This window comes from Colwellia sp. KS18-150, from assembly GCF_057551365.1.
The window spans coordinates 1-57,671 of record NZ_BAAJMC010000011.1; the positions used below are offsets into that span (position 1 = coordinate 1).

The window sequence follows — 57,671 nt, forward strand, 5'->3', positions numbered from 1 at the left end:
TTTGGGTTTGAGTAAAACATCGGCCAATGATTTAAAGAGCAACACTACACAAATATGTCATGAATCTGAGCCTTGAACAAAAATAGTAAATTGTTCATTATGATCAGAACTTATTTCAACTAATTTATCGATATTCGATTGGGAAAGCTCGGTGTTTTTTGTGATAAGTGTAAGTCCCGAACCATTAACTATGTCTTGAGAAATTATATCCCCTTCACTAAGTTCAGAGATATCTATGCCAAATTCTAATATTCCATCACTTACTGAGTTAGGTTTCTCAACTGTAAAATCAAGAAACTGTTTTACTAAATCCGGATCTAGGCGGCTACCGGAAAGGCTCTGTAATTTTTCTGTTGCTTGAACCACGGATATTGGATAGGGCGTATGTCTACCTATTATTAAATTATCAAAGGTAATTACAATAGCTAAAATACGGGCACCAAGTGGTACAACATGACCATCTGCTTCTTCAGATAGTCCTGAGCTGTTGTATCTTGTGGGGATGTGTTTGATGATTTCTACAACAAACGACAGTTCATCTACCTCACTAAGGAGATTAGTCCCCATTTTATAAAAACTATCAAATTGTGATTGCTCTTGATGAGTTAATGAATCATAAGGTTGTGATAATGCCGATTGAGGTATAAAAAATTTACCGGTTTCGTAAAGTAACCCTGCAATATATATTTGGAAGCAGAGCAATTTATCGCAGCCTTGTTGTTCAGCTATATATCTAGCGTGTGCAGCAACTCTATAATTATGCTTAGTGTGTTCTTGGTTATGTAAAGCAATGCTGTTGGCATAAATGCCAACAAAAGTATTAAAAACCTTTTTAAGTCTGGCAAAATTTTTAAGTTCTTTGGAAGAAGCTAAAGCTAATTTCTCATTACTTTTTGTAATTTTCAACTCCATAGAGCTGTTTAACAATGCTAGCTTGGCATTTTTCTCTTTATTGATACGCAGCAACTTTTTAGAATTTATTTCAGACATATAAACACTGAATGCATCTTTTAATTCTGTGATTAATTCAAAATTATCCCAAGGTTTAGCAAAGTAATGACTTATTTTTCCTTCATTAACTGCAGCGACCGTAAGGTTAATGTCTGCATGACCTGTTAGTAAGAAGCGTTTTGAATTTGGGTTAATATCAGCAATATGGCCAAGAAGTGTCGCACCATCCATAACCGGCATTCTCATGTCAGAAAGAACCAGTGGAATTGGTTTATCACGATAAAAATCAAGTGCTAGCATAGGATCTGAAAACAAGTAGAGCTCAAACTCTTTACGCAATGCGCGGTTTAAAGCATTTAATACTTCTTGTTCATCGTCGATAACTAGAAGAGCCGGCTTACTCATATTTTAATCCCTAGAAAAATAATAACCCCTTCTAGTAATATAATACTTATTGTTGAAACGGAAACGTTTTTCTTATAAAAATTATTCATTTGCTAAAATTATTCCTAATTTGCAAATAATATTTTTCAAAATGAGAATATTGAACTAGCCTTATAGTTAGGGATTAAGGAAAAGGGTATAGGACAATGTTTGATAATAATGTAGCGACAGGGTTACCATTAATTATATTGGTGGATGATGAAATCGAATTACTTAATGCATTAGTTCGGGTTTTGCGACCAATAAATGCCACGATACAATCATTTGATTCCCCATTAACTGCGCTAGAGTTTTGTAAAAACAATCGCCCTGAAATTGTTATATCAGATCAAAAAATGCCTGAGTTAGAAGGGTGTCATTTCCTCGAAGAAATTAAAAACATGTGGCCCAATACAGAGCGTATTTTGCTGTCTGCCCATCAAGATTTTGATAAGATCTCTGCTGCATTTAATTCAGGTACTGTTGAGCGCTTTATTAGTAAGCCATGGGATAATAAAGAGCTTAAATTTATTATTAATAAAGTCTTAGATAAACGTCCTATTAAAAGTACAGAAGATTCAGATAGTTCGTTGATTAATGAGCCTATTAATTTTCACGGTATTATCGCTGCAGATGACGCCATGAAAGAAATCTTCGCTAGTATTCGACATGCTGCCACAACGAATGCTCCAATTTTTATTACTGGTGAAACAGGAACAGGTAAGGAGCTAGTAGCTAAAGCATGTCATAAAGAAAGTTACCAAAAAGATCAGCCATTTGTCGCTGTTAATTGTGCAAACTTTAGCGAGCATTTAATGGAATCTCAATTATTTGGGCATATTAAAGGTGCATTTACTGGTGCCATATCTTCACAAGAAGGGGTCTTTTCAGCGGCCAAGAAAGGCATGTTATTTTTAGATGAGATAACAACCTTACCTAAAGACCTACAAGCAAAGTTATTACGTGTAGTGCAAGAACGTGAATTCACACCACTTGGGACTAATAAAGTTGAAAAATTTGAAGCACAATTAATCTCTGCATCTTCAAATTCGATTCGGCAAGCTGTGATCGATGGCGACTTTAGAGAAGATTTATTTTATCGCTTAAATGTTATTACTTTTGCTTTACCACCGCTAAGAGATAGAGGTGGGGATTTAATGCTTATCGCTAGATATTTTCTTAATAAATATAACAAGAATGAAGGAAAATCATTTAGTAAATTTTCTAAAGGTTGTATCCAAATTATTTGCCAATACGATTGGCCTGGAAATATTAGGCAATTAGAAAATGTTATTCATGGAATGGTTGTTTTAAATACTGGACCTGTTTTAACGAGCGAAATGATTATCAAGGCCCTATCTACTAGTGTTGGTTTGTCTAAAAGACCAGAGCAGCAAACGGTTATTGAAGATAAAGTCGTTCCCATTTTGGACGGGCAACATGAGGTTATTCCATTATGGTTAGTAGAAAAAAATGCCATTGAAAGTGCAATTAATTTTTGTCATGGCAATGTACCGCAAGCCGCCGCATTATTAGAGGTAAGTCCCTCTACCATTTATCGAAAAAAACAGAGTTGGTAAAGATTAATTAACATGCTTGTTAACATCTACATAAGTATTGTTGCACATCACTTGCTCTTTGCTGCCAGGACTCATAGTAGACAGATGCTTTTCTTTGATTTTTAATTTGAGTTAGTTGAATGAGATCTTGGATAGTATTTATTTCTTCAAAATTTACAGCAGAAGTAATTTCTGCGTTGGCAAATAAAATAGCATGATGAAATGAATGACTTTGATTGGCAATTTGTAAATATTTTCGATAGCCATTTAACGCGTTAAAGTTTGTGGTAACAATAGGCGTACCACTGGCTAAATACTCTCGTAGTTTTAGCGGATTACACATTTGGATTTGTTTATTATCTATGAAAGGTAACATGGCGACATTCCAGTGCTGTATATAGCTAGGAAGTTCATCATGACTTTTCGCCCCAATGAAATGAACATTTCGAAAAGGCGTTAGGTTTTCTATATCACAGTCAATATTTCCGATGAAAACAAAGTTCCATTGAGGTAATGATTTAATCGTCTCTACTAATAATGATTGATCTAACCAAGTAGATATACTGCCGTAAAAGCCTGCTATAGGTTTATCTGTGGGTAAATCTTCTGGGGGCTTCTTAACGCTTTTACTAAATAATGGAAAGTTTACGCCATGTGGAATATTAATCGCCTTTTCTTGGGGAAATTTTTCCTTCAGCTTTTCACTGGCTGTAAATATATAGTTAGCTCTTGCAATCAAGCGCAGCTCTTTCTTTGAGACAAACTCATGATCTACACCAGCAAGACCACTAAAGTCATCGCCACAATAATAAACACAAGGAGCGTCATTAAATAAATCTAAATAATCTACCGAAGTAGGTAAAGACGTCCATACAATAGGGTTTCGAATGTCGAGCTTTTTATAAGCCGATTTAAGCTGACACTTTAATATTAATCTACTAATTGTTAGTGACAGCCAACTATCAGCACAAGGCATAACTAAAGGGTTAATGACTAAGAAATTTTTGCTCTTTTGAGGTATCTGTTGCGGCTGCTTTTTTTTGAATAAAAAGGCAGACGCTTTAGTCAATAATCGTCCGATATCTTGAACAGTAAATTTAGGTTTTCTAAGACCTATTGAGTTGCACCAAATAATTGGACGAGTTTGATTAAGCTCTTTGATAATATGTTGAGTAGAGCTTGGGTGAGCTCCCCAATCCTCACCAAACACCACTAAAGGTCTGTTAGTTGTATCGGTTGTTATCGACATAACATTACTCCTCAATCGATTTAATGACGCGTGCAGGAGAGCCTGCAGCAAGTACATAACTGGGTAAGTCTTTAGTTACAACACTGCCTGCTGCCACTATGGTGCCTTGACCAATACTAACGCCAGGCATGACTTTTACCCCTGTTGCTAACCAAACATCATCAGCTAGAATAATATCGCCAATTTGTGACTCATCGTCTGGTTTACCCATTGCCCTTAATTTCGCATCGATAGGGTGACCGGGATAGCCTGCTACATAACAATCCCCAGCTATTCTAACATTGTTACCAATAGTGACTTTTCGGCCAACGGAAATGGATGTGCGCCATCCAATACCAACATTATCACCTATAATCAATTGAGGGATTTCAGAGCCTACTGCTCGGCCACTAATGGTGGTCATAGCAGCTAATCTAACTTTATCTCCCATGGTTATATCTAAACTGCCAATAACGACAGGCAAGCCACCGTATAGGTATAATTGTTTAGGTTGATTCACTAACCTAGATTTAAAGATAGGTGTGTAATACACAATACGTAGCACATCAGAAACACTCTGTTTTAATACTAAGTGCACCATGTATAACAACTTAAAAATTATAGGAATATTGGGCATTTCAACGGCTTTAATTTTGAACCATAGTGCTTTAATAAATTTAGCTAGAGCACTGTCGCTATTTTTAGCCCATTGTTTGAAATAGTGTATATTTAAAGTATTCATTCTACTGTCACCGATTTAGCTAAGTTTCTAGGTTGATCAACATCTTTTCCTAATGCTTGAGCGCAATGTAAAGCCAGTAATTGCATGGGCAATACACTGATAAAAGGTAAAATGGATTCAGGTATTGATGGCAATTCAAAAAACTCATCCTCTTGAAGATGAATTTGCTCTTTAATACTGGCATCACCAATGATAAATATAGGTGCATTTCGAGCTTGAATTTCTTGAATGTTCGACAGTAACTTATCTGTTAAGCCGTCTTTAGGAGCCAACACTATGACAGGCATGTTCTCATCTAATAGAGCAATGGGGCCATGTTTTAGTTCGCCTGCGGCATATGCTTCGGCATGAATATAGCTAATTTCTTTTAGCTTTAGTGCTCCTTCTTGAGCGATTGGTGTAAGTATTCCACGGCCGATAAATAGCGCGTTTGAGTAGCTAGCAAGCTTGTTTGCAAGTTGCTTCATACTCTGTTTATTATGTAATACTTTCTGAGTTAGATAAGGAACCAATTGAAAGTACGACTTTAGTTTTTTGATTTCAATTTTTGATATAGATGCTCTTTGTTGAGCCGCTTCTATACATAATTGATAAAACATTGCTAATTGACAGCTGAATGCTTTAGTTGAAGCGACACCAATTTCAGGTCCTGCAAAAATTTCAAAGAATAATTCTGCTTCCCGGGCGATGGTACTATTGGGCACATTCACTAAGGCGATGGTTTGGGCATTTTTCTTTTTAGCATATCTTAGCGCCGCTAAAGTATCTGCCGTTTCGCCTGACTGAGAAACAAAAATACTTAATTCATTTTCGTTAATGATAGGAGAGCGGTAACGGTATTCAGAGGCAATATCAATTTCAACAGCAATATTGGCATACTTTTCAAACCAGTATTTAGCCACGGATGCAGCATAAAATGAGGTGCCACAAGCGATGATGGTGATTTTGTTTAAAGCGTAGAAGTGAATGTCAGTTAACTTTGATACTTGCGGCTGATAAGTGAAGTCATTGAGTAATTGCTCTTGTTCGACAATCTCTTTTTCCATAAAAGATGAATACTCCCCTTTAGAGGTAACTTGAGAGCAGTTACTGTTATCAATATAGTGAATTTTCTTATTTAAGCTGCCGTTGCACAGTTGTATCTCATCACTATTAAGTTTTAGTAATTCATTATCTTTTGGGTAATAAATTTTCTTACTATCTTCACCTAATGCTAGTGCATCTGAGGCAATATAAGCACCGTTATCACCTTCAGAGATAACTAAGGGGCTACCTTGCTTTATTGCATATAAATTGTTTTGCTCGCCACTAATGAGAATGCCTAGTGCATAACTTCCTTCTAACTGACGAACTGTCTCAGCAATGGCTTCTTCTTGAGACATTTGTAGAGACAAATAATGATTAATTAAATGAGGGATCACTTCGCTATCGGTAGCACTTTTAAAGCTATGCCCCCAAGTCAGTGCTTGCTGCTTTAATGGTAGATAATTCTCAATAATACCATTGTGTACTACAGAGACTTTACCGCATTGGTGAGGGTGGGCGTTTGTTGCATTTGCTTTTCCGTGCGTTGCCCAGCGTGTATGCCCTATTGCACAATCGCCATCAAGTGGTTGTTGTGAAAGCACATGTTGTAGATTACTGAGTTTACCTTGTACTTTTTGTGTATGAATTTCATTATTGGTTAATACTGAAATTCCTGAAGAATCATAACCGCGATATTCAAGTCGACTTAAGCCAGCCATGACTGGCACTATGGCTGATTCTGTTACTGCTCCGATAATTCCGCACATAATAACTACCTCATTATTCAGTTATGTTACTTAGTACATAGCAGTATTCAGACCAATATTTAAATGCAATATTAATCAAGTGCTTACTGTTTTTTAACGGTTGTTATTTTGCATTTTGCAAAGTGAAATTTGCTATTTAAGAATACTATTGAGAATGTCTGCGTAACAATGCTGAAGGCTATATTGTTGAGCAGAGCATTTTGCTTGTTGTGAGATACGGGTTAGTAGCTTAGGCTGCTTAATTAGTTGTGTTAGCGCTTGTAATAAACTCTGGCTATTTCCGGCCTCATACTTTATGCAGTTGATACCATCTTTCAGGTGTTGATCCCAATAGGCGCCATCTGCAGGGATTACAATAGCAAGGCCGGCTGTCATCGCTTCTAATATAGACAAGCCAAAAGGCTCTTGCTCTGAGGTTGAAATAAATACCGAAGAGCTTGCTCTTATGTCATTTAAATTCACAGGATCTGAGTAATAGTTAATATTAGTAATGCTTTTGTATTGATTAATGTCGATTGAAAAAGATGATTCTGTTTCTATATAGCAAAGATTGGCAGAATATTGATTTTGATATTCAGGAAGGGCATTAAGCTGTTTGATTGCCTCGGTATAAAGTTCAACACGCTTCCACTTTAACAATGAAGCCGCCCATAAAAAGACGGCTTTATTGTGCACAGTCGAAGCTTTGATTTGTTTACCATTAACGCCATTAATAAAAGGTTTGAGCCTTGCTTGCATCGCATTACTATCAATATTTTGACTGGTCAAAGTTTGTTGTATTGATTGATATGTGGAGGGTAAATAAAATACCTGCTTAGCTCGCTGTAAACCAAAGGCAGAAATTTTTGAATTAGCAATATTGCCTTGAATAAGCTGAATAATTTCTAAGGTGATGATTTCTGAGAGTAAGTAAAGGGCAAAGTCGACGCAAGGGCCTGATATGCCGATTATTTTGTTGAATCTTTTTAACCGACATAAGTGAAAGAATAAACAAGCAAGAAAGATAAGGTGTTTAACAAAAAATAATACACCTGAATTTTTACTTAATAAAATACGTGGCGCACACAAAGATACCAACTGAACGTTTTCGCCTAACCATGACGATTTGTCATTGGTAAGCACCCAAATTTCATGACTACTTGGTAACTCAGTTAGTATTGCTTGAAGGACTTTTTTAGAACCACCTTTAATAGGTACAGGATCATAGATAAGAATACGGTTAGCTATCATGATTTACCCTCCTTGAAAAAGGTGTGATTAAACGCTTATAGCTTTTATTAACTAGAGATTTACATAACAAGGTTAATTGTCGTATGAAGCTTTCTCCTAAGCCTGTATCAAGCTTTTTAGTTAGCAAGGCGCAGTAGACCTGATTTATTGAGTCGAATTGACGAGCCATAGAGAAAGTACTACTTATGTGCGCACTCGCGTTCTCTGCTAATTCATTTCTTAATTTCGGGTTGTTTATTAGTAATTCAATGGCACTGGCAAGTTCATTGGTGTTGTTTGCTGTTACAAGCAAAGCATTTTTTTGATGGCTATAAATTTCATTAATACCACTAATGTTGGTGGTTATTATGGGTAATTTAGCAAGGCTAGCCTCGGCTAAAGTGAGTCCGAATACCTCTTCAGTTGGCACTGAAATAAAACAGTCGGCATTGCTGGCGTAAACTTTGGCAACCTCATCGGTTGCAGGAAAAATTTTCACCCTGTCCGTAAGACGTAACCTGTAGATTAATTTTTCAAGATTATCTTGCTCGTTACCACTGCCTACAATGGCAAGTTTAATGCTGTGCTGGTTACTCAGTTTGCGTACCGTATAAAGTAGTTGCGAAACACATTTTCTAGCGATTAATGAACCCATATATAAAATAACAAACTCATCTTTTTTTGCTGCAAGCTCGGCTCGAATATCTCTAGGCTGTTTAGTTGATATTCTTTGTGGGTTTATGCCGTTATAAGTTACAGATACTTGTTGTGATTTAAATTCATTTTCGTGAAATAAAGACACGACAGAGCGACTGACGCCAATAAGATGATCAGCACAATGAAATAACAATGTTAACCTATCTCTTAACATATAGCGGGCGTGTAAATGTAGTACAAGGGGGATTTTCATTAACTTGCAGGTTATTGCCATCCATTGACATGGCGCGCCATTATTACAATGCACCAAAGCAATGTTCTCATTAGTTATAATTTTTCTTGCGGCGGATACTTGTTGAATAAAAGTTTTGATATCCCATTTTGGCGTTGTCCAATAGCCAAGGCAAACAAAGTTATTCATTATCACTTTAATACCTAAGTCTTTGGCTGCTTGCGCGAGTATCTCGCTGTTACACCATAAAATAGGAATATAGTGATTTTCTTGTGCAGATTTTAACAGCTCAAGTAATACAATTTCGCTACCTCTTAACCAGTTATCTCCATAATGTACAAAGAGAATGGCTTTTTTAGTATGCTGCTCTTGAATTGTGGGCATAATAATCTCCACTAAGAAAGTTAGTTATGTACTTTCATTGAATGTATGTAGCGGTTTAACGCTATAACCAATGCAATTTGTAAATAAATAGGCCAAATGAAACCTTGAGTTAAGAAAGTTCCAGAAACAATAAAGCCAACAATACCCGCTGGCGCAGCATTGATTGCCACACGGATACCAGGTGAATACTCATGGTCTGATAAGGTTTTTTGCATTTTAAAAGACATTAATAACGTACTGACGATTAATGAAACAAAAAGGGCTAGACCAAGAAAGCCAGATTCAGCTAATACGCCAAACCAAGTAGAATGTACGGCATGATTTAAACCATCCCAGTGAGTACTATAAAAGAAATAATTATGAAAAAAGTTATTGATACCAACACCAAAAATGGGGTTGTCTAATGCCATATTCCAAGCTGCTTCCCATGCATATAACCTTCCCATTGCAGATTCATCAATACCTTCTTCAGCAGCACCACCAGAAGATCTTTCACTAATGCCGGCTACCACGAACAAGATCATTAATGCGATTGAACCCACACCAATAAGAAGTACTTTAGAGCGCACTCGGTTATAAGCAAAAATACTTGCCACAGCGAGAAAACCCAATAAGCCACCACGACTTTGAGTGGCGAGTAAAGCGTAAAACAAGATACAAAAAGCACTAAAGCTAAATAAGCGTTCGAACTTGGATAGTGAGCTTTCTAGAAAAGTCGCGATAGCAAATGCCATAGGGTAAAGCAGCACTAGGGCTAGATCATTAGGGTCGCCTAGCAAGGAACCGATATCTCTACCTATGGTAACTCTGGTGCCTTCAACGAGACCAATACTGTTTACTTTGTTATATATCGCTGTGATACCAACGCAAGCACCAGCAAATAAATACACTCTACAAGCGGTAATAAAATGACTTTCTTGTCGCATCATCCAAGCGATGACAAAGGTCATTAAGATAACTTTGCTATAGACGCCGGTCCAAGTTCCTTTGGCTACACCAATATTACTGGCAAGCGGGATCGCACAAGTAACCAGCAAAAAAAACAGTAGTAGGTAGGTAAATTGAGGGCACCAATAAGGATTTAAATCTTGAGTAATACTCGCACGTAGAAAAATGACAAATATAGCGGCTAATGCCAATAATAAAGGTAATTTAAACGGCTCAAGAAAAGGAAAAACCTCATGAATACGGAAAAAAGAAAAAATAACAAAAGCCAATACCACGTAAAATGAAAAACGGACTACACCCCAAATTGCAAAAGGGATCAAACCGACGATGATTAATATTATCGGGTGAGGAAAAACATACATAGCAGCGGCTGATACTAACATGACCAATGCTAAGCTAATGATGCTTGATGGTGAATAAGTCATCTTGTTGCCTAACTAACTTGGCCAACATAAGTAGCGACAAACGCCGCACTGATGGCTGAACAAAGGTAACCAAACTTATAGGGTAAATACACTTTTTGTTGGCTGTAATAATAAAAAAGCGCTGTACGTAAAGTGTTGGCTAGTATTAAGGCGCCTAAAGCTCCGGCGATCATAAAACTAGGCACTAAAATAAACAGCAGCAAGCCACCAAAACCACAAGCAATTAAATTTATTCTCATTTGTACCTGTGAGTTTTTTTCAACAAAACAGCCAAGGTTCAGTAAGTCGGCTAACATCTTTAATAAGGTGCAAAGTAGTAACCAAGGTAAAATACTCATCGCTGCGTGATATTCTTGTGGTGTTAAGTGCTGGATTAAAATGGGTCCTACTAAACCCAGTGAGCCACAAATCAACACTGAGATAATGGCTCCCAATATGGCAAAATGGGCATTAATAGCTTTGCCATTGTGCTCTTTCAGCACTGAAAAACGCTTCGGAAACCACCACAAAGTAAAGGGCTGGATTAACAAGGTAGGTACTAAGGCAAACTTAATGGCAATTGCATAAGCGGCTATTTCTTCTGCGCCAAAATAATCCGCCAACAACCATCTATCCATACCTGATAACGTAAAGGTTGCAATGCCGCCAATAAAAATAGGGCCGGCGTAAACAACGATGCTTTTGATATGTTTGAATGAAAACTTTAACTGGGTCTCTTTAAGTTGTATCAGACATAAAATAATAGCGACAATCACTGCCGATATAGCACCAGCCGCTAAAACACTAGTTATGCCCCAGCCGTTAATCAACCAATATAAAGTTAAAGCCACTTGGATAAATACTTTTAGCATGGAAATCGTAAAGAATAGTTGTGCTCTTTCTGTGATGCGCAACCAAGCGAGAGGAATGTTGATTAAACCGCCAACGGCTAAGGCCACACCGAGCAAATAAAGTTCATTTTCTGTGATGGTACCGGGCAATAATTTTGCGATATCTGCAGAGTAAAAGTGAAAAATTGCATATGAGATAGCCGCAATAAATGCAGCCACTAATAAACACTCAGCGGCATTGTTCTTTTTATCTTCTTCGTTATCAGCTAAGCCTACAAATCGATATAAAGCTTCAACTAAACCAAACCCTAAGGCGATAGAGGCAATGTTAGAAAAGACCACTAATACTTCTAATCGACCATAGTCTTCTGGGTTAAGATAATGAGTATAAATAGGCAGCATAATTAGCGAAATTCCTTTCATTAGGAAAATACTCAGGCCATAGAATGCTGATTGATTGAGTAGGTTTTTATATCGACTAGCTAACATGAGACTCTCCTACTAACGCATTTTGATAAACACTGAAAATTTTTGGTACAACAGCATCGCAAGAAAAGTGTTTTAAAATATGTTGATGAGCAAATAACGCCATTGATTTATGTTGTATCGAGGTTAGCGAATGTGCTTGTTTGATGGCATTTAAAAATAAGGCTTCATTTAATGGCGGTACCAGCCAGCCATTGGCTTGATTGATGACAACAGATGAAAGGCCACCAATATCAAAGCTGATCACAGGGATTCCTCTGGCTAGCGCTTCAATAGCAACTAAAGGTAAACCCTCTTCACGGCTAGTGATGCAGAGAAACCTAATCTTAGGCCAATAGCTATTCATATCGTTTATATGGCCTTCAAGGGATAAGTTATTTGTGGCGATATCTTTTAATTCACCATACATTGGACCATCTCCATACATGGAAAAAGGTAAGTGAGGTAACTGCTTTGCTAATCGTAAAAAAATATCAGGCCCTTTTTCTATGCTTAATCGGCCAACAAAAGCTATTTGTGTTGCGGGTGAATTCTTTAATGAGTTTGCAGGCATCTCAATAAAGTTCTCAATGACTTGTGCAGTTAAATTTGCAGAATCTTTAATTTGTTTGGAAACACAAATGCAAGGGGATGCCGAGGCGGTTAATTGATCTAGCCATTGGTAGAAACGTAGTTTGTAATCCCCTTTTTCACCGGAATGAAAAGTAGATACCACGGTTTTATTTAATAACTTACAGCTTATACGCCCTATGATACCGGCCTTGTAGCCATGTGTGTGAACTAGATCAATGGTCGAGCTTTTTATAAATTGGTGAAATGAAGTAATGCCACCATCAAGCTTGATCAACATAGTGCGTAAAAAAGCGTCTGTTTCAAATACTGGGTGAACACCATAATTGTTCAATAAAACGATATGGACATGATGACCTGAGCTAACAAGTCCTTTAGCAAGGTTCGCCACATGTGTTTCAATGCCACCGTAACTGCTACTATCGAGCACTAAGGCAATTTTTAACATTTTATTAGTCATGATATATCCAGAATTTGGGGTCATGTCTCTAGATTTTGCATAAAGCAAGCCAGCTTTTATATTCCGTTTTTATTGGCTTTCAGGACGATTTTCAGTGGTGTTATTTTATTTTATTGCAAACTGCAAAAAGGTATCTATTTTTGCAAAGCCAATTGCTAGTGATAACGTTTATTGAATGGAATTGTTAAGCTGAGCTTTGCAGGTTTGCATTATGTTCTACACTAAAAGAAGTTGATTAACATAGATTAAGTGAGCTTTATGAAAAGTGTCGTGCTGTTAACTTTGTTATTGCTGATCTTACCCTGCATGATTTGGTTGTTATTGAAATCTTTTCATTCACCTTGGTGGTTAGAAAATATTTTCTCAACCCCCTATGTCATTCCAGTGCTAGCGCTGCTGATGATCATTTGTTTTAGTCGGGTAATGATTTTATCTGTGGCTTGTGTAGTACTTTTAATGAATTCAGCCTTAGCCTTTTATTTAGACAACACGAGCTTAGATAACACGAGCCACTTAAACACAACTAACAAAAGCTGCACAGCAACAATGCCTATATTTCAGTTCAACTTGAAATATAATGAAAAGCCACATGATTTAGCTTCCTTGGTACTGTATTTAAAAAGCCAACCCTATCAATTAATATCATTACAAGGGGTAAGTTTAAGTACAAAGAATATGCTTGTCGATGAGTTAAGTCCGTACTTTCCTTACTTTATTAACACTAACAGTATGAAGCCATATGCTCACAGTGATCAGCTATTGTTTAGCTTGTATGCTTTTAAAAACACTAAACATTATAAGCATGGGCAAAGTACGTTTTTAATCTCCAGCTTATGGCAAACGCCTAATCTTGATATTCAGTTATATGCATTGCACCCACCTTCTCCGCGGAGTGAGTTGTTGTGGAAGATACGTAATAAAACCTTATATCAATTAGCACATGAATTTGAAAAAAATAGTAAAGTTAATGCCATGGTTATTGGCGATTTGAATATATCAGCGCACTCAGCAAGGCTTGAGTCGTTAACACACAATATGAGCATTGTGCCGGTAAATTCTTGGCCGAAAATAGAGTTTTTGCCTGCTTTTATTGGTGTTGCTATTGATCAGCTTTGGATATCATCCGAGCACGATATTTGCCAGCGAGCTAGGGTCACAGGGTTTGATTGGTCAGATCATTATCCAATAGCAACACAAATTAATTTAAGCTTAAACAGAGACATTGAGTAGGGTGATTTTTTGGAGTCTTTGTCTTAGTTTTGTCATCAAGTTTGGTAGTAATTTATTGAGCCGATAAGTTTCCCTGATTAATTCTGTCAGCAATGAAGGGTTGGTTTTATCATTTAATACCGAACCGATTAAATTTACACGTTTAAGTTTTAATTTTTCGATACTCTCTTGTATTAGGTTACTAGGTGTTTGACCTGCTTCAATCACCATAATGGTTCCTTCACAAACTTCACTGATGATTTCTGCGGGGATATTGTTTTGGTTTAATGAGGCCAATGGAGAAGTATCAAAAATAATACAGTCAAAATTTATTAACCATCGACTTAACGCTTTATGCAATATTTCACTTTCTCGGTATTGCAGAATATTGGCAATATTCTTCGGCGCAGAAAGAAAGCTATAGCCTTTATCCTCAAGCGGAACAATATCGTTTTCTTTCGTTGAGTAGTTTATTGAGCTACGTAGCTTTTCAGATAAATCAGGGTTAAAGGTGTTCATATCCACCAAGAGCACATTTTTTCCCACTATTTGTGCTCGTTCAACTAAGGCTTGAGCAATGGTGGTTTTCCCTTCGCCAGCTTTTGCTGAAGTAATGGCTAGTGATTTATATCCTGAGCCAATAGTTTGATTATAGATAGCTTCCACTTCGGCATAATGAATAGGTAATTCTTGCATATTATAATCCTCCAACAATGGCGACGAGTGACACTATGCTGACCATGTCTTTAACATTAGCCATAAATATATTCCAATTACTTTGTGATTCATCGGGAACAAAAATTGTATCGCCGGCGCGTACTAAAGGTAATGTTGTGAAATCAGGGTGCTCCATAAATTTTTCTAAATCGAATACTGTGCTGATGTTCTCGCTCGATTGGCTTTGTGAAATATTAACCACGATAATTTTTTCAAGGTAAGCCGTTTGTGTTGGACCACCAGATTCCGCCAAAAGATCTAACACCGTCATATCATCGCTGAACTGATAGCGCCCAGGTTTATCTACTGCGCCAATGATCCGGATGGTTTTTTCTTTCTTTTGATCTATCCACGGTTTGTTGCGCTCAGGAATATAAATGCTATCACCGGCTTTTACTATGGGTAGTAAGGTTTCATCACCCGTTTCGAAATATAGGCCTAAATCTAATGTTGAAACTTTACTTTGATATTGATTACGGTGGGTTACAGTAATGTTATGTATATCGGCGTGCTGATTCGGGCCATCAGCGGCAGATAAAATATCTAAAAAATGTAATTTGTTATCAAAAGCATAGCGTCCAGGCTGGCCCACTTGTCCAAAAATATATATAGATGATTCTTGGGATTGACGTAACCAGCGTGCTTTATTATCAATTACATCTCGAGGGCGTTCACTGATAATAATGGTATCACCAGCGCCAACTTGTGGCAGTAAGGAAAAGTCACCTCCTTCACTGATGAACTGATCTAAATCGAATGGCGGCATACGTTTCGTTTCACCTGTTTTTAAAACGCGTACTTGTGACATGTCAGCATCTTGAGTGGGACCACCGGCATGGGCTAAAATATCTAGAAAAGTCATTTCATCTCCCCATTCATAACGGCCGGGTTTTTTTACTGCGCCAATGACTCTTATCGCTCTGTCTGGGGTTATTTTAAGCCAAGACTTTTCATTCATATCGGTTTTTTCTGGCACAAAGATGGCGTCACCCGGGGAAACTTTTGGGATGGTTTTTTGAGTTAAACCTTCGGTATATTCTTGTAAATCAAAGTTATCCACTGTGCCTGTGCTGCGAATGATCCTTATTTGTCTTGATTCGGCAAAACGTGTTGGCCCGCCTGCATTGGCAAGAATATCAAAAAACTCGGTACCCGCTGGCGCTTCATAGGCGCCGGGCTTGAATACTTCTCCCATAACATACACGGTACGAAGGCCACTTTTGATTTCTTCTTCTTGAATGGGAATGAATAAGGTTGAGCCTTGGGTAATAGCCGGCATGCGTGAAACATCTCCAGTATCTAGGTAGGCTTTTAGGTCAAATAATTGCGGAGTTCCCTCGTTAATGACTCTAATATGCTCAACACCAGCATAGCGAGTGACACCGCCCGCTCTCATTAACATATCAACAACGGTATTACCTTTTTTATAAGAGAAAACGCCTGGTTTTAATACTTCACCAAAAACTTTTACAGCTGTTTCTGCTTCTGAGCCATCGCCACTAGCCGATAACGTTGCAGCATCAAAATCCATTTTTACATTACCAATAAGTGGCGATGCGGGTACAAAAATAACATCTAGTGGGGCTATTTTAGGCAAAATAGTAAAATCTCCAGTATCTAGGTATTTTTTATAATCAAAGGTGGTGATTTCGCCGGCGCGATTAAGTTGCAATCTATCGAGTTGTGCACCCGCACTCGCACCACCCGCCTTTTGTAATGCCATTTGTATGTTCCCGTCTTCAGGTAAATCAATCATGCCTGGTTGTTTTACAAAGCCGAGTACTTGAATAGGAACGCGTCTTTCAAGTAAATAAACGCTAAGTTGATTTATGGCACGATACTCTTGGCCAAGTATTTGAGCGAGTTTTTCTTTGGTTTGCGATAAAGTAATCCCAACAATAGCGACCTTACCCACCTCAGGAAGATTAACGGTACCATCTCGTTTTACTTGGAAAGTACTTTCAAAATCAGCCTCACCGGGAATTTCTATTTTCAATACATCACCAGGACGAATTAATACTTCATCTGCTTGTACTGTCGTAATGCTAAAAAAGACTATGAACGCCGTGATGATTTTAAACATGGTCAACCTCCTATATCGACTTTTTACTATGAGTATTTAAAAACAAAGTAAGGGTGGTAAAGCGATTAAATACTCGTGACACTTCATCGCTTTCTACTACGCGGATATTTTTTTCACCTTGATGACCGATAACTATTTTTGAGGTTTTAATACCGTTATCGATAAAAAAATTAGCCACTTGCTGAGCACGTTTTTTACTTAACTCATCGTTATAACTAGCACTACCTTTGCTATCGGTATGGCTTTGAATGTGCAAGCTCGACTCAGGGAAGCTTTTCATTAATGCTAAAACTGAGTTAAGTGATGGATAATGAATACTTTTTACTTCGGCTTGATCAAAATCATGCAAGGTTTCAGTGATCAAAATATGTTTTTCATTTAAGGTGCTAGCTACCTTTGGAGTATGGCATTGGTTATATTCTCCTTCTCGATACCACTCTTTAAGCAATGTTTTTTTTGTCGTTTGATTACAGCCTAAGCTTCCTTCGATATATTGATTGATACAATCTATTTTCTGTACTTGTCTATCGAACGCTAATAAAGAAATAAAAGCATCTTTTTCCATCATAGCGTTATGCTCTGCAAGGGCTTTATCTAGTAGCCTTTGTGCAATTGAAAGTTGGCCTATAATACAGCGCTTGGTGTTGTATTCTTCCAAAGATAACAATTGTAGTTGTGCATGTTCAATATGTGTCGTAATCGACATCTCAGCGATACTACTATCATTTCGTTTCTCACTATGTTGTGAAGGAGAAGTCGACTCTGTTTTTGTTGATGTAGTCGCGCTACATGCCGATAAAAACAGGCTCAAGCAGATATAATAAAATGGCGTGGCGATAGTCATTAGCTTGCCACTTTTATAGTCAGTAAAGATTCTTTATAGGCACAAAAACTTGAGTAACAGTTAATTGTTTTATCTAAAAACAACATTTGAAACAGTTCAAGTGGTTGTTGGGTTAACCCAGCAACAGAAACACTATAGCCTTTAATAACTAACCTTTTGTATAAAAAAACTATGGCGCCTATTCCTGAAGAGTCAATGAATCGAACTAAGCTCAAGTCGAAAATAATATCCCTATTAGCATGACTAAAGGTTTCTAACTCATCTTTCATGCTTATCACTGTTTCAGCATCAAAGTTGTCGCTCAATTGAATAATCAGATCGTTATTAAGTTGATAAGTTGCATTTAACATAACTAGCCTCACAATTTAAATAAACACACTTGTTATACAGCAATCTTCAAGCCATATTACAAAAGCAATTATAATCAGTGTGTTATGTTGTTTTGTTCGGCGGGGATTAGCATGTTATGCAAATTGAAAAGCAAATTGCGAATGGATAATTGCGAATGGATAATTGTAAGGTAATAAATCCATTATTTTTCTTCAGCCGTGTTGCGGCATTAGTTAGTGGCAGCCATGACATGAAGCCATGGCTTATAATCGTAAAGTGAATCTGTTTATAGGCATCATCATTATTGCCCGCGACCTAAAACCATTAGCTGCAGTGTTTTGATAATGATTTTACCATCCATTTTTAGCCAAGTGGTAATATTGGTAAGTGACAGCGAGTATGAAAAGTCATAACCTATTTTGGTTTTCACGTCATCGATACAGGTATCGTAACCTTGATAAACTTGCGCTAACCCCGTGATTCCCGGTGTTATGCCATAGGTGCGCTCAGAATAAAGTGGTATAGCCTTTTCTAGTTCGAGAACTATTTCAGGACGTTCAGGTCTAGGACCAATTAATGACATGTCCCCTTTAATTACATTAATAAACTGCGGAATTTCATCAAGTCGTGTTTTTCTAAGGAATTTACCAACAGCCGTTAAGCGATTATCATTTTTTTGTGCCCAGACAGCGCCACTATTACATTCTGCATTATTAACCATAGAACGAAATTTGATCATATCAAATTGCTTGGCTTTACCTTCTACCTTTTTGCCAACTCTAGACTGACAATAAAAAATGGGTCCAGAAGACGTAGCCTTGATCATTATTGCGATGACGATAAGCAAAGGTAAGGTTAGTAGTAAGCAGCTTATTGAAACGACGAGATCAATTGCTCTTTTTACAGAATAAATTCTTGGGTGAATAAAGTTATTTTGATACATATTATCTCCTAGATTTTAGTCCAAACTTTCTCTTGTAAACCTAATATGTATTTTAGTGAGCCGATTAAGGCGACCCAATAGCCATTAATTAGGTAACAAACTAATTTTAAAATATTGATTTTAGGAGCAAGGTTAAAGATATTACTAATTAACACGCTACTATATAGCAACACTTGGCCACAAAATAACGATAAGAAGAGATAATGGCTGGCTGCCAAATACATATTACTGATAAATATCAAAACCAATATAAAAGGAGTAATAGCTCTTAACGCTTTTCCTGAAGCAAAATTGATGGCGTTCCAACCATATTTAGGTGATAACAAGGGGAGTAAATAGGTCAATTGTTGAAAGTTTCCAGCTGCTATTCTTAAGCGTCTAGACATATCTTGCTCCATATCTACTTGCTCCAGCTCTATGGCAACTACTCTTGGCTCATATACCACACGGAATCCTTGTTTAATGACGTTCATCGGGATAAGGAAATCATCATTGATAGTGTCAGCTGGAATTTCTTCAAAGCATGATTTACGAAGTGCATAGAATGCACCATGAGCACCTAACACACTGGCTACGGAGCTTTCTCTAGTTTTTACCATAGATTGATACTGCCAATAACTTTGTTCACCTGCGCTTCCTTTATGCGCAAATTTATAACCACCAGAAACGGCACCGACATTCGAGTTTTTAAAGTGGCTGTGTAACATAAGTAAGCAGTTTACGGGGAGCAATGCTGAGACATCACTCAGTACAATGTTATCAAACTTGGCTCGGGCAACACCGTCCTTAAGTACAGCAACCTTGCCGCGATTTTGCTCGAAATTAATTATCTGACAGTGAATGTCCTGACATCCAATCTCGGCTAGTGTTTTAGTGGCAATGGTATAAGTATCATCATGACAACCATCACATAAAATGATTAACTCATATTTATCGCTTGGGTAATCAACAAAGCTTAAATTTCTTATTTTTTCTGCGATGTATTTAGCCTCATTAAATGCTGGAATGATGATAGAAAATTCACTTAATTTTTTATCCGCAGCGCTAAAATGATATCGACGTTTAATGATTTTTGGCCCTTCAAGTTTTATTCCTTTTGAAGCAATTTTTAGTAATAATGGATACAGCACGTGGTGGTAAATCACCAAGAATAGGGCAGTAGCGAAGATATATATCATTATCATGGTTAACATAATTTCCACCTTAATTCTGATTGAGTTAACGAAACATATTGGTTGATCATTTTGTCGATAGAACGTTTACGTTCGACAAACAGTCGTGGTGAGATAGCGGTTTTCGGTGTTAATGCCTGTTGTATTGCCTCAGCAAGTAATTGAGGATCATTTGGCTTTACAACACTGCCTGTTTTACTGCAAATGGCTTCTTTGCAGGCACCAACATCAGTTAATACCGCAGGTATACCACAGGCTTGTGCTTCTAATGGTGATAACGGGAGACCTTCGTTACTTGAAGATAAACAAAATACATCAATAAGTGGATAAAAAGATGTCATATCATCTATGTGACCCAAGAAAAATACTCTTTCTTGTATGTTCAGTTTTTTCGCTAATGTTTCCAGCTCTGCCTTTAAGCTGCCAGTACCCGCTAAAAGTAAACCGATATCATTTGGTAATTTAGCGACAGCCTTTAGCAAAACATCGTGAGATTTAACTGACTCTAATCGCGCCGCACATCCTATATATTTAAACGCTGTTGGCAGACCAACCTGTTTGAGTAAGGTCTTCTTATCTAAGGTGCTAGGTTTAAACTTTTTAGTATCTATGCCATTGGTAATGACAATAGGATGTAATGACGGTATTAACTTATGGACTTGCTCAGCGACAAAGTTAGCATCAGCGACAAAAATAGGTTTAACGATTTTCATGATCACATTTTGTAATAGCCTAGGTTTGAAGCCAGCTAAGTGCCAAGCATCATGCTCTGTGTGAATAAGATGCTCAACATTAGCAAGTCTAGCTGCAATGCCACCATAAATAAGTGGTCCTATGTGATGAGTATGTACATAAAGTGGATTCACTTTTTCAAAAAATGTTTTTAATTGCATAAATATATTGGCTTGCCAGCCAGGTTTTTTATTTAATTGATGAATAAATGAGTCGAAGCCACCTATATTATTCCAGTAGCTGGTGATTTTATGCTTTTCTAAAGCAATAATGTGGACATCAAAATAAGGATGGGCTGCACGTTGAAATTCTAGAGCAAAGCTTTCAATACCGCCTGGTTTTAAATGTTGAACAACGTGAACGATGACAGGTCTCATGATAATTCTCCTGAATGTGAATTTTGGGTAAATTTAGGTAACCTTGTCAAAACAGGCACGGAAGTTATTGATTCTAATTGGTGTTTGGCACGAATCGAAGTGTCGGCTATTTCCGCAAATAAGGCTAAGCCTGCCCCTAAGAAAATGCCACCGATAATGCCGGATAGTAAAAAAATAGACATTGGAAAATTGGTGGGCGCACTGGGTTTGTAGGGCTCATCAATTATTTTAATTCGCTCTGGTTGTTCAAACTTACCTAAAGCGCCGGTGATTTTTGCTTTTTCAAAGCGATATAATAAGTCACTATACAGTTCGCGTTTTACCTTAAGATCACGCTCTAATGATAGTAGTTGTCTTTCCATTTCACTGGTGCCAGACAGTGAGGTTTTTAAGAGGGTTGCTTGCTTATTAATAGAATTAATTTCTTCCTTGATTTGCTCTACATGGCCATCCGCTAATTGCAGTTCTTTTAGCTGTGAAACTAATAGTAAATTTTGATTATTATCAATTTGACCATCTTGCATTTTATTGGCTATTTCCCATAAACGGTTCAAATCTGTTTCATTGATTTTGTAGGAAGTTTTACTTTGAATATTACGCTCATCTTCAAGTTGGACGAGTTTTCTAAGGGATATTTGTACCTTGCTATGCTGATCGGTATAGCGAGAACGTAAAATGGCAAGTTCGCTTTTAGTTTCGACAATATTTTGTTCAATTTCACTCATCACAGGATCGACTTGTGCAAGTCGTGTACGTATGGTTTTTTTAGCGGCTATGGCACCTGATAATTCTATTTTTCGTTGTTCTAGTAAAACATTCAATTGGCTAAAGCGCATAGTGTTAGCATTATAAAGTTTTGGCAAATGCTCAACATTAGCTTGTTTGAAATTGGCTAATCGTATCTCTGCTTCTTGTAATTCAATTTGTTTAAGCGTTAATTGCTCGGTTAAAAATGATTCTGAAGCATCAAGCGATGAAAGTTCTGGCGCTAATAGTTTTTCTAAAAAGCGTTGTCTAACTTTTAGTAAGGTATCAACGATAATGTCAGGTGAGTCTGCTTTGTAGACAAGTTTGACAAGGTCTTTACCTACTAATTTTACTTTTAAAGCGTTAGATAGCTCTTTCACTAATTCATCTTTTTGGCTACTCGTTGAATCCTCATTGATTAAGTTAAGATCTTCGCCAACCTTAATAAGCATATGACGACTATGAATTAAGGTATCTAAAGTTGTCATTCGGTTTTCTAAATCGGTTGATACAGAAAGGTCTTCAAGAAAAGGGTTCATTTTGGCACTTTCTTGTACCAAGATTGTGGTATGCGTTTGCCAGTTTCTCGGAGTAATTAGGCAAATAACCAACGCAATTATAGGTAATACAATAATGGGAAAGCTGATCAAATATCTACGACGCCACATCGCCGCTAATATAAGATGAATATTGATAATCACAGAGGTTTTCATCTTAAGCTCCTGTTACTAAATTAATAGTGTCTGTTGATAATTGCGGAGCAAAGATAATGGTTATATTTTGATTAAAACGTGCAATGTATTGATGTAAAATTTTCGCACGCTCCATAGAGAGGCTTAATTGTTTTAACTTATCTACGGCACGCGCTGGAGCCATTTTTATAATGATGTTTTTGTTTTTTCTGGTCAGCAAAGTGGCAATTGTAATGCGATCATCATAAGCGAGTTGTTTGTTTGATAACGGATAGGTAAAGGTATAAGTAGGGTTTTTAGTTTGTTCGTTGTAACGTAATTCTTGAATGTTTTTTAATACTTGTTCATCAACTGTGCGAGAATTTTCTTTATGAATTAATGCAATTGAATCATTGATTGACGTAGAAGTGCAGCCCGTTGTGGTCAGCAGTATTATTACGATTAAGTAACTTGGCAATGCAATTTTCATATCAATGAGCCTTTATTGATTGAGCTTATTGATAAGATTACAAGTTACATGCCAAATCGTAACCTATTGTTATTAAGGTCTATTTATTTTGTTTCGAGTTATTTCCTTCAATATTTCGAGATTGTTTGCGTTTTGCATTTTCATAATGCAATTGAGTAGCTAAGGCACTAATTTAGCTCGACAGAATATATGAAAGGTAGCTGTGGGGGTCTTTATGCTGATTCTTGTATAGCAACTTTAATGGGAATATACACAGAGAAGCAACTGCCTTTATCTACTTCGGAGGTTACTTCTATTCTGCCGTCATGTTGTTTAATAATTTCATGACTAATTGATAAGCCAAGGCCAGTACCTTCACCAACAGGCTTTGAGGTAAAAAAAGGTGTGAATATATGTGGTAGCACATCAGGGCTAATACCACTGCCATTATCCTCTACTTCAATAACAATCTCGTTGTTTAGTTGAAGTGTTTTGACAAATATTTCACCATTTTCTTTTATTGACTGCCCAGCATTAATGAGTAAGTTCATAAAAACTTGGTTTAGCTTACTTGGGAAAGCCAGTATTTTTGGTAATTCTCCTAGGTCAACACGAACTTTACAATTATATTTTAGCTCATTGCGCACCATGTTAAGTGTTGCGGTTAACCCTTCGTTGATATCTGTTTTAGATTTACTCGGCTCTTCAACACGAGCAAAGGTTTTCAGGTTTTGTACGATTTCAGAAACTTTATCAATACCACCGATACTGCTTTTTAATAGTGATGGAACATCATCAAAAATAAAGTCTATATCATGACTTTTAGCAATCTCTTGTTCAGTATTTTCAAGCTGTTGTGTAGCTAATAAGGCTTGGATTTCATGTCGATAGGTTTGGATATCTGTAAGGTATTCATCTAAAACATCTAAATTACTTTTGATGAAGCCAATAGGGTTGTTAATTTCGTGAGCTACACCTGCTGCTAGCACACCAATACTGGCCATTTTCTCCGATTGAATAAGCTGAGATTCACTGAGTATTAATTCTTCATTGGCTTTAGAAAGTTTGTCATAACTCAGTTGTAAAGCTTGCTCTCTGTGCTTTACAGTGTCAGTCATTGAATTGAACTTTTTAAAAAGATCTGACAGCTCGCGAATGCGAACATTTTCTTGAGATAAGCTAAACTCACTTCCTTTATCAAGCTCGCCTGTGGCTTGAGATAATAAAAGTAAAGGTTTTACAAAGTATCTATAGCCGAAAACATAAGCTAATACCGTAGTAAAAATTAACACGAGGATTATTAACAAGCTTAATTGTATGATGGTGTTATTGAGCTCTTTATTACTTTCACTGTCGTCGAAAGTAAATCGAAATCTAATAGGAATATCTTTCCAAGTAACTAGATGTTGTGTGCCACTATCAATATTACCAAATGTTGATAAAACTTGATTATGTTCTAGTATTTCAATCATCAAACCATCTAAGCGATTGGAGAGTTTACCTTGTTCATCTATTTCCTCTACAGGGATTAAAGTAGTTAACACACCTTCGATTAAATCGTTATATGAAATTGGGATGGCAATACACCAATAATACTGACCATTTACCAGCTCAATACCGACGTAATTTACTGCTTGGTCTTTGAGTAATTTATTTAGCCAAGTCGTTTTTTTGTATATCGGGGTGTCACTCTCTAAAGTCGAAAAAATAATATTGCCGTCAAAGTCTAGCAAGCTTTGTTGATAACGATTACCTAAAATAGATAGGTCCGCCATGAAATCTTTCGCTTTATTAACATTAACCTCAGGCTGCATTAACGTTTGGATCATAACTGGATAACTTGCATGCTCGGTTAAAATAGTTACTCTATGACTTAGAAATAATTTATAATTATTGCTAATAGTTGAGGTTTCCCTAATGATCATTTGTTGCTGCTTTTTCTTTTCTGAATCAAGTACATAGTTGATAATTAGCACGGTAGATATGATGGCTAAAACAAAGCAACTTAAGAATACAAAGCGAGCAAGCGCAAATGAAATACTGGTTTTTTTCATATAATCAGATAATTGTTTTTATTAATGTAAAAGTAATTTAATACCATTATTAGCTTCGTAGTAACCCATAGCATAATCATCGATAGATAAAGCTTCATGGGCATTAATATTATCTAAAGTGTATGTTGAAAAAGGCTTTTGATAGGTTTTGATTAAACCAGTAACCGGAGATGATAAATTATCTAAGGCGGTTTTAATGGCAAGCATATCAGTGTGTTTTTTTCCGGTTAATCCTGCCTGTTTAATGGCCGCGATTAAAATTTTAGTTAAGTCATAACCATGCACAAAACCTGTTTGGGCTTTTATATCTTCAACGGTATTAATTTCAGGGTAAATATTTTGTATTTGCTGAAAAACTTGCTGAGCAAGTGGTGTTTTGGGCTGGTTTAGAAAAGAAAACTTGGTTTGAATAAACTTAAGATCAAGGTTAACCCTATCTTGTTCATTAATCACTTCAGCAAAATCCCCACCAGTAATTCCCCAATGACTACGTAGTGGTAACCTAGTATTTTCATCTAACGAAATCATAGCTTTGGCAAAGGTTTTTCCTTCGGGCGCATTACCAACGAAAAAAATAACATCAGCTTTTGAAGCATGCACATCACGTAGTAATACTTTGGCATGATTGATCCCTAAGCCCCAGTTAAACCATGTAACACTGGCTGATTTGATATTATTTTCAGATAATGCTTTCTTCATTGTCCGCTCGTTAGAACGACCCCAACCTGTATCTTCTAATAACAAATGTGGCTTTTTAAACCCCTCTTTTACTGCCTCTTCACTGATGAATTTACCGGCATTACTATCATCTATCGATAAGCGATATATCCAATTATTCGTGCTTTTTGCCCTGGTGATTGGGCCTGCCGCTGCCCACGGGTCTAATAAAAGAATATGATTGTTATTAATAAGCTCTTTGTTAGCTAACAGAGGAGGGGAGTGCAAACCTGAAAAAACAATTAAAGCTTGTTCATCGTCTAGAAACTGCTGTAAATTTTTTTTACTGCGTAAAGAATTACCACGATGATTTTTAGTTTCAATTTCAAAAGTAACACCGTCAATGGTGTAATTCTCTTCACTTAAAGCAACATTAATACCTTGCTGAATAGACTGACTTGATGTTTTTGTTCCGGTAAAGTCAGCATCTAAATATATTTTGTAATTAACATTTTCTGCTGCAGTAGCGAGAAAAGAACTCGCAATAAATAGGAGACCAGCTTTTATTAAGGCAAGAGACTTGATATTTTTCATGGCTAAAATTCCCTATTAATGAAAATGAAGTATTCACTCAGCTGCGGTCTGATTGTGATGTATGTAAACCGTGCCGATGTATTGCTTGCTTGATATTAATTTGAATGAGGATGGTATTTATTAATGTAGCACCTTGTCCTAAAGTTTAACAATTTTATCTAGTTACTCCATTTATTATAGTTAAAGAAATAAACAAAAGCAGAATGAGTAAAATAAACACTTAAATGGGGATCAAAGACTGTAATGTCCAATTGGTGTTAGTGGCGTTTTTCAGTACAATAGAGCTCTTCCTTTAATCATGTACCTAAAATTTATGCAGAGCAATCAGCAGTTTTCCCTACAGCAGCATAATAGCTTTAATGTTGTCGCTATTTGTCCAAAGATATTTTTTCCGAGTTCGTTAGCTGATTTGCAACAACTTAGCCCTTTTCTTAACTCCCCATTTTATATTTTAGGTGAAGGAAGCAATACACTATTTATAGATGAATATACCCCTACTATTATTAAACCTAACTTTTTAGGTATTGAAGTAGTTGAATTGGAAAATTATTTTGAAGTACATGTAGGAGCCGCAGAAAACTGGCACAACCTTGTAAGCTTTTGTATAGATAAAGGGATTAATGGCTTAGAAAACTTAGCCCTTATACCTGGCAGTGTTGGTGCCGCACCTGTACAAAATATCGGTGCGTATGGAGTAGAGTTTGCAGATTTTTGTCAACAGGTCGAATACTTCGATTTAGCGTCGGCAAAGATGAAAAAATTAACTAATTCGCAATGTCTGTTTTCATATAGAGATAGCATCTTTAAATCATCTTTACGCAATCAAGCAATCATTACTAAAATCACCTTGAAGTTTGATAAGAGTTGGCAAGCAAAGTTGAGCTATCAAGGACTAGACCATCTAACTGCTGAGGTCAGCGCTAAAGAAGTGATGGAACAGGTGATAAAAATAAGACAGCAAAAATTACCTGACCCTAATGCTTTGCCCAATGCTGGTAGCTTTTTTAAAAATCCCGTCGTGACTGATGCTGAGCATAACCGATTAAAAGCACTCTATCCTTCGCTCCCCTCTTACTCACAAAACAATGGTTTAGTTAAAGTTGCGGCAGGTTGGCTTATTGAGCAATCAGGTTTGAAAGGTTATAAAGAGAATGGAGTCGGTGTACATAAGCATCAAGCTTTAGTGCTAGTGAACTACGAAAGTGAAAGTGGCCAAGATGTTGTGCAATTAGCTAAGCATGTTCAAAAGCAAGTGTTGCATAAGTTTGGGGTGCTACTTTCTCCTGAAGTGCGGCTTGTCGGCGCAGTTAAAGAAGAGAGCTTTGCAGATTTAACCACTAATTACGAGCATAAATAATATGGTAAAGGCGGTAAGAGAACATTTAATTAAGTCATTAGCCAATGGAGACTTTGTTTCTGGCCAAGATATTGGCGATGAATTAGATATTAGCCGTACTGCGATTTCAAAACATATTAAAGCATTAATTGATATGGGTCTTGATATATATAGTGTGACAGGCAAGGGCTATAAACTAGCACAACCATTAGATTTATTAAGCGTAGATAAAATCAATCAACAATTATCTTCTCTATCTCAACCCTGTGAAGTAGAAGTGCATAGCCTAATTGATTCAACTAACAGCTATTTAATGAGGCGATTACCTAATCAAGTATCGCAAGGACAGGTCTGTTTAGCTGAGTACCAGAGTGCAGGGCGTGGACGTAGAGGGCGGCAATGGATTTCGCCATTTGGCTCTCAAATATATTTATCTATGTATTGGTATTTAGAACAAGGATTGTCAGCAGCGATGGGCTTGAGTTTAGTCACTGCATTAGCAGTTAGCGATGCTATTTATACGACTACTAATATACAAGTACAACTCAAGTGGCCTAATGATGTCTATTTAGGCGGAGTTAAACTGGCAGGAATTTTGATTGATTTGGAAGGTCAAGCACTGGAGCCAAGTCACAGTGTTATAGGTATTGGTCTTAATTTAGCTATGCCCCCACAAGCTGCTCAACAGATAGATCAAAAATGGACTGATTTGCAAAGCCATTGCCAAAGTAAAATTGATAGGAATGCGCTTAGCTCACAGTTAATAAGTGCTTTACTAAAGCGATTACAACAATATCAACAAAGTGGTTTAGCCGTTATGCTTAATGAATGGCATGCTAGAGATCTATATTTAAATAAGCGGGTCAAATTACTTACTGGAGAAAATATCACTAAAGGCATTTGTCGAGGTGTGAACAATCAAGGGGCATTAATGTTAGAAGTTGATGGTCAAGTTAAGCCTGTGTATGGCGGCGAAGTCAGCCTTCGAGGTGATGAATGATTGTATTGATGGATATAGGTAATACCAGAACTAAATATTGTACAGTTGAAAATAAAAAAAGAAATAAACCGCAAGCGATAATAAATGAATCATTATCTTTTGAGTTTCTTACGGAACACTTTCCCCGTGCGACAAAAGTGGTCGTTGCAAGTGTTAGTCATCCTGAATTAACCACAAGTATTAGCCAATGGTGCGAGCAAAGACAAGTGAGCTTCCAGCAGGTTAGTAGTGCAAAGAAGAAAAACACTCTAGTTTCTGCGTATGAAAAACCGGAGAAATTAGGGGTTGATCGTTGGCTGGCATTACTTGGAGTCTCGGAAACTTTTCCAAAAAAAAATATTTTAATTATTGATTCTGGTACCGCGACGACAGTAGATTTGCTAACTAAAGATGGTCAACATCAAGGAGGCTGGATTCTAGCGGGCATTAATATGCTAATAACCAGTATTTTGACCAATACTAATCAAGTCAAAGCGAATGATAAAGCGCAGGAGAGTATCACTTTTGGTGTTAATACCTCTGAGAATGTTCATCATGCCGCTTGGGCAGCAACCGTTGGCTCAGTCAATATGGCTATTTCACAAAGTGAGCAGCAGGGGGTCTCTATAGATGAGATAATTATTACTGGCGGTAATGGCGCTAAATTATCTTCATTGCTTGCTCAACCCAATTTAGTGATTGATGACCTTGTCTTTCTCGGTTTACAAACCTATATATAAAGCGAATATCGCCTTACTCTGGATAAAAAAACATCAAACGCGTAATAATCGGATTAGAAACAGATAAAAACATCAATTTTTTTCAATTTTGCCCTTGCAAGGGGGAAAACATTACTCTAGAATTCGCACCACTTAATGTAGTGCCGACTTAGCTCAGTTGGTAGAGCAACTGACTTGTAATCAGTAGGTCGCCAGTTCGATTCCGGCAGTCGGCACCATTAATACTACTTCAACGATGTTGAGTGGGTAAATATACTGGAGGGGTTCCCGAGTGGCCAAAGGGATCAGACTGTAAATCTGACGGCTCCGCCTTCGGTGGTTCGAATCCACCTCCCTCCACCATATTTTTAGTTTTTGCTTTTTAAAAAGTGAAAACTTAAAAACAGAGATAATCTGATAGAGTTAGCGGGTGTCGTATACTGGCTATTACCTCAGCCTTCCAAGCTGATGAAGCGGGTTCGATTCCCGCCACCCGCTCCAATCTTTGTATATGAATGCTGATATGGCTCAGTTGGTAGAGCGCACCCTTGGTAAGGGTGAGGTCGGCAGTTCGAATCTGCCTATCAGCACCATTCCTTAGATTAATCTATCCTAATTATTTCAAAAATTGTAAAAATAAACTTAATTCTATACCCAGAGGTATTTTAAAATGGCTAAAGAAAAATTTGAACGTACGAAACCACATGTAAACGTTGGTACAATCGGACACGTTGATCACGGTAAAACAACATTAACAGCCGCTATCTCTGCGGTATTAACTAAAGTTCACGGTGGTGAAGTTAAAGATTTTTCACAAATCGATAATGCACCAGAAGAGCGTGATCGTGGTATTACAATCAACACTTCTCACATTGAGTATGATACAGCTTCACGTCACTACGCACACGTAGATTGTCCAGGCCATGCTGATTACATCAAAAACATGATCACAGGTGCTGCACAAATGGATGGTGCTATCTTAGTAGTTGCTGCTACAGATGGTCCAATGCCACAAACACGTGAGCACATCTTATTGTCTCGCCAAGTTGGTGTTCCATTCATTATCGTTTTCATGAACAAATGTGACATGGTTGACGATGAAGAATTACTAGAATTAGTAGAAATGGAAGTTCGTGAACTTCTTAGCGAATATGAATTCCCAGGTGATGATTTACCAATCATCCAAGGCTCAGCATTAGGCGCACTTAACGGTGAAGCTCAATGGGAAGAGAAAGTAATTGAATTAGCGGACGCATTAGATTCATACATTCCAGAGCCAGAGCGTGCAATCGACGGTGCATTCATCATGCCTATCGAAGATGTATTCTCAATTTCAGGTCGTGGTACAGTTGTAACAGGTCGTGTAGAGCGCGGTATCATCAAAGTTGGTGAAGAAGTAGAAGTTGTTGGTATCCGTGATACTCAAAAATCAACTTGTACAGGTGTTGAAATGTTCCGTAAGCTTCTTGACGAAGGTCGTGCTGGTGAGAACTGTGGTGTTCTTCTACGTGGTCTTAAGCGTGAAGACGTAGAGCGTGGTCAAGTACTTTGTGCTCCAGGTTCAATTTCTCCTCACACTAAGTTTGAGTCAGAAGTATATGTACTAAGTAAAGATGAAGGTGGTCGTCATACTCCATTCTTCAAAGGATACCGTCCACAGTTTTACTTCCGTACAACAGATATCACAGGTGCTGTAGAGCTTCCTGAAGGTGTTGAAATGGTAATGCCAGGCGACAACTTAAAGTTTGTTGTTGAGCTTATCAACCCAGTAGCGATGGACGAAGGTTTACGCTTCGCGATTCGTGAAGGTGGTCGTACAGTAGGTGCAGGTGTTGTATCTAAAATAATCGACTAATTTGAAATTATTCTCGTATTAACATCGTTGCGGATACTCATTGACTTGCGTCAACTCCGTGTCCGCGCCTTGTTAATTTATCGATTAATTAACAAATTAGCACAATTATTATCTATATAACCGATAGATAAAAAAGCCGCATTCTTGCAAAAGAAGCGGCTTTTTCGTAGGCGGGAATTTATTCGCGCATGTTTGAATTTATTTGTGTATCTCTGAATCTATTTGTGTATGTCTGAATTTACTTGTCCATGCTTAAATGAATATACGCATGTCTAGCGAGTACTCTTCTTGTTATAAAACTATTTTATTAAGCCATACATTATTATCTTGTAAATAGTGCTTGAGTAAAACGCTACGCTGAGTATAATAGCGCCTCACTTCTCGAGTATCTCTTAATTCCCAAACAAAAACTAAGATTCACCCGACAAGTGTAACTATTACTTTAGTAAGCGTTTTTGCTTGCTTTTGATTTTAGGGGTGTAGTTCCAATTGGTAGAACAGCGGTCTCCAAAACCGATGGTTGGGAGTTCGAATCTCTCCACCCCTGCCATTTTATGTGTTGTAAAAATGATACAGCACCTATCAATCTCAGTACGATGAGGTTGTTTGTTTCAAACTAGACTGATAATTACGGAATAGAAATATGAATGCGAGTACAGAAGAGCAACCAAGCAGTTCTTTAGATGGCTTAAAGTGGGGCATCATTGTCTTATTATTAGCAGCAGCTATTGGTGGTAACTATTATTTTGGTCAAGAATCAGTTTTATTACGTGCTATTGGCGTAGTGGTAGCTGTTGGTGTTGCAGGTTTAATTGCTATGCAAACACTAAAAGGCCGTAATGCGGTTTCTTTTGCAAAAGAGTCACGCACAGAAGTACGTAAAGTTGTTTGGCCTACACGCCAAGAAGCAATTCAAACAACGGGTATCGTATTAGTAGTAACATTATTAATGTCATTACTACTTTGGGGCTTAGATTCAGTTTTATTTTGGTTGGTTGGCTTAGTTACAGGTATGAAGGTACTATAATATGTCTGAAGAAAATATCTCAGAAAATGCATCACCAGAAGGTGAAGAAGCTCATGAAGAGAAGCAGGTTAATCAAAACCCGAAATTAAGATGGTACGTAGTACAAGCATTTTCAGGTTATGAAGGCCGTGTACAAAAAACTTTAATCGAACATATTGAAATTCACAGCTTACAAGAAAAGTTTGGTGAAATTTTAGTACCAACGGAAGAAGTTGTTGAAATGCGTGCAGGACAAAAGCGTAAAAGTGCTCGTAAATTCTTCCCAGGTTATGTACTAGTACAAATGGAAATGGATGAAGAGTCTTGGCACTTAGTTAAAAGTGTACCACGTGTACTTGGTTTTATTGGCGGCACTAGTGACCGTCCTGCGCCTATTACTCAAAAAGAAGCGGATCGTATTTTACAGCGCTTAGTTGACACTGATAAGCCTAAACCTAAAACGTTATTTGAACCAGGTGAAGTTGTCCGTGTTATTGATGGTCCATTCGCCGACTTTAACGGTGTGGTTGAAGAGCTAGATTACGAGAAAAACCGTATCAAAGTATCGGTACTTATTTTTGGTCGTTCTACGCCAGTTGACCTTGAATTTGGTCAGGTTGAAAAAGGTAGTTAATTCGACCCAATATTCTCCGTAAAAGCACAAATCATAAAAACCAAAGCATTGTCTTTGGTTTTTTTATGCACAGTTATCGGTGAGAGTTAAAAAGTACTTGAAACAAAATGACTGATTAATATATAATCCGCTGCCGCGTTTTTTTAGTGCGGTCTGAGTTAGGTATAGTTGGATGAAAATTTTGACAAAAACTTAACTTTGTAAACAGGGAAGCGAAAACTGCTCCGGCAGCAAATAGCGTTAACTACCCACAATAAAGGTATTTTAAAATGGCTAAAAAAGTCCAAGCTTTAATCAAGCTACAAGTAGCTGCTGGTGCAGCTAACCCGTCACCACCAGTTGGTCCAGCTCTTGGTCAACACGGTGTTAACATCATGGAATTCTGTAAAGCGTTTAACGCCAAAACAGATTCAATCGAAAAAGGCGCTCCAGTTCCAGTAGTTATTACTGTATACAACGATCGTTCTTTCACTTTCGAAACAAAAACACCACCTGCTTCATTCTTATTGAAAAAAGCGGCTGGCGTAAAAAGCGGCTCTGGTCGTCCTAACACTGAAAAAGTTGGTACTGTAACTACAGCACAACTTGAAGAAATCGTTAAGACAAAAGAACCTGATCTAACTGCTGGTTCTATGGAAGCTGCAGTGCGTACCATTGCGGGTTCTGCTCGTTCAATGGGTTTAGTGGTAGAGGACTAATCAATGACTAAATTAACAAAACGCGCTCGTCTTATCCGTGAAAAAGTAGACGTAACAAAAGAATATGATATCAGTGAAGCAGTTTCTTTATTAAAAGAATTTGCTACTGCAAACTTCCGTGAAAGCGTAGATGTTGCAGTAAACCTTGGTATCGATGCTCGTAAATCTGATCAAAACGTACGTGGCGCAGCAGTATTACCAAATGGTACTGGTCGTGAAGTACGTGTTGCAGTATTTACACAAGGTGCAAACGCAGAGAAAGCTACAGAAGCTGGTGCTGATGTAGTAGGTATGGAAGATTTAGCTGAACAAGTTAAATCTGGCGAGATGAACTTTGATGTTGTAATCGCTTCTCCAGACGCTATGCGTGTTGTTGGTCAACTAGGTCAAATCTTAGGCCCACGTGGTTTAATGCCTAACCCTAAAGTTGGCACTGTAACTCCTGACGTTGCTGGCGCGGTTAAAAACGCTAAGTCTGGTCAAGTACGTTACCGCAATGACAAAAACGGTATCATCCATACTACTATTGGTAAGGCTGATTTCGAACCTGCACAATTGCAAGCAAACTTAGAATTTTTGCTAGAAGCGCTTAAAAAAGCAAAACCAGCAAATGCTAAAGGTCAATATATTCAGAAAGTATCACTTTCTACTACAATGGGTGCCGGCGTAGCCGTTAACCAAGCAAGCTTAACTCAAGCTTAGTAGTTATATAGATGAGTTTTCTGCTTGCAATGGCAAGTGTTAAATCTCATCTATTTAATAGTTAGTAAATTACTAATTATTGAACCTTTACAAGGGCGAAATTATAACCTATAATTTCGCCCCTTAAATTTTGGTAGGAGTTGTCAGTTTTTTGTCTTTTGACAATAAATTAACAACCCCCGTCCAAGACCGTAGGTGCAAATGAAAGTACGCAGTTTAAAGTAAAGAAATTCAAACCTTCTGTACTGATAATTGATTACGATTTGCTTAATTTCCTACGTAGATGGTGATTACCCAGTATTTCCTAAATTCTGGTCCTCGCCGTAATGGCCTAGAACACAATTATGTATTCTAGGGATTGTAAATACCGGTACTGTTATAAGTCCGGTTTGAACCAGGAGTAAAGCCAATGGCTATCAATCTTGATGACAAAAAAGCAATTGTTGCTGAAGTTCAAGAAGCTGCCGCTGGCGCTCAATCAGCTGTAGTCGCGGATGCCCGCGGTGTTACAGTTGAAGCAATTACTGTATTGCGTAAGCAAGCACGTGAAAATGGCGTATGGATGAAAGTTGTCCGTAACACATTAGCACGTCGTGCAGTAGCTGGTACGGAATTTGAGTGTGTTAATGACACATTTAAAGGCCCTACTTTAATTGCATTTTCAAACGAACATCCAGGTGCTGCTGCACGTTTATTCACTGACTTCGCTAAAACTAACGAAGACTTTGAATTAAAAGCAGCTGCATTTGAAGGTAATGTTGTAGACGTAAACATGTTAGCTAAGCTACCAACTTACGACGAAGCTATTGCCCGTTTAATGAGCGCTATGAAAGAAGCATCTGCCGGCAAATTATGCCGTACGATTGCTGCAGTTCGCGACCAGAAAGAACAAGAAGCGGCTTAATTTTTACTATTTATTTAGTAAGGTTAAACACTCTTTTTGTATTAATAGTTATTCAAACAGCACTTTATGTTTTTAATAAGTTAAAACAAAGGCTGTTTCTTAAAAACAGGAAATTTTATAATGTCTATTTCTAAAGACGATATCCTAAATGCTATTGCTGAAATGTCAGTAATGGACGTAGTTGAATTAATCGAAGCAATGGAAGAGAAGTTCGGCGTATCTGCTGCTGCTGCTGTTGCTGTTGCTGGCGGTGACGCTGGTGGTGCTGCTGAAGAGCAAACTGAATTCGACGTAATCTTAACAGGTTTCGGTGAGAAGAAAGTTGCAGTTATCAAAGCAGTTCGTGGCGCAACAGGTCTTGGCTTAAAAGAAGCTAAAGATTTAGTTGAATCAGCTCCTAAAGCACTTAAAGAAGGTGTTGATAAGGCTGAAGCTGAAGAACTTAAGAAAGCTCTTGAAGAAGCTGGTGCTTCTGTTGAGATCAAATAATCTGTTTTTAAACAGATTGTTTGCCTGAAAAGGCAATGGCTGGTGATTTAAACGTCACCGGCCTTTTTGCGCTTTTTTTGATAGAAAAATTTGTATTTTTTTATCTAAAAACAGTGCATTATTTAGTGTTGAGTAATTTTGATGAATTACTCTGTAATGTTTAGACGTAAATATTACAGCAATACCCTGTCTAGTTGGATGTATATTCACTAGGCAGATTTGGCCAAAACCAGCAAGCTGAGGAACCCCATGGCTTACTCATACTTTGAGAAAAAGCGAATTAGAAAGGACTTTGGTAAAAGTGCACAAGTAATGGAATATCCATTCTTGTTGTCCATTCAACTCGATTCTTTCCGCAAGTTTATTGATATTGATCCAACAGGTGAAACCGGTCTAGAGGCTGCTTTCCGTTCTATTTTCCCAATTAAAGCTTATTCAGGTAGCTCAGAATTACAATATGTAAGCTATCGTTTAGGTGAACCGTTATTTGATGTGAAAGAATGTCAAATACGTGGTGTTACTTATTCAGCACCATTACGCGTTAAATTACGCTTAGTGGTATACGATAAAGAAGCTCCGGCAGGTACTGTAAAAGATATCAAAGAGCAAGAAGTGTACATGGGTGAAATCCCGTTGATGACAGATAACGGTACTTTTGTAATTAATGGTACTGAGCGTGTTATCGTTTCACAATTACACCGTTCTCCTGGTGTATTCTTTGATCACGATAAAGGCAAAACGCATTCATCGGGTAAAGTATTATATAACGCACGTGTTATTCCTTACCGTGGTTCTTGGTTAGATTTTGAATTCGATCCAAAAGATAACTTATTTGTACGTATTGATAGACGCCGTAAATTACCTGCGTCAATTATGCTACGTGCACTAGAATATTCTACTGAAGAAATTTTAGATCTTTTCTATGACACAACTGAGTTTGCTATTAAAGGCGACAAGTTAGTGATGGATTTGATCCCTGAACGTCTTCGTGGTGATACTGCTACTTTTGATATTAGTATCAAAAAAGGTGAAGTGTTAGTTGAATCTGGACGTCGTATTACTGCACGTCATATTCGCGCTTTAACTAAAGCAAACATTGATAAGCTAGAAGTACCAGCAGAATATATTGTTGGTAAAGTATTATCAAAAGCTTATATCGATAAATCTACAGGTGAAGTCATTGCTGAAGCCAATGCTGAAATCACTTTAGAATTATTAGCTGAGCTTAGCCAAGCAGGTCATAAAACGCTTTCTACTTTATATATGAACGAATTTGATGTTGGTTCATATATGTCAGACACATTACGTGTAGACAATTCAACTAACCGTCTTGAAGCGCTAGTTGAAATTTACCGTATGATGCGTCCTGGTGAGCCACCAACGAAAGATGCAGCTGAAACTTTATTTGGCAATTTATTCTTTGCCTCTGAACGTTATGATTTATCAACTGTTGGTCGTATGAAGTTTAACCGACGTGTTGGTAATGAAGACGGTACAGCTGAAGATACTGGTTCAGGCGTATTATCAAATGACGATATCATTTCTGTAATGAAAACCTTAATCGACATTCGTGACGGTAAAGGCGAAGTTGATGATATTGACCATTTAGGTAACCGTCGTATTCGCTCTGTAGGCGAAATGGCAGAAAACCAGTTCCGTGTAGGTTTAGTTCGTGTAGAACGTGCTGTACGTGAACGTTTAAGTCTTGGTGATTTAGACGCGGTAATGCCACAAGATTTAATCAATGCGAAACCAATTTCTGCGGCAGTGAAAGAGTTCTTTGGCTCTTCACAATTGTCTCAGTTTATGGATCAAAACAACCCATTATCAGAAGTGACGCATAAACGTCGTATTTCTGCTTTAGGGCCGGGTGGTTTAACCCGTGAACGTGCTGGTTTTGAAGTGCGTGATGTACATCCAACGCATTACGGTCGTGTTTGTCCTATCGAAACGCCAGAGGGACCAAACATTGGTTTGATCAACTCGCTTTCATGTTACGCACGTACTAATGATTATGGTTTCCTTGAAACGCCATATCGTAAAGTTGTCGATGGTTTAGTTACTGATGAAATTGATTACTTATCAGCAATTGAAGAAGGTAACTTTGTTATCGCTCAGGCAAATGCTGAACGTGACGAAAACAAAAAATTAACACAGGACTTAGTGAACTGTCGTTATAAAAATGAATTCACGTTGAAATCATCAGCTGAAGTTCAGTATATGGATGTGTCACCACAACAGATTATTTCAGTTGCGGCATCACTTATCCCGTTCCTAGAACACGATGATGCTAACCGTGCCTTGATGGGCTCGAACATGCAACGTCAAGCAGTACCTACCTTGAAAGTGGATAAGCCACTTGTTGGTACCGGTATGGAAAAAGTTGTTGCCGTTGATTCAGGTGTAACAGCTGTTGCCAAACGTGGTGGTGTTGTGACTTATGTAGATGCGTCACGCATCGTTGTTAAAGTTAATGAAAATGAAATGCACGCTGGTGAAGCGGGTATTGATATTTATAATTTAACTAAATACACACGTTCTAACCAAAATACTTGTATTAACCAGCGTCCAGTATGTCGTTTAGGTGAGCCAGTAGTACGCGGTGACGTATTAGCTGATGGTCCATCAACCGATATGGGTGAATTAGCGCTTGGTCAGAACATGCGTATTGCTTTCATGCCTTGGAATGGTTACAACTTTGAAGATTCAATGTTGTTATCTGAACGCGTTGCGATGGAAGACAGATTTACTACTATTCATATCCAAGAGCTTACTTGTATCGCTCGTGATACTAAGCTTGGTAGTGAAGAAATTACTGCCGATATTCCAAATGTAGGCGAGTCAGCATTATCTAAATTAGATGAAGCTGGTGTTGTTTATATTGGTGCTGAAGTTAATGGTGGTGACATCTTAGTGGGTAAAGTTACTCCTAAAGGTGAAACACAGTTAACGCCAGAAGAGAAACTTCTCCGTGCAATCTTTGGTGAAAAAGCCGCTGATGTTAAAGACAGCTCTTTGCGTGTTCCTAACTCAGTTAAAGGTACTATCATCGATGTTCAAATCTTCACCCGTGATGGTGTTGAAAAAGATGCACGTGCAGTAGAAATTGAAGAATTGCAACTTAAAGAAGTTAAGAAAGATCTTGGCGATGAATTGAGTATTCTAGAAGATGGTATTTTTGCTCGTACTAAGAAGCTATTACTATCTGCTGGTTTAAATGAAGCTGACTTAACTGGTATGTCTCGTGATAAGTGGTTAACTCAAAACTTATCAGACGAAGCACAACAAGCTGAATTAGAGCAAATTGCTGAGCAATACGACAATATTAAAGAAGACTTTGATAAGAAGTATGAAGTTAAGCGTCGTAAGATCACTCAAGGTGATGATTTGGCACCAGGTGTACTTAAAATTGTTAAAGTATACTTAGCTGTTAAACGTCGCATTCAGCCAGGTGATAAAATGGCTGGTCGTCATGGTAACAAAGGTGTTATTTCAAACGTAGTACCTGTTGAAGATATGCCATACGATGAGCACGGTGTACCAGTTGATATCGTATTGAACCCATTAGGTGTTCCATCACGTATGAACATTGGTCAAATCTTAGAAACTCATTTAGGTATGGCATGTCGCGGTATCGGTGAGAAGATTAACCGTATGCTAGAAGCGCAACAAGAAATTCATAAACTACGTAACTTCATTCAAGAAGTTTACAATGTAGGTGAGTCTCGCCAAGTTGTTGATGTTGCTAGTTTCTCTGACGAAGAAGTGATGCGTCTTGCGGGTAACTTGCGTGCAGGTTTACCAATTGCAACACCAGCATTTGATGGTGCAGCTGAGAAAGAAATAAAAGAGTTGTTTAGCCTTGCAGATATGCCTCAAAGCGGTCAGTTTACTTTAACTGATGGTCGTACAGGTCGTGAGTTTGAACGTCCAGTAACGGTAGGTTACATGTATATGTTAAAACTAAACCATTTAGTTGATGATAAAATGCATGCTCGTTCTACTGGTTCTTATAGCTTAGTTACACAGCAACCACTTGGCGGTAAAGCGCAATTTGGTGGTCAGCGTTTCGGTGAGATGGAAGTATGGGCACTTGAAGCTTATGGTGCTGCTTACACATTACAAGAAATGCTTACGGTTAAGTCAGATGACGTTGCTGGTCGTACTAAGATGTATAAAAACTTAGTAGACGGTGATCACCGTATGGAACCAGGTATTCCAGAGTCATTCAACGTATTGTTGAAAGAAATTCGTTCACTCGGTATCAATATCGAATTGGATGAAGACTAGGTTTTACCCATAGCTCGCTGAGCATAATCAGTATGGGAAGAAGGCAGTTACTTGCCTTCTTCTAAAGATTTAACTCCGACAGGAGAAGAGTGTGAAAGATTTACTTAAGTTTCTTAAGCAACAAAATCAAACAGAAGAGTTCGATGGTATTCGCATCGGTTTAGCATCACCTGATTTGATCCGTTCATGGTCATATGGTGAAGTTAAAAAGCCAGAAACCATTAACTATCGTACTTTTAAGCCAGAGCGTGACGGATTATTCTGTGCACGTATTTTCGGCCCAGTAAAAGATTACGAATGTCTATGTGGCAAATACAAGCGCTTAAAGCATCGCGGTGTTATCTGTGAAAAATGTGGCGTTGAAGTAACGTTAACTAAAGTTCGTCGTGACCGTATGGGTCATATTGAGCTAGCTAGCCCAGTTGCACATATCTGGTTCTTAAAATCATTACCATCACGTATTGGTTTATTACTTGATATGACATTACGTGACATTGAACGCGTACTTTATTTTGAATCTTATGTTGTTACCGAACCGGGTATGACAACATTAGAGAAAAGCCAGATCCTAACGGAAGAAGAATATCTTGATGCGTTAGAAGAGCATGGTGATGAATTCGACGCGTTAATGGGTGCTGAAGCTGTATTAGCATTGTTACAGCAAATCGACTTAGATGGCGAAGTTGCGCAGATGCGTGAAGAATTACCTGAAATCGGTAGTGAAACAAAGCGTAAGAAAATCACCAAGCGTTTAAAATTGATGGAAGCATTCGCTGCTTCAGGCAACAAGCCTGAGTGGATGATTATGAATGTTTTACCAATTTTACCGCCAGATTTGCGTCCGTTAGTACCACTAGATGGTGGTCGTTTTGCGACTTCAGATCTAAACGATTTATACCGTCGTGTAATTAACCGTAACAATCGTTTGAAGCGTCTTTTAGACCTAGTAGCACCAGATATTATCGTACGTAACGAAAAGCGTATGTTACAAGAATCTGTTGATGCCTTATTAGATAATGGTCGTCGTGGTCGAGCTATTACTGGTTCTAACAAACGTCCTTTAAAATCTCTTGCCGATATGATCAAAGGTAAGCAAGGTCGTTTCCGTCAGAACTTACTTGGTAAGCGTGTTGATTACTCAGGTCGTTCTGTAATCACCGTTGGTCCAACATTGAAATTACACCAATGTGGTCTACCTAAGAAAATGGCATTGGAACTATTCAAACCATTTATTTACGGTGTATTAGAACGTCGTGGTTTAGCGACTACAATTAAAGCTGCTAAGAAATTAGTAGAACGTGAAGGCGCAGAAGTTTGGGATGTACTTGATGAAGTAATCCGCGAACATCCGGTAATGCTTAACCGTGCACCAACATTGCATAGATTAGGTATCCAAGCGTTTGAACCTGTATTAATTGAAGGTAAAGCAATTCACCTTCACCCGTTAGTTTGTGCGGCATACAATGCCGATTTCGATGGTGACCAAATGGCGGTACATGTACCGTTGACTATCGAAGCACAAATGGAAGCACGTACGTTGATGATGTCAACTAACAACGTATTAGCTCCTGCAAACGGTGAACCAATTATCGTACCATCACAAGATGTTGTATTAGGTCTATATTACCTAACGCGTGATTGTGTGAATGGTTTAGGTGAAGGCATGGTATTTGTTGATACCAAAGAAGCCGAAAAAGCCTACCGTACTGGTGCCGCAGAGCTTCATGCACGTGTTAAAATTCGAATTACTGAGCATATTAAAAATGCAGATGGTGAATTCGAAGAAGTAACTACATTGCGTGATACCACTGTTGGGCGTGCTATCTTATGGCAAGTATGTCCGAAAGGATTACCATACGATGTTATTGATCAACCTTTAGCTAAGAAAGCTATTTCTAAATTGATTAACCATGCATATCGTAACCTAGGTTTAAAAGATACCGTAATCTTTGCTGACCACATTATGTATACAGGTTTCCATTACGCAATGGTAGCTGGTGCTTCTGTTGGTATTGACGATATGGTTATCCCTGATGCTAAGTACACTATCATTGAAGAATCAGAAGCTGAAGTTGCTGAGATTCAAGCACAGTTTGACCAAGGTCTAGTAACTGCTGGTGAGAAATACAACAAAGTAATCGATATTTGGTCGTCTGCGAACGAAAAAGTATCTAAAGCTATGATGGATAACTTATCAAAAGAACAAATTAAGAACCGTGATGGTGAGATGGAAGAGCAAGACTCATTCAACTCTATCTTTATGATGGCTGACTCAGGTGCTCGTGGTAGTGCCGCTCAGATTCGTCAGTTAGCGGGTATGCGTGGCTTGATGGCTAAACCAGATGGTTCAATCATCGAAACACCAATTACGGCTAACTTCCGTGAAGGTCTTAACGTATTACAATACTTCATCTCAACTCATGGTGCTCGTAAAGGTCTAGCTGATACGGCATTGAAAACGGCTAACTCGGGTTACTTAACTCGTCGTTTAGTTGATGTTGCCCAAGATTTAGTGGTAACAGAGCATGACTGTGGCACTGAAGATGGCTTATTAATGACACCGTTAATTGAAGGTGGTGATGTTGTTGAACCACTTCGTGAGCGTGTATTAGGTCGTGTTGTTTGTGATGATGTATTAATTCCAGGTACTGAAGAAGTGTTACTTCCTCGTAATACCTTAATTGATGAAGCACTTTGTGATGTTATTGAAGCTAACTCAGTAGATCAAATTAAAGTGCGTTCAATCATTACCTGTCAAACTGATTTTGGTATCTGTGCCCACTGTTATGGTCGTGATTTGGCTCGTGGTCATATGATCAACCAAGGTGAAGCAATTGGTGTTGTAGCAGCACAATCAATTGGTGAACCAGGTACACAGTTAACGATGCGTACGTTCCATATTGGTGGTGCCGCTTCTCGTGCATCAGCAGAGAACAGTGTACAAGTTAATAACTCAGGTACGTTGAAATTACAAAACGCTAAGTTTGTAACTAACTCTGATAAGCATATCGTTATCACTTCTCGTTCATCAGAGCTTACTGTTATTGATGAAATGGGCCGTGTAACAGAAAACTACAAAGTACCATACGGTGCTGTACTTTCTAAAAACGATGGCGAAGCAGTAAGTGCTGGCGATACTATCGCTAATTGGGATCCGCATACGCATCCAATTATTACCGAAGTAAAAGGTAAAGCACAATTTGTTGATTTAGTTGATGGCGTAACCATGGTTCGTCAAACTGATGAATTAACAGGTTTATCAAGCATCGTAATTACTGAGGCAGCACAGCGTAGTGCCTCTGGTAAAGAAATGCGTCCGGCTCTAAAGTTAGTTGATGCCAAAGGCAAAGATGTAATGATTGCTGGTACTGATATCCCGGCACTTTATTATCTACCAGGTAACGCGATTGTGAACCTTGAAGATGGTGCTGATGTAAACATCGGTGACGCTTTAGCTCGTATACCACAAGAGAGTTCAAAAACTCGTGATATTACCGGTGGTCTTCCTCGTGTTGCTGATTTGTTTGAAGCACGTAAGCCTAAACTACCAGCTATTCTTGCTGAGAAGACTGGTATTATCGGTTTCGGTAAAGAAACTAAAGGTAAAGTTCGCTTATTGATCACTCAACCTAGCGGTGAAGTGTATGAAGAGATGATTCCTAAAACACGTCAATTAAATGTGTTTGAAGGTGAATCAGTGGCAAAAGGTGAAGTTATCGCCGATGGTCCAGAATCTCCACATGATATTCTTCGTTTACGTGGTGTTGCACCAGTTGCAAACTACATTGTTAATGAAGTACAAGAAGTTTACCGCTTACAGGGTGTTAAGATTAACGATAAGCACATTGAAGTTATCGTTCGTCAAATGATCCGTAAGTGTGAAATTCTTGATGCAGGTGACAGTGATTTCCTTAAAGGTGAACAAGTAGAAGTGGCTCGTGTGAATATCTCGAATCGTGAACTTGAAGCCGAAGGTAAGCAACCGGCAGAATATGAAATGCAAATGATGGGTATTACTAAAGCATCATTAGCAACAGAATCATTTATTTCTGCAGCGTCTTTCCAAGAAACAACTCGTGTACTTACTGAAGCAGCTGTTGCTGGTAAGAAAGACGGATTACGTGGCTTGAAAGAGAACGTTATCGTTGGTCGCTTAATCCCAGCTGGTACAGGTTACGCGTATCATCAGGAGCGTGCAAAAGCTAAAGCTGCTTTTAATGCTCATGAAGATACTACAGTTTCAGCCGATGAAGCTGAACAGGCACTAGCTGATGCATTAAGTGCAGATCTAGGTTCTGATAGCGAGTAACTGCTATATTGTTTAAACCCTTTAATGGGTAAGTAAACAAAATAAAAACCGTACTCTGAAAAGAGTGCGGTTTTTTTATGGGGTTTTACTGCTCAATAAGCATGAATAACTTGACAGCAAAACCATTGACCTATAGAATTTCGCGACCTTATATTCTGTGCCTAGTAGATACGGATTTTTAAGGGACGATTTTTTACGTTTATAAGTGGGTAATTTGGCAAACTTAGTCATATAAAGTTACTCAATGTTTTAACTAATCAGGAGCTATAATGGCAACTATTAACCAACTAGTACGTAAACCACGTGTTAGACAAGTAACTAAAAGTAACGTTCCAGCGTTACAAGCTTGTCCACAACGTCGTGGCGTATGTACTCGTGTGTATACAACTACACCAAAAAAACCTAACTCAGCACTACGTAAAGTTGCTCGTGTTCGTTTAACTAACGGCTACGAAGTTACTTCATACATCGGTGGTGAAGGTCACAACTTACAAGAGCATAGCGTGATTTTAATCCGTGGTGGTCGTGTTAAAGATTTACCAGGTGTGCGTTATCACACCGTTCGTGGCGCACTAGATTGTTCTGGTGTAAGCGATAGAAGACAAGGCCGTTCTAAGTACGGTGCTAAACGACCTAAATCTTAAGATTTCCAACTCCAGCTTAGTTAACTAAGCAGAGTGAAGAAACGTTAAGTAAGGCCAAATTAACAAATTTTTAAAATTTATATATTTTGGGTAAAACCTGAATAACACGGAGAATTAAGATGCCAAGAAGACGCGTCGTAGGGCAACGTAAAATATTGCCAGATCCTAAGTTCCATAACGAACTTTTAGCAAAATTCATCAACATCCTTATGGTTGATGGTAAGAAATCTACTGCCGAAAAAATTGTTTACGGTGCACTAGATATTTTAGCTGAAAAACAATCTGAGAAAGAACATTTAGAGCTTTTCGAAATTGCTTTAGATAACATCCGCCCATCTGTCGAAGTTAAATCTCGTCGTGTTGGTGGTTCTACTTACCAGGTTCCAGTTGAAGTACGTCCAGTACGTCGTAATGCACTAGCCATGCGTTGGTTAGTTGAAGCAGCTCGTAAACGTGGTGAAAAATCAATGGCTCAGCGCCTAGCTAACGAAATGTTAGATGCGTCTGACAGCAAAGGTTCAGCGGTTAAGAAACGTGAAGACGTTCACCGTATGGCTGAAGCTAACAAAGCGTTCGCTCACTACCGCTGGTAATCTAGCAGTATTGTTTGAATGTATAGCCTGATTTAAGGCATATGTCTTAAAATAGGCACATGGCTAGCAAGAGTTTCTCTTGCTAGCCATACTTGTTTTATAAAGAAGTGATTTAACAGTTACATTAAATAAATTTTTAACTAACATTTACAGTAAATTTACTTAATATAATTGAAACTTAATCTATGTAAGTATGTTACATAAAGATAATGTTTAAGAGGAATTCAAATTGGCCCGTACTACCCCTATAGAGCGCTACCGTAATATTGGTATCTGTGCGCATGTAGATGCTGGTAAAACCACGACGACAGAACGTGTATTATTCTACACCGGTCTTTCTCATAAGATTGGTGAAGTGCACGATGGCGCCGCAACCATGGATTGGATGGAACAAGAGCAGGAGCGAGGTATTACTATTACTTCGGCAGCAACGACTTGTTTCTGGAAAGGAATGGAAGGCCAATTCGACGATCACCGAATAAATATCATTGATACTCCCGGCCATGTTGATTTTACTATCGAAGTAGAGCGCTCATTACGCGTACTTGATGGTGCAGTTTTAGTGCTATGTGCTTCATCAGGCGTACAGCCGCAAACTGAAACCGTGTGGCGTCAAATGGAAAAGTATGCTGTACCTCGCATGGTTTTTGTTAATAAAATGGATCGAGCGGGTGCCAACTTTTTATCGGTTGTAGAACAATTAAAAGATAGATTAGGTGCTAATGCCGTACCTATGCATTTAGCTATAGGCGCTGAAGAAGAATTTAAAGGCGTTGTTGATCTTGTAAAGATGAAAGCTATTAACTGGTCTGAAGAAGATCAAGGTATGACTTTCACTTATGATGACATTCCTGCAGATATGCTTGATTTGGCTGAAGAGTGGCATGAGAACTTGGTTTCTGAAGCGGCTGAAGCCAATGACGAGTTAATGGATAAATACCTTGAAGAAGGTGAGTTAACTGAAGCTGAAATCAAAGCAGGATTACGTGCTCGAACACTAGCCAATGAAATCATCTTGTGTAGTTGTGGCTCAGCGTTTAAAAATAAAGGAGTACAAGCTGTACTTGATGCCGTTGTTGAATACTTACCTTCTCCAACAGAAGTTGCAGCAATTACAGGTATTAATGACGACAAAGATGAAACGGAAGGCTCTCGTCCTGCAGATGATGAAGCGCCGTTTGCAGCACTTGCATTTAAAATAGCAACAGACCCGTTTGTTGGTACTTTAACCTTCTTCCGTGTATATTCCGGTGTCGTGAAAACAGGCGATAGTGTCTATAATCCAGTAAAAGGTAAGAAAGAACGTTTTGGTCGTATCGTGCAAATGCACGCTAATGACAGACAAGAAATTAAAGAAGTCCGAGCTGGAGATATTGCTGCGGCAATTGGCCTAAAAGAAGTCACTACAGGTGATACACTTTGTGATGCTAATAAAGTTATTACCTTAGAGCGCATGGAATTCCCTGAGCCGGTAATATCAGTTGCGGTTGAACCTAGAACCATTGCAGCCCAAGAAAAAATGGGCATTGCTTTAGGGAAACTAGCAGCAGAAGATCCTTCATTTAGAGTTCACACTGATGATGAAACTGGACAAACCATCATCTCTGGTATGGGTGAGCTACACTTAGATATTCTCGTTGAGCGAATGAAGCGTGAATTCGGCGTTGAATGTAATGTTGGTAACCCACAAGTTTCATATCGTGAGACGATACGCAAGAGCGTTGAAGTGGAAGGTAAATTTGTACGTCAATCAGGCGGTAAAGGTCAATATGGCCACGTATGGTTGAAAATGGAGCCTTTAGAAGAAGGTTCGGGTTTTGAGTTTGTTAACGAAATTGTTGGCGGCACAGTACCAAAAGAATATATTCCTGCAGTAGAGAAAGGCTGTAAAGAGCAAATGGAAAGTGGCGTTTTAGCTGGCTTCCCATTACTAGACATAAAAGTCACACTCTTTGATGGCTCTTTCCATGATGTTGACTCAAATGAGATGGCATTTAAAGTGGCTGCTTCAATTGGCTTTAAAAATGGTGCGCTTGAAGCAGATCCTGTTATATTAGAGCCAATGATGAAAGTCGAAGTTTCTACACCAGAAGCCAATATGGGTGACGTTGTTGGAGACTTAAATCGTCGACGCGGTTTAATCGACGGTATGGATGAAGGTCCAGCAGGTTTGAAAATTGTAAATGCATTGGTACCCTTAGCCGAAATGTTTGGTTATGCTACCGACTTGCGTAGTGCTACACAAGGCCGTGCATCTTACTCTATGGAGTTTCAGCAGTATAATGAAGCACCGAAATTGGTAGCACAAAAAATTATGGAAACTCGTTAGAGCAACATAAATATTTACAACAAGCGCGGTCGTTTTGACTGTTGCTTTTATTTTTTATAGCAAAATAAACTTTAAGGTAATTGAAAAATGGCTAAAGAAAAATTTGAACGTACGAAACCACATGTAAACGTTGGTACAATCGGACACGTTGATCACGGTAAAACAACATTAACAGCCGCTATCTCTGCGGTATTAACTAAAGTTCACGGTGGTGAAGTTAAAGATTTTTCACAAATCGATAATGCACCAGAAGAGCGTGATCGTGGTATTACAATCAACACTTCTCACATTGAGTATGATACAGCTTCACGTCACTACGCACACGTAGATTGTCCAGGCCATGCTGATTACATCAAAAACATGATCACTGGTGCTGCTCAAATGGATGGCGCTATCTTAGTAGTTGCTGCTACAGATGGTCCAATGCCACAAACACGTGAGCACATCTTATTGTCTCGCCAAGTTGGTGTTCCATTCATTATCGTTTTCATGAACAAATGTGACATGGTTGACGATGAAGAATTACTAGAATTAGTAGAAATGGAAGTTCGTGAACTTCTTAGCGAATATGAATTCCCAGGTGATGATTTACCAATCATCCAAGGCTCAGCATTAGGCGCACTTAACGGTGAAGCTCAATGGGAAGAGAAAGTAATTGAATTAGCAGACGCATTAGATTCATACATTCCAGAGCCAGAGCGTGCAATCGACGGTGCATTCATCATGCCTATCGAAGATGTATTCTCAATTTCAGGTCGTGGTACAGTTGTAACAGGTCGTGTAGAGCGCGGTATCATCAAAGTTGGTGAAGAAGTAGAAGTTGTTGGTATCCGTGATACTCAAAAATCAACTTGTACAGGTGTTGAAATGTTCCGTAAGCTTCTTGACGAAGGTCGTGCTGGTGAGAACTGTGGTGTTCTTCTACGTGGTCTTAAGCGTGAAGACGTAGAGCGTGGTCAAGTACTATGTGCTCCAGGTTCAATTTCTCCTCACACTAAGTTTGAGTCAGAAGTATATGTACTAAGTAAAGATGAAGGTGGTCGTCATACTCCATTCTTCAAAGGATACCGTCCACAGTTTTACTTCCGTACAACAGATATCACAGGTGCTGTAGAGCTTCCTGAAGGTGTTGAAATGGTAATGCCAGGCGACAACTTAAAGTTTGTTGTTGAGCTTATCAACCCAGTAGCGATGGACGAAGGTTTACGCTTCGCGATTCGTGAAGGTGGTCGTACTGTAGGTGCTGGTGTTGTATCTAAAATTATCGACTAATTGATGAATAGTTTGCGCTAGAGTTTGTGTCAGCTTCATTGGAAGTACTCATTGACTAACGTCAACTCCATGCTTCCGCTTTGCTGACCCTGCATCTAGCATCAAATTAGTCTATCAATAGATAAATAAAAGCCGCGTTCTTGAAAAAGAAGCGGCTTTTTTGTAGGCGGGAATTTATTCGCGCATGTAACAATATATTTGTATTAATTCATAAATTTGAATTCATATATTTAATAAAGCTTGTGGTTATTTATGTCTTGGCAACCAACACTCCCTTGGAAAAGTGCTCAAAAACGTGCGGAAATATTGTCTAAAATTAGACAGTTCTTTGCTGCTCGAAATGTTATTGAAGTTGAAACACCTGCTTTATCACTTGGTACAGTAACTGATGTTCATTTAGATGGACTTAGTTGTCGATATAACTTTTTGGCGGATTCTAATACTAGTCAAGCTGTCGAACTGTATTTACAAACCTCGCCCGAATTTCATATGAAGCGTTTATTAGCTTCAGGCTATGGTTGTATTTATCAGATAGCAAAAGCTTTTCGACATGAAGAGGCGGGGAGGTATCACAACCCTGAGTTTACTATGCTTGAATGGTATCGATTAGGTTTTGATCATTTTGATTTGATGAAAGAAGTTGAAGAGTTGTTAATCTTGGTATTGGATTGCTCAAAACCCATCCAAATCAGCTATCAGAATATTTTTCTGCAACAGCTTAAACTCGATCCACTGACAGCAACCAAGAAAGAGCTTTTAGCGGTTATCAGTAATCACGATAAAAAGAGTGATTGGCTGGAATCTGAAGATGATACTGATATTTTATTACAATTTATATTTAGTGAGATCATAGAAACTAAAATTGGCATTAATGAGCCATGTTTTGTTTATAATTTTCCAAAATCACAAGCGTCATTAGCAAAAAACTGTCAAAAGGATGCACGAGTCGCCCATCGATTTGAGTGTTATTATCGTGGTATTGAACTGGTGAACGGCTTTAATGAGCTGACTGATGTAAATATACAAATTAAACGTTTTCAGGAAGATAATTTAAAAAGAATTGCTTTAGGTTTGCCTGAAAAAATGATGGATGAAAATTTTTTAGGAGCATTAAGTTCAGGACTTCCCGAATGCTCAGGTGTTGCTTTAGGAATAGATCGTCTAGTGATGCTAGCGCTTAATGTGAGCCATATAGATAATGTTATTAGTTTTCCTATCGAAAGGGCGTAAACTTGAAAATTTATATCACTTTTACTAATGTTATATTGTATCAATTGTGATATTATCTCAGTCAGTATTTGACCGTAAGTTAAAAACTAATCTCCTTATCGTTTCACTTGAAAGAATATTAAAACACCATGCTCGATAGAATAGGTATTACAGCAACATCACTCTGTGCATTACATTGTATTTTGCTACCCATCTTGTTACCTATTTTACCCCTAATGGGTCTTAGCTTTTTAGCCGATCACACATGGGAACATATCTTTTTAATGATGACCGCTGTGCTCGGAACTGTCGCACTATTTTCAGGCTTTAAACGATACCATAAGCGCCTATACCCGTTTTATTTACTTTACTTAGGTGTTGCGCTTTATTGGATTAAACATGACTTTTCACAAGCTGTAGAAATGTATTTTATTATTGGTGGGGCTAGTTTGATTATTGCTGCTCATTTTATCAATATTAAGTTATGTAATAGCTGCAAGCAGTGTGATGAAGAGGCATGTAGCTCATAGTAAAATGTGCTTTTAGCCATTGCTATATTAAAGCAGGAGCTCTTCAGTAAGAGTGATACCTGCTCATCCTAGTTTACACGATACTAATTTATATCTAATTCTTTTAATTTTCTTGTTAAAGTGTTTCTACCCCAACCAAGTCGTTTGGCTGCATCTTGTTTGTGTCCCTGAGTAAATAGTAATGCCCGTTCAAGCATAATTTTCTCGAACTCCGGCATGGCAGTATCTAAAATTGCACTATTGCCCATGGCTAATTGTTGGTCCATCCAATCACTTAATGCTGCTTGCCATGACGATGATTGTGGTGACAATTGCGCTGTTTTCTCGGTTAGTTCACTTGGTAAATCTTCAAGCAGTATTTCTTGTCCACTTGCCATTACAGTAAGAAATCTACAGATATTTTCTAACTGACGGACATTACCAGGCCATTGGCATTGTTGTAAAAAGGTAGCAGCTTTCTTGCTTAATGTTTTAGGCTCAACACTTAATTCATTTGCGGCTTGTTTGAGAAAATGTTCACTTAATTGAATAATATCTTCTTTACGTTCTCGCAAGCTGGGAAGTTGAATCCGAATAACATTAAGACGATGAAATAGATCTTCTCTAAACTCACCATTCTTAACTCTATCTTCTAGGTTTTGATGGGTAGCTGCGATAATACGGACATCAACTTGCACTGGTGAATGACCACCGACACGATAGAATTGACCATCAGATAACACACGCAACAAGCGTGTTTGGATCTCTAAAGGCATATCCCCAATCTCATCAAGAAACAGAGTGCCATTGTGAGCTTGTTCAAAGCGCCCTTGACGAACTGAATTAGCACCAGTAAAAGCCCCTTTCTCGTGACCAAATAACTCAGATTCAATCAAGTCTTTAGGGATAGCAGCCATATTGAGTGGAATGAAAGGAGCGTTACTGCGTGGACTATGAGAATGTAGGGCATGAGCAACTAACTCTTTACCTGTACCCGACTCTCCGTTAATTAGTACACTGATACTAGAACGAGACAAGCGGCCGATAGCTCGAAATACTTCTTGCATTGCAGGAGCTTCGCCGATGAGTCCGGCTGTTAGAGGAGCGCTATCAGTTTGCTGATTTTTAGCATTTTGTTCACGAGCATGTGTTAGTGCACGTTTGGTTAAGTTAACAGCTTCGTCCATATCAAAAGGTTTAGGTAGGTACTCGAAAGCGCCACCTTGATAAGCATTAACGGCACTATCTAAGTCAGAGTGCGCTGTCATGATAATAACTGGAATATGTGGGTGTGCTTTACTAATTGAATTGAGTAGTGACATGCCATCGATATCGGGCATCCTAATATCTGAGATAATGACTTCAGGTTGATCGTGATCTAGTGCAATTAATATATTTTGGGCACTTTCAAATGACGCACTGGTGATGTTGGCGCTTGAAAATGCTTTTTCTAACACCCAACGGATTGAGCTATCGTCATCAACTATCCATACTTGTTCAGTGATCATTAGTAATTCTCTTGAGTAAAATCAAATAATAAATTGTTTATATAAATTAGTGTGTTTAAGATTGTAGCTTCATTGTTTTTGATTGAGAGGCAACAACATTATAAATTCAGTGTGTCCAGGTCGGCTATGGCACGACAGTTTACCATGATGTTGATTCACCAATGTTTGTGCGATTGATAAACCAAGTCCAGTCCCGTTGGAGCGACCAGAAACCATAGGATAAAAAAGCGTATCTTGTATTTTATTAGGAATACCAGGTCCATTATCAATAATACTGATTTGAGCAGCCAACCGTATCCTTTGACCATTGATTGTTTTATTACTCGCAATACGTGTTTTTAACGTAATACTATTATCTGCGCCAATTGCTTGAATGGCATTATTAACAATATTTAAAACAGCTTGCTGTATTTTTTCGTGATCACATTCTATATTCGGGATGGAAGGATCATAGTCCCGTAGTAAGGTAATATTTTGCTCGTTAGAGTAACTCACTACTTGGTGTACTTTTTCAAGTACAGAATGAATATTATGCTCTTGAATTTGAGGTAATTGATTAGGGCCAAGTAAACGGTCGACTAGATTGGTTAGCCTATCTGCTTGTTCAATAATCATCGCGGTATATTCTTGCTGCTCGCTATTAAGTTCTTTATTTAACAGTTGTGCAGCACCTCGTAATCCACCTAATGGATTTTTAATTTCATGAGCTAAACCTTTAATTAAATCTCGAGCGGCAATCCATTGCTGTTGCTGAAATACTTCTGAGCTAATTTGTTTTTGCTGGTCTATTTGTTTGAACTCTAATAAGACATGAGGACTACGCTCAAACTCAACGGCAGAAGCTGTTATTTCTGCGGTAAAGCGATGACTTTCGCTGAATTCTATGACAATGTCACTGTCAGTAAATTCTTGGCCTGTTGAGAGTAGTTGTTTTAATCGTGCTTCATTGATCGAGGTATTGGAAAAAACGACATGAAAAGGACAGCCATACAGTTTATTCATACTTTTAATAAGTAGTGCTTCCGCTGCGGGATTTAAATAACATATATTCAACTTATCATCTAAGATCAGCACTGCAGTCACCAGTTGATTAGCCAATGTCTGTTGATATCTTAATTTAAGTTCTTGAGTATCTTCTCTGCTGTGCAACATAAAGCATCATACCTAAATAACTATCGCACTAATATGGTGCTACTGTTGATAGTATATTTGAAAAAAGATTTATCTGCAGCCAAAACGCCACTAAATAGCATGATTTAGTTAGTTTACTGAGGCTCTATGCATATAAAAGGTAATAGCCTTAGACAATGCAATTACCTTGCCTTTTTCATTGAGCAATTGCATTTTTATTTGATGTTCTCCACGGTCAATATTTCTAAGGGAAAACATGGTGTGGGTTTGCGCTTCTAAGTGAGGTTTATCATCCAATATAAGTTGGATTTTAAGTCCTCTTCTAAAAATTGGTTTGATGCTTCCGCTGATATAAACAGAGCCGGTGTTATCTCGAATAGTGGCATTGTCTTTGGGGTGGTTGATAACGACTTGGTAATCATCAGCGATCTTTTTCGTTTCTATATCTAAAACTTGAGTATCTAGGGTAGTAGAGGACTTAATGACATTACCGGGTTTAGTTTTTACCTCTTCTGCACCAGGTCTAGGCGTATCAGAATAAACTAGCTCACCTTTCTCGTTACGCCATACATATATCTTTGCTGTACTTGCGTTCACAGGAGTGGCAATTGATAGTGTTAACAATGTCAGCAATAAAGTTTTAATCATAGTCAATTAAGTATATCTCGTTCCTTTAGATACATCAAAGTGCGAACATAGGTAACTATAATCTATACAAAAAAGTACAGGTTTACCACTGAAAACTGTTTTTCTTTTGTTATTAATTTTAGTCACAAAAAAAGCTCACCGAAGTGAGCTTTTTATTTAATATAGTTACTGCGAATTAAACGCTGTAGTACATATCAAATTCTACTGGGTGAGTAGTTGAGTTTAATAATTCAACTTCTTCACGCTTAAGACCAATGTATGCATCGATCATATCGATATCCATAACACCACCGGCAGTTAAGAATTCGTTATCAGCTTCTAAAGAATCAAGCGCTTCTTCAAAAGAAGAACACACTTGAGGAATCGCTGCTGCTTCTTCTGCAGGAAGGTCGTATAAATCTTTATCCATTGCATCACCAGGGTGAATCTTGTTTTTGATTCCGTCTAGGCCAGCCATTAACATCGCAGTAAATGCTAAGTAAGGGTTTGCTGAAGGATCAGGGAAACGTACTTCGATACGTGTTGCTTTTGGCGTTGGTACAATTGGAATACGAATTGATGCGCTACGGTTACGTGCAGAATATGCAAGCATAACAGGTGCTTCGAAACCAGGAACAAGACGTTTGTATGAGTTAGTTGAAGCGTTAGTGAAAGCGTTTAATGCTTTAGCATGCTTGATGATACCACCGATATAGTAAAGTGCAGTTTCAGATAAACCACCATACTTATCACCAGAGAACAAGTTAACACCATCTTTAGCAAGTGATTGGTGAACGTGCATACCAGTACCGTTATCACCAACTAATGGCTTAGGCATGAAAGTCGCTGTTTTACCGTAAGCGTGTGCTACGTTATGAACAACATACTTGTAGATTTGAACTTCATCAGCTTTTTTAACCATGGTATTAAAGCGACAAGCAATTTCGTTTTGGCCACAAGTAGCAACTTCATGATGATGCGCTTCAACAACTAAGCCCATTTCTTCCATGACTAAACACATAGCTGAACGTAAATCTTGCGAAGAATCTACTGGAGATACTGGGAAGTAACCACCTTTAACACCAGGACGATGTCCCATGTTGCCTTCTTCATATTCAGTACCTGAATTCCAAACGGCTTCTTTATCATCAATCTTGTAGAAAGAACCGGCCATATCTGTGTGGAAACGTACGTCGTCAAAAACGAAGAACTCTGGCTCTGGACCAATTAATACAGTGTCAGCAATACCAGTCGAGCGCATGTACTCTTCAGCACGGTTAGCAACAGAACGAGGGTCACGGCTATAACCTTGCATAGTTGCAGGCTCAACAATGTCACAACGAAGGTTTAAAGTAACAGCTTCTGTGAACGGGTCTAATACTGCAGTAGAAGAGTCTGGCATTAAAACCATGTCAGATTCATTGATGCCTTTCCAGCCTTCAATAGATGAGCCATCAAACATTTTTCCATCTTCGAAGAAATCTTCGTCAATTTGGTGATGTGGAATTGAAACGTGTTGCTCTTTACCTTTTGAATCAGTAAAACGAAGATCAACAAATTTGACATCGTGTTCTTTAATTAAATCGAATACAGCTTGTGACATTTTTTATCTCCAGGGAGGTTTGTTGTAAAATTACTGTTAGTAAACACCAAGGTTGCAGTAAATAGAAGCCATCTTTATGCCAATAATAAAGCATTGATTTGCATGTGTTTAATATATGATAAAAAATACAATGCACTTTAATGGTGCGCTCTATGTTTATTGTGGTGCGTAAATTGTAAAACTGCTATCAACTATATCGTATTCTTTCTCTTTTGCCTGTAAAATTTTGCTTTATCTTTTGAATATTTGCAACTGCTTAATAATGCATCTGAGTTTAACTAAAAATAGCTAATAAAAAGATAAATGTTATCTTTTGAGGCTAATCTACTGTATAATTCGCGCCCAATTATAGCCTTAGTTATTTATATACTACTTTTTATTAGGTTTTTATATAAATGATAGTAACAGCGAGTAAAAGCCTGTGTTAGATAAATTACGTAACGTTGCAATTATTGCTCACGTTGACCACGGAAAAACCACCCTTGTAGATAAATTACTTGAGCAATCAGGCACCTTAGATGCTCGTGTAGGTCATGACGAACGAGTAATGGACTCGAATGATATCGAAAAAGAACGTGGTATCACAATTTTAGCGAAAAACACCGCTGTTAACTGGAACGATTACCGTGTAAATATCGTTGATACTCCAGGGCATGCCGATTTTGGTGGTGAAGTTGAGCGTGTAATGTCAATGGTTGACTCTGTGCTTTTGATTGTAGATGCACAAGAAGGGCCTATGCCGCAAACGCGTTTTGTTACACAGAAAGCTTTTGCTCAAGGTTTAAAGCCTATTTTGGTTATTAACAAAATTGATAAGCCGGGTTCTCGTCCTGATTGGGTTATGGATCAAGTATTTGAACTATTTGATAACCTTGGTGCTACTGATGAACAACTAGATTTTAAAGTAGTATATGCATCAGCAATTAATGGTTGGGCATCTCTAGAAGAGGGTGAAGTTGGCTCAGATATGACGCCTTTATTTGATACTATCGTTAATGAAGTACCTTCGCCTGATGCAGATCCTGAGGGCTCATTTCAAATGCAAATTTCGCAGCTTGATTACAGCTCATACCTTGGTGTAATTGGTGTTGGCCGAATTACTCGTGGTAGTGTTAAGCCTAATCAACAAGTGACTGTTAAATGTGCAGCAGGTAATATTCACAATGGTAAAGTAGGTAAGGTATTCGGCTATTTAGGCCTTGATCGTCACGAAACCGATATTGCTCATGCAGGTGATATTATCGCTATTACTGGTTTAGGTGAGTTGAAAATATCTGACACTATCTGTTGTCCTAATGAAGTAGAAAGTTTACCAGCATTATCTATCGACGAGCCAACGATTAACATGACGTTCCAAGTAAACACTTCACCATTTTGTGGTAAAGAAGGTAAGTTTGTAACTTCACGTAATATTAAAGACAGATTAGATAAAGAGTTAGTTCATAACGTAGCTTTACGTGTTGAGCAACTCGATGATCCAGATAAATTTAAAGTATCTGGTCGTGGTGAGCTACATCTTGGTATTTTAATTGAAAATATGCGCCGCGAAGGTTTTGAGCTTGCTGTTTCTCGCCCAGAAGTTATTGAGCGTGAAGTGAATGGTGTATTAGAAGAACCATACGAAACAGTAACGATTGATGTTGAAGAACAACATCAAGGCTCTATCATGGAGAAGATGGGTGTTCGTAAAGCAGAATTAACTGATATGGCACCTGATGGAACAGGTCGTATTCGTATGGACTTCATTATGCCTAGTCGTGGTTTAATTGGTTTCCAAACAGAATTCATGACGTTAACTTCTGGCTCAGGTTTGATTTATCATACTTTCT

Annotated in this window: 45 protein-coding genes and 5 tRNA genes (1 of these 50 running past the window's edge); 26 read left to right on the top strand and 24 right to left on the bottom strand. The window is 38.2% G+C overall.

Annotation, left to right across the window (positions count from 1 at the left end; all coding sequences use genetic code 11):
- Window positions 1-57: 57 nt before the first annotated feature.
- Window positions 58-1,356 carry an HD domain-containing phosphohydrolase gene (locus AC27IF_RS13300; RefSeq protein ID WP_487054828.1) on the bottom strand — a complete coding sequence of 433 codons (1,299 nt, stop codon included), beginning with the start codon at window positions 1,354-1,356 and terminating at the stop codon, window positions 58-60.
- 185 nt (window positions 1,357-1,541) lie between these two features.
- Between AC27IF_RS13300 and AC27IF_RS13305 the strand changes: the two genes are divergently transcribed.
- Window positions 1,542-2,954, top strand: coding sequence for a sigma-54-dependent transcriptional regulator (locus AC27IF_RS13305; RefSeq protein WP_487054829.1), 1,413 nt, complete (start codon window positions 1,542-1,544; stop codon window positions 2,952-2,954).
- A 19-nt stretch (window positions 2,955-2,973) separates the two neighbouring features.
- Here AC27IF_RS13305 and AC27IF_RS13310 read toward each other — a convergent pair whose 3' ends face one another.
- The 8 genes from AC27IF_RS13310 to AC27IF_RS13345 form a co-directional block, all read right to left on the bottom strand.
- Window positions 2,974-4,182, bottom strand: coding sequence for a glycosyltransferase (locus tag AC27IF_RS13310; RefSeq protein ID WP_487054830.1), 1,209 nt, complete (start codon window positions 4,180-4,182; stop codon window positions 2,974-2,976).
- Between the two features lie 4 nt (window positions 4,183-4,186).
- A complete protein-coding gene (locus AC27IF_RS13315; RefSeq protein ID WP_487054831.1) occupies window positions 4,187-4,903 on the bottom strand; it encodes an acyltransferase in 717 nt (238 codons plus the stop codon).
- Window positions 4,900-6,696: a glutamine--fructose-6-phosphate transaminase (isomerizing) gene (glmS, locus tag AC27IF_RS13320; protein WP_487054832.1), complete on the bottom strand. Its 1,797-nt coding sequence runs from the start codon at window positions 6,694-6,696 to the stop codon at window positions 4,900-4,902. Before glmS ends, AC27IF_RS13315 begins: the two co-directional genes overlap by 4 nt.
- 132 nt (window positions 6,697-6,828) lie before the next feature.
- Entirely contained in the window at window positions 6,829-7,926 is a 1,098-nt protein-coding gene (locus tag AC27IF_RS13325; protein WP_487054833.1) for a glycosyltransferase family 4 protein, read from the bottom strand.
- Entirely contained in the window at window positions 7,916-9,178 is a 1,263-nt protein-coding gene (locus AC27IF_RS13330; protein WP_487054834.1) for a glycosyltransferase family 4 protein, read from the bottom strand. Before AC27IF_RS13330 ends, AC27IF_RS13325 begins: the two co-directional genes overlap by 11 nt.
- Window positions 9,179-9,198: 20 nt before the next feature.
- Window positions 9,199-10,551 (bottom strand): O-antigen ligase family protein, encoded by a 1,353-nt coding sequence (locus AC27IF_RS13335; RefSeq protein ID WP_487054835.1) that lies wholly within the window; start codon window positions 10,549-10,551, stop codon window positions 9,199-9,201.
- Between the two features lie 8 nt (window positions 10,552-10,559).
- Window positions 10,560-11,870 carry a lipopolysaccharide biosynthesis protein gene (locus AC27IF_RS13340; protein WP_487054836.1) on the bottom strand — a complete coding sequence of 437 codons (1,311 nt, stop codon included), beginning with the start codon at window positions 11,868-11,870 and terminating at the stop codon, window positions 10,560-10,562.
- Window positions 11,860-12,897 carry a glycosyltransferase family 4 protein gene (locus tag AC27IF_RS13345; protein WP_487054837.1) on the bottom strand — a complete coding sequence of 346 codons (1,038 nt, stop codon included), beginning with the start codon at window positions 12,895-12,897 and terminating at the stop codon, window positions 11,860-11,862. Before AC27IF_RS13345 ends, AC27IF_RS13340 begins: the two co-directional genes overlap by 11 nt.
- Before the next feature lie 258 nt (window positions 12,898-13,155).
- Between AC27IF_RS13345 and AC27IF_RS13350 the strand changes: the two genes are divergently transcribed.
- Window positions 13,156-14,127 carry a hypothetical protein gene (locus AC27IF_RS13350; RefSeq protein WP_487054838.1) on the top strand — a complete coding sequence of 324 codons (972 nt, stop codon included), beginning with the start codon at window positions 13,156-13,158 and terminating at the stop codon, window positions 14,125-14,127.
- Here AC27IF_RS13350 and AC27IF_RS13355 read toward each other — a convergent pair.
- From AC27IF_RS13355 to AC27IF_RS13405, 11 genes are all read right to left on the bottom strand, one after another.
- A complete protein-coding gene (locus AC27IF_RS13355; protein WP_487054839.1) occupies window positions 14,107-14,802 on the bottom strand; it encodes a CpsD/CapB family tyrosine-protein kinase in 696 nt (231 codons plus the stop codon). The two genes, AC27IF_RS13350 and AC27IF_RS13355, sit on opposite strands and share 21 nt — an antisense overlap.
- A gap of 1 nt (window position 14,803) precedes the next feature.
- Window positions 14,804-16,906 carry an SLBB domain-containing protein gene (locus AC27IF_RS13360; RefSeq protein WP_487054840.1) on the bottom strand — a complete coding sequence of 701 codons (2,103 nt, stop codon included), beginning with the start codon at window positions 16,904-16,906 and terminating at the stop codon, window positions 14,804-14,806.
- 10 nt (window positions 16,907-16,916) lie between these two features.
- Entirely contained in the window at window positions 16,917-17,750 is an 834-nt protein-coding gene (locus AC27IF_RS13365; RefSeq protein WP_487054841.1) for an OmpA family protein, read from the bottom strand.
- A complete protein-coding gene (locus AC27IF_RS13370) occupies window positions 17,750-18,100 on the bottom strand; it encodes an STAS domain-containing protein (RefSeq protein ID WP_487054842.1) in 351 nt (116 codons plus the stop codon). The genes AC27IF_RS13365 and AC27IF_RS13370 overlap by 1 nt, the downstream gene beginning before the upstream one ends.
- Window positions 18,101-18,381: 281 nt before the next feature.
- Window positions 18,382-19,023: a sugar transferase gene (locus AC27IF_RS13375; RefSeq protein WP_487054843.1), complete on the bottom strand. Its 642-nt coding sequence runs from the start codon at window positions 19,021-19,023 to the stop codon at window positions 18,382-18,384.
- A gap of 8 nt (window positions 19,024-19,031) precedes the next feature.
- Window positions 19,032-20,216, bottom strand: a complete 1,185-nt coding sequence (locus AC27IF_RS13380) for a glycosyltransferase family 2 protein (protein ID WP_487054844.1) — start codon at window positions 20,214-20,216, stop codon at window positions 19,032-19,034.
- Entirely contained in the window at window positions 20,210-21,304 is a 1,095-nt protein-coding gene (locus AC27IF_RS13385; protein WP_487054845.1) for a glycosyltransferase, read from the bottom strand. The genes AC27IF_RS13380 and AC27IF_RS13385 overlap by 7 nt, the downstream gene beginning before the upstream one ends.
- On the bottom strand, window positions 21,301-22,764 hold the full coding sequence (locus AC27IF_RS13390) for a GumC family protein (protein ID WP_487054846.1): 1,464 nt from the start codon (window positions 22,762-22,764) through the stop codon (window positions 21,301-21,303). The genes AC27IF_RS13385 and AC27IF_RS13390 overlap by 4 nt, the downstream gene beginning before the upstream one ends.
- 1 nt (window position 22,765) lies before the next feature.
- Window positions 22,766-23,212 (bottom strand): hypothetical protein, encoded by a 447-nt coding sequence (locus tag AC27IF_RS13395; protein ID WP_487054847.1) that lies wholly within the window; start codon window positions 23,210-23,212, stop codon window positions 22,766-22,768.
- 212 nt (window positions 23,213-23,424) lie between these two features.
- The gene (locus AC27IF_RS13400; RefSeq protein WP_487054848.1) at window positions 23,425-25,245 is read right to left on the bottom strand and encodes a sensor histidine kinase; all 1,821 of its coding nucleotides are present in this window, start codon (window positions 25,243-25,245) and stop codon (window positions 23,425-23,427) included.
- Window positions 25,246-25,266: 21 nt separating this feature from the next.
- Window positions 25,267-26,496 carry an ABC transporter substrate-binding protein gene (locus AC27IF_RS13405; RefSeq protein WP_487054849.1) on the bottom strand — a complete coding sequence of 410 codons (1,230 nt, stop codon included), beginning with the start codon at window positions 26,494-26,496 and terminating at the stop codon, window positions 25,267-25,269.
- 313 nt (window positions 26,497-26,809) lie between these two features.
- Here AC27IF_RS13405 and murB point away from each other — a divergent pair, with 313 nt between their 5' ends.
- The 23 genes from murB to AC27IF_RS13520 all read left to right on the top strand — a co-directional run bounded on the left by murB (window position 26,810) and on the right by AC27IF_RS13520 (window position 50,994).
- Window positions 26,810-27,853 (top strand): UDP-N-acetylmuramate dehydrogenase, encoded by a 1,044-nt coding sequence (gene murB / locus AC27IF_RS13410; RefSeq protein WP_487054850.1) that lies wholly within the window; start codon window positions 26,810-26,812, stop codon window positions 27,851-27,853.
- A gap of 1 nt (window position 27,854) precedes the next feature.
- Window positions 27,855-28,832, top strand: a complete 978-nt coding sequence (gene birA, locus AC27IF_RS13415) for a bifunctional biotin--[acetyl-CoA-carboxylase] ligase/biotin operon repressor BirA (protein WP_487054851.1) — start codon at window positions 27,855-27,857, stop codon at window positions 28,830-28,832.
- Complete coding sequence (locus AC27IF_RS13420) at window positions 28,829-29,551, top strand: type III pantothenate kinase (RefSeq protein ID WP_487054852.1); 723 nt, start codon at window positions 28,829-28,831, stop codon at window positions 29,549-29,551. Before birA ends, AC27IF_RS13420 begins: the two co-directional genes overlap by 4 nt.
- Before the next feature lie 142 nt (window positions 29,552-29,693).
- Window positions 29,694-29,769: transfer RNA gene (locus tag AC27IF_RS13425), tRNA-Thr, on the top strand.
- A gap of 39 nt (window positions 29,770-29,808) precedes the next feature.
- Window positions 29,809-29,893: transfer RNA gene (locus tag AC27IF_RS13430), tRNA-Tyr, on the top strand.
- Between the two features lie 63 nt (window positions 29,894-29,956).
- Window positions 29,957-30,031, top strand: a tRNA-Gly gene (locus AC27IF_RS13435).
- Window positions 30,032-30,047: 16 nt separating this feature from the next.
- A tRNA-Thr gene (locus AC27IF_RS13440) sits at window positions 30,048-30,123 on the top strand.
- 77 nt (window positions 30,124-30,200) lie between these two features.
- A complete protein-coding gene (gene tuf / locus AC27IF_RS13445; RefSeq protein ID WP_487054853.1) occupies window positions 30,201-31,385 on the top strand; it encodes an elongation factor Tu in 1,185 nt (394 codons plus the stop codon).
- A gap of 473 nt (window positions 31,386-31,858) precedes the next feature.
- Window positions 31,859-31,935 (top strand) — tRNA-Trp (locus AC27IF_RS13450).
- A 93-nt stretch (window positions 31,936-32,028) separates the two neighbouring features.
- Entirely contained in the window at window positions 32,029-32,412 is a 384-nt protein-coding gene (gene secE, locus AC27IF_RS13455; RefSeq protein ID WP_487054854.1) for a preprotein translocase subunit SecE, read from the top strand.
- A 1-nt stretch (window position 32,413) separates the two neighbouring features.
- The gene (gene nusG, locus AC27IF_RS13460; RefSeq protein ID WP_487054855.1) at window positions 32,414-33,025 is read left to right on the top strand and encodes a transcription termination/antitermination protein NusG; all 612 of its coding nucleotides are present in this window, start codon (window positions 32,414-32,416) and stop codon (window positions 33,023-33,025) included.
- A 269-nt stretch (window positions 33,026-33,294) separates the two neighbouring features.
- Entirely contained in the window at window positions 33,295-33,723 is a 429-nt protein-coding gene (gene rplK, locus AC27IF_RS13465; RefSeq protein WP_118961476.1) for a 50S ribosomal protein L11, read from the top strand.
- Window positions 33,724-33,726: 3 nt separating this feature from the next.
- Window positions 33,727-34,425 carry a 50S ribosomal protein L1 gene (gene rplA, locus AC27IF_RS13470; protein WP_487054856.1) on the top strand — a complete coding sequence of 233 codons (699 nt, stop codon included), beginning with the start codon at window positions 33,727-33,729 and terminating at the stop codon, window positions 34,423-34,425.
- Window positions 34,426-34,834: 409 nt separating this feature from the next.
- Window positions 34,835-35,329 (top strand): 50S ribosomal protein L10, encoded by a 495-nt coding sequence (gene rplJ, locus AC27IF_RS13475; protein WP_487054857.1) that lies wholly within the window; start codon window positions 34,835-34,837, stop codon window positions 35,327-35,329.
- A gap of 120 nt (window positions 35,330-35,449) precedes the next feature.
- Window positions 35,450-35,818 (top strand): 50S ribosomal protein L7/L12, encoded by a 369-nt coding sequence (gene rplL / locus AC27IF_RS13480; RefSeq protein ID WP_118961479.1) that lies wholly within the window; start codon window positions 35,450-35,452, stop codon window positions 35,816-35,818.
- Between the two features lie 249 nt (window positions 35,819-36,067).
- A complete protein-coding gene (gene rpoB, locus AC27IF_RS13485; RefSeq protein ID WP_487054858.1) occupies window positions 36,068-40,108 on the top strand; it encodes a DNA-directed RNA polymerase subunit beta in 4,041 nt (1,346 codons plus the stop codon).
- Between the two features lie 91 nt (window positions 40,109-40,199).
- A complete protein-coding gene (gene rpoC, locus AC27IF_RS13490; protein WP_487054859.1) occupies window positions 40,200-44,417 on the top strand; it encodes a DNA-directed RNA polymerase subunit beta' in 4,218 nt (1,405 codons plus the stop codon).
- Window positions 44,418-44,686: 269 nt separating this feature from the next.
- Window positions 44,687-45,061: a 30S ribosomal protein S12 gene (rpsL, locus tag AC27IF_RS13495; RefSeq protein ID WP_353540255.1), complete on the top strand. Its 375-nt coding sequence runs from the start codon at window positions 44,687-44,689 to the stop codon at window positions 45,059-45,061.
- 119 nt (window positions 45,062-45,180) lie between these two features.
- On the top strand, window positions 45,181-45,654 hold the full coding sequence (gene rpsG, locus AC27IF_RS13500; RefSeq protein ID WP_487054860.1) for a 30S ribosomal protein S7: 474 nt from the start codon (window positions 45,181-45,183) through the stop codon (window positions 45,652-45,654).
- A 229-nt stretch (window positions 45,655-45,883) separates the two neighbouring features.
- On the top strand, window positions 45,884-47,983 hold the full coding sequence (fusA, locus tag AC27IF_RS13505) for an elongation factor G (protein ID WP_487054861.1): 2,100 nt from the start codon (window positions 45,884-45,886) through the stop codon (window positions 47,981-47,983).
- Between the two features lie 87 nt (window positions 47,984-48,070).
- Entirely contained in the window at window positions 48,071-49,255 is a 1,185-nt protein-coding gene (tuf, locus tag AC27IF_RS13510) for an elongation factor Tu (RefSeq protein ID WP_487054853.1), read from the top strand.
- Window positions 49,256-49,507: 252 nt separating this feature from the next.
- On the top strand, window positions 49,508-50,485 hold the full coding sequence (gene epmA, locus AC27IF_RS13515; protein WP_487054862.1) for an elongation factor P--(R)-beta-lysine ligase: 978 nt from the start codon (window positions 49,508-49,510) through the stop codon (window positions 50,483-50,485).
- A 128-nt stretch (window positions 50,486-50,613) separates the two neighbouring features.
- On the top strand, window positions 50,614-50,994 hold the full coding sequence (locus tag AC27IF_RS13520) for a MerC domain-containing protein (protein ID WP_487054863.1): 381 nt from the start codon (window positions 50,614-50,616) through the stop codon (window positions 50,992-50,994).
- 83 nt (window positions 50,995-51,077) lie between these two features.
- On the opposite strand, the gene glnG is transcribed toward AC27IF_RS13520, so the two are convergent.
- The 4 genes from glnG to glnA all read right to left on the bottom strand — a co-directional run bounded on the left by glnG (window position 51,078) and on the right by glnA (window position 55,842).
- On the bottom strand, window positions 51,078-52,481 hold the full coding sequence (gene glnG / locus AC27IF_RS13525) for a nitrogen regulation protein NR(I) (RefSeq protein WP_487054864.1): 1,404 nt from the start codon (window positions 52,479-52,481) through the stop codon (window positions 51,078-51,080).
- Between the two features lie 69 nt (window positions 52,482-52,550).
- Complete coding sequence (gene glnL / locus AC27IF_RS13530) at window positions 52,551-53,633, bottom strand: nitrogen regulation protein NR(II) (RefSeq protein ID WP_487054865.1); 1,083 nt, start codon at window positions 53,631-53,633, stop codon at window positions 52,551-52,553.
- A 108-nt stretch (window positions 53,634-53,741) separates the two neighbouring features.
- Window positions 53,742-54,260: a DUF4124 domain-containing protein gene (locus AC27IF_RS13535; protein ID WP_487054906.1), complete on the bottom strand. Its 519-nt coding sequence runs from the start codon at window positions 54,258-54,260 to the stop codon at window positions 53,742-53,744.
- Between the two features lie 175 nt (window positions 54,261-54,435).
- Window positions 54,436-55,842, bottom strand: a complete 1,407-nt coding sequence (gene glnA / locus AC27IF_RS13540) for a glutamate--ammonia ligase (RefSeq protein ID WP_487054866.1) — start codon at window positions 55,840-55,842, stop codon at window positions 54,436-54,438.
- A gap of 421 nt (window positions 55,843-56,263) precedes the next feature.
- Here glnA and typA point away from each other — a divergent pair, with 421 nt between their 5' ends.
- Window positions 56,264-57,671 carry the 5' portion of a translational GTPase TypA gene (gene typA, locus AC27IF_RS13545; RefSeq protein WP_487054867.1) on the top strand. 410 nt of this gene lie beyond the right edge of the window, so 1,408 of the gene's 1,818 nt are visible here — the first part of the coding sequence; it begins with the start codon at window positions 56,264-56,266; its stop codon lies beyond the right edge, outside the window.

What these genes read in the sequence shown, in the direction of transcription:
- AC27IF_RS13300 (WP_487054828.1), bottom strand. Translation starts at nt 1,356, where the DNA reads ATGAGTAAGCCGGCTCTTCTAGTTATCGACGATGAACAAGAAGTATTA.
- AC27IF_RS13305 (WP_487054829.1), top strand. Translation starts at nt 1,542, where the DNA reads ATGTTTGATAATAATGTAGCGACAGGGTTACCATTAATTATATTGGTG.
- AC27IF_RS13310 (WP_487054830.1), bottom strand. Translation starts at nt 4,182, where the DNA reads ATGTCGATAACAACCGATACAACTAACAGACCTTTAGTGGTGTTTGGT.
- AC27IF_RS13315 (WP_487054831.1), bottom strand. Translation starts at nt 4,903, where the DNA reads ATGAATACTTTAAATATACACTATTTCAAACAATGGGCTAAAAATAGC.
- glmS (WP_487054832.1), bottom strand. Translation starts at nt 6,696, where the DNA reads ATGTGCGGAATTATCGGAGCAGTAACAGAATCAGCCATAGTGCCAGTC.
- AC27IF_RS13325 (WP_487054833.1), bottom strand. Translation starts at nt 7,926, where the DNA reads ATGATAGCTAACCGTATTCTTATCTATGATCCTGTACCTATTAAAGGT.
- AC27IF_RS13330 (WP_487054834.1), bottom strand. Translation starts at nt 9,178, where the DNA reads ATGCCCACAATTCAAGAGCAGCATACTAAAAAAGCCATTCTCTTTGTA.
- AC27IF_RS13335 (WP_487054835.1), bottom strand. Translation starts at nt 10,551, where the DNA reads ATGACTTATTCACCATCAAGCATCATTAGCTTAGCATTGGTCATGTTA.
- AC27IF_RS13340 (WP_487054836.1), bottom strand. Translation starts at nt 11,870, where the DNA reads ATGTTAGCTAGTCGATATAAAAACCTACTCAATCAATCAGCATTCTAT.
- AC27IF_RS13345 (WP_487054837.1), bottom strand. Translation starts at nt 12,897, where the DNA reads ATGACTAATAAAATGTTAAAAATTGCCTTAGTGCTCGATAGTAGCAGT.
- AC27IF_RS13350 (WP_487054838.1), top strand. Translation starts at nt 13,156, where the DNA reads ATGAAAAGTGTCGTGCTGTTAACTTTGTTATTGCTGATCTTACCCTGC.
- AC27IF_RS13355 (WP_487054839.1), bottom strand. Translation starts at nt 14,802, where the DNA reads ATGCAAGAATTACCTATTCATTATGCCGAAGTGGAAGCTATCTATAAT.
- AC27IF_RS13360 (WP_487054840.1), bottom strand. Translation starts at nt 16,906, where the DNA reads ATGTTTAAAATCATCACGGCGTTCATAGTCTTTTTTAGCATTACGACA.
- AC27IF_RS13365 (WP_487054841.1), bottom strand. Translation starts at nt 17,750, where the DNA reads ATGACTATCGCCACGCCATTTTATTATATCTGCTTGAGCCTGTTTTTA.
- AC27IF_RS13370 (WP_487054842.1), bottom strand. Translation starts at nt 18,100, where the DNA reads ATGTTAAATGCAACTTATCAACTTAATAACGATCTGATTATTCAATTG.
- AC27IF_RS13375 (WP_487054843.1), bottom strand. Translation starts at nt 19,023, where the DNA reads ATGTATCAAAATAACTTTATTCACCCAAGAATTTATTCTGTAAAAAGA.
- AC27IF_RS13380 (WP_487054844.1), bottom strand. Translation starts at nt 20,216, where the DNA reads ATGTTAACCATGATAATGATATATATCTTCGCTACTGCCCTATTCTTG.
- AC27IF_RS13385 (WP_487054845.1), bottom strand. Translation starts at nt 21,304, where the DNA reads ATGAGACCTGTCATCGTTCACGTTGTTCAACATTTAAAACCAGGCGGT.
- AC27IF_RS13390 (WP_487054846.1), bottom strand. Translation starts at nt 22,764, where the DNA reads ATGAAAACCTCTGTGATTATCAATATTCATCTTATATTAGCGGCGATG.
- AC27IF_RS13395 (WP_487054847.1), bottom strand. Translation starts at nt 23,212, where the DNA reads ATGAAAATTGCATTGCCAAGTTACTTAATCGTAATAATACTGCTGACC.
- AC27IF_RS13400 (WP_487054848.1), bottom strand. Translation starts at nt 25,245, where the DNA reads ATGAAAAAAACCAGTATTTCATTTGCGCTTGCTCGCTTTGTATTCTTA.
- AC27IF_RS13405 (WP_487054849.1), bottom strand. Translation starts at nt 26,496, where the DNA reads ATGAAAAATATCAAGTCTCTTGCCTTAATAAAAGCTGGTCTCCTATTT.
- murB (WP_487054850.1), top strand. Translation starts at nt 26,810, where the DNA reads ATGCAGAGCAATCAGCAGTTTTCCCTACAGCAGCATAATAGCTTTAAT.
- birA (WP_487054851.1), top strand. Translation starts at nt 27,855, where the DNA reads ATGGTAAAGGCGGTAAGAGAACATTTAATTAAGTCATTAGCCAATGGA.
- AC27IF_RS13420 (WP_487054852.1), top strand. Translation starts at nt 28,829, where the DNA reads ATGATTGTATTGATGGATATAGGTAATACCAGAACTAAATATTGTACA.
- tuf (WP_487054853.1), top strand. Translation starts at nt 30,201, where the DNA reads ATGGCTAAAGAAAAATTTGAACGTACGAAACCACATGTAAACGTTGGT.
- secE (WP_487054854.1), top strand. Translation starts at nt 32,029, where the DNA reads ATGAATGCGAGTACAGAAGAGCAACCAAGCAGTTCTTTAGATGGCTTA.
- nusG (WP_487054855.1), top strand. Translation starts at nt 32,414, where the DNA reads ATGTCTGAAGAAAATATCTCAGAAAATGCATCACCAGAAGGTGAAGAA.
- rplK (WP_118961476.1), top strand. Translation starts at nt 33,295, where the DNA reads ATGGCTAAAAAAGTCCAAGCTTTAATCAAGCTACAAGTAGCTGCTGGT.
- rplA (WP_487054856.1), top strand. Translation starts at nt 33,727, where the DNA reads ATGACTAAATTAACAAAACGCGCTCGTCTTATCCGTGAAAAAGTAGAC.
- rplJ (WP_487054857.1), top strand. Translation starts at nt 34,835, where the DNA reads ATGGCTATCAATCTTGATGACAAAAAAGCAATTGTTGCTGAAGTTCAA.
- rplL (WP_118961479.1), top strand. Translation starts at nt 35,450, where the DNA reads ATGTCTATTTCTAAAGACGATATCCTAAATGCTATTGCTGAAATGTCA.
- rpoB (WP_487054858.1), top strand. Translation starts at nt 36,068, where the DNA reads ATGGCTTACTCATACTTTGAGAAAAAGCGAATTAGAAAGGACTTTGGT.
- rpsL (WP_353540255.1), top strand. Translation starts at nt 44,687, where the DNA reads ATGGCAACTATTAACCAACTAGTACGTAAACCACGTGTTAGACAAGTA.
- rpsG (WP_487054860.1), top strand. Translation starts at nt 45,181, where the DNA reads ATGCCAAGAAGACGCGTCGTAGGGCAACGTAAAATATTGCCAGATCCT.
- tuf (WP_487054853.1), top strand. Translation starts at nt 48,071, where the DNA reads ATGGCTAAAGAAAAATTTGAACGTACGAAACCACATGTAAACGTTGGT.
- epmA (WP_487054862.1), top strand. Translation starts at nt 49,508, where the DNA reads ATGTCTTGGCAACCAACACTCCCTTGGAAAAGTGCTCAAAAACGTGCG.
- AC27IF_RS13520 (WP_487054863.1), top strand. Translation starts at nt 50,614, where the DNA reads ATGCTCGATAGAATAGGTATTACAGCAACATCACTCTGTGCATTACAT.
- glnG (WP_487054864.1), bottom strand. Translation starts at nt 52,481, where the DNA reads ATGATCACTGAACAAGTATGGATAGTTGATGACGATAGCTCAATCCGT.
- glnL (WP_487054865.1), bottom strand. Translation starts at nt 53,633, where the DNA reads ATGTTGCACAGCAGAGAAGATACTCAAGAACTTAAATTAAGATATCAA.
- AC27IF_RS13535 (WP_487054906.1), bottom strand. Translation starts at nt 54,260, where the DNA reads ATGATTAAAACTTTATTGCTGACATTGTTAACACTATCAATTGCCACT.
- glnA (WP_487054866.1), bottom strand. Translation starts at nt 55,842, where the DNA reads ATGTCACAAGCTGTATTCGATTTAATTAAAGAACACGATGTCAAATTT.